The 56,494-nt window shown below is 64.3% G+C and carries 59 protein-coding genes (2 of these 59 cut by a window edge); 32 read left to right on the top strand and 27 right to left on the bottom strand.

Features of this window, described 5'->3' with window-relative positions; genetic code table 11:
* From CP557_RS13240 to CP557_RS13230, 3 genes are all read right to left on the bottom strand, one after another.
* Positions 1-501 carry the 5' portion of a lycopene cyclase domain-containing protein gene (locus tag CP557_RS13240; protein WP_097380339.1) on the bottom strand. It extends 282 nt beyond the left edge of the window, so 501 of the gene's 783 nt are visible here — the first part of the coding sequence; the start codon lies at positions 499-501; its stop codon lies beyond the left edge, outside the window.
* Between the two features lie 216 nt (positions 502-717).
* Positions 718-1,593, bottom strand: a complete 876-nt coding sequence (locus CP557_RS13235; protein WP_097380338.1) for a bacteriorhodopsin — start codon at positions 1,591-1,593, stop codon at positions 718-720.
* Between the two features lie 219 nt (positions 1,594-1,812).
* The gene (locus CP557_RS13230) at positions 1,813-2,538 is read right to left on the bottom strand and encodes a bacteriorhodopsin (RefSeq protein WP_097380337.1); all 726 of its coding nucleotides are present in this window, start codon (positions 2,536-2,538) and stop codon (positions 1,813-1,815) included.
* Between the two features lie 166 nt (positions 2,539-2,704).
* Between CP557_RS13230 and CP557_RS13225 the strand changes: the two genes are divergently transcribed.
* A complete protein-coding gene (locus CP557_RS13225; RefSeq protein WP_097380336.1) occupies positions 2,705-3,307 on the top strand; it encodes a hypothetical protein in 603 nt (200 codons plus the stop codon).
* Positions 3,308-3,580: 273 nt separating this feature from the next.
* Positions 3,581-4,456, top strand: a complete 876-nt coding sequence (locus tag CP557_RS13220) for an NAD+ synthase (RefSeq protein WP_097380335.1) — start codon at positions 3,581-3,583, stop codon at positions 4,454-4,456.
* 20 nt (positions 4,457-4,476) lie between these two features.
* On the opposite strand, the gene CP557_RS13215 is transcribed toward CP557_RS13220, so the two are convergent.
* The 7 genes from CP557_RS13215 to CP557_RS13185 all read right to left on the bottom strand — a co-directional run bounded on the left by CP557_RS13215 (position 4,477) and on the right by CP557_RS13185 (position 11,743).
* Positions 4,477-4,890: a hypothetical protein gene (locus tag CP557_RS13215; protein ID WP_097380334.1), complete on the bottom strand. Its 414-nt coding sequence runs from the start codon at positions 4,888-4,890 to the stop codon at positions 4,477-4,479.
* A 45-nt stretch (positions 4,891-4,935) separates the two neighbouring features.
* A complete protein-coding gene (locus CP557_RS13210) occupies positions 4,936-5,232 on the bottom strand; it encodes a winged helix-turn-helix transcriptional regulator (protein ID WP_097380333.1) in 297 nt (98 codons plus the stop codon).
* A 242-nt stretch (positions 5,233-5,474) separates the two neighbouring features.
* A complete protein-coding gene (locus CP557_RS13205) occupies positions 5,475-7,085 on the bottom strand; it encodes a long-chain-fatty-acid--CoA ligase (RefSeq protein WP_097380332.1) in 1,611 nt (536 codons plus the stop codon).
* 151 nt (positions 7,086-7,236) lie between these two features.
* Positions 7,237-8,421, bottom strand: a complete 1,185-nt coding sequence (locus CP557_RS13200; RefSeq protein ID WP_097380331.1) for a DUF5305 domain-containing protein — start codon at positions 8,419-8,421, stop codon at positions 7,237-7,239.
* Between the two features lie 142 nt (positions 8,422-8,563).
* Positions 8,564-9,742 carry a signal peptidase I gene (locus tag CP557_RS13195; protein WP_097380330.1) on the bottom strand — a complete coding sequence of 393 codons (1,179 nt, stop codon included), beginning with the start codon at positions 9,740-9,742 and terminating at the stop codon, positions 8,564-8,566.
* A 150-nt stretch (positions 9,743-9,892) separates the two neighbouring features.
* A complete protein-coding gene (locus CP557_RS13190) occupies positions 9,893-11,050 on the bottom strand; it encodes a CARDB domain-containing protein (protein ID WP_097380329.1) in 1,158 nt (385 codons plus the stop codon).
* 51 nt (positions 11,051-11,101) lie between these two features.
* Complete coding sequence (locus tag CP557_RS13185) at positions 11,102-11,743, bottom strand: hypothetical protein (protein ID WP_245853012.1); 642 nt, start codon at positions 11,741-11,743, stop codon at positions 11,102-11,104.
* Positions 11,744-12,220: 477 nt separating this feature from the next.
* Between CP557_RS13185 and CP557_RS13180 the strand changes: the two genes are divergently transcribed.
* The 7 genes from CP557_RS13180 (at position 12,221) to CP557_RS13150 (ending at position 21,013) form a co-directional block, all read left to right on the top strand.
* Entirely contained in the window at positions 12,221-15,283 is a 3,063-nt protein-coding gene (locus CP557_RS13180) for a DUF7289 family protein (RefSeq protein ID WP_245853010.1), read from the top strand.
* A 156-nt stretch (positions 15,284-15,439) separates the two neighbouring features.
* Positions 15,440-15,967, top strand: a complete 528-nt coding sequence (locus CP557_RS13175) for a hypothetical protein (protein ID WP_097380327.1) — start codon at positions 15,440-15,442, stop codon at positions 15,965-15,967.
* 174 nt (positions 15,968-16,141) lie between these two features.
* Positions 16,142-16,714 (top strand): DUF7344 domain-containing protein, encoded by a 573-nt coding sequence (locus CP557_RS13170; protein ID WP_097380326.1) that lies wholly within the window; start codon positions 16,142-16,144, stop codon positions 16,712-16,714.
* A 1-nt stretch (position 16,715) separates the two neighbouring features.
* Positions 16,716-18,014 (top strand): hypothetical protein, encoded by a 1,299-nt coding sequence (locus CP557_RS13165; RefSeq protein ID WP_097380325.1) that lies wholly within the window; start codon positions 16,716-16,718, stop codon positions 18,012-18,014.
* 94 nt (positions 18,015-18,108) lie between these two features.
* Complete coding sequence (locus tag CP557_RS13160; RefSeq protein WP_097380324.1) at positions 18,109-18,426, top strand: EMC6-like membrane protein; 318 nt, start codon at positions 18,109-18,111, stop codon at positions 18,424-18,426.
* Position 18,427: 1 nt separating this feature from the next.
* The gene (locus CP557_RS13155) at positions 18,428-20,242 is read left to right on the top strand and encodes a ribosome biogenesis/translation initiation ATPase RLI (protein WP_097380323.1); all 1,815 of its coding nucleotides are present in this window, start codon (positions 18,428-18,430) and stop codon (positions 20,240-20,242) included.
* Positions 20,243-20,494: 252 nt separating this feature from the next.
* Positions 20,495-21,013: a DUF3592 domain-containing protein gene (locus CP557_RS13150; protein ID WP_097380322.1), complete on the top strand. Its 519-nt coding sequence runs from the start codon at positions 20,495-20,497 to the stop codon at positions 21,011-21,013.
* Positions 21,014-21,064: 51 nt separating this feature from the next.
* On the opposite strand, the gene CP557_RS13145 is transcribed toward CP557_RS13150, so the two are convergent.
* Positions 21,065-21,586 carry an archaemetzincin family Zn-dependent metalloprotease gene (locus tag CP557_RS13145; protein WP_097380321.1) on the bottom strand — a complete coding sequence of 174 codons (522 nt, stop codon included), beginning with the start codon at positions 21,584-21,586 and terminating at the stop codon, positions 21,065-21,067.
* A gap of 39 nt (positions 21,587-21,625) precedes the next feature.
* On the opposite strand from CP557_RS13145, the gene CP557_RS13140 reads away from it, so the two are divergent.
* The 11 genes from CP557_RS13140 to CP557_RS13090 all read left to right on the top strand — a co-directional run bounded on the left by CP557_RS13140 (position 21,626) and on the right by CP557_RS13090 (position 26,708).
* Entirely contained in the window at positions 21,626-22,054 is a 429-nt protein-coding gene (locus tag CP557_RS13140) for a UPF0146 family protein (RefSeq protein WP_211290207.1), read from the top strand.
* A 60-nt stretch (positions 22,055-22,114) separates the two neighbouring features.
* Complete coding sequence (locus CP557_RS13135) at positions 22,115-22,501, top strand: hypothetical protein (protein WP_097380320.1); 387 nt, start codon at positions 22,115-22,117, stop codon at positions 22,499-22,501.
* Between the two features lie 164 nt (positions 22,502-22,665).
* Positions 22,666-23,151, top strand: coding sequence for a hypothetical protein (locus CP557_RS13130; RefSeq protein WP_097380319.1), 486 nt, complete (start codon positions 22,666-22,668; stop codon positions 23,149-23,151).
* 90 nt (positions 23,152-23,241) lie between these two features.
* On the top strand, positions 23,242-23,592 hold the full coding sequence (locus tag CP557_RS13125; protein WP_097380318.1) for a hypothetical protein: 351 nt from the start codon (positions 23,242-23,244) through the stop codon (positions 23,590-23,592).
* A gap of 87 nt (positions 23,593-23,679) precedes the next feature.
* Complete coding sequence (locus CP557_RS13120) at positions 23,680-23,958, top strand: ubiquitin-like small modifier protein 1 (protein ID WP_097380317.1); 279 nt, start codon at positions 23,680-23,682, stop codon at positions 23,956-23,958.
* Positions 23,959-24,031: 73 nt separating this feature from the next.
* Entirely contained in the window at positions 24,032-24,241 is a 210-nt protein-coding gene (locus CP557_RS13115) for a hypothetical protein (RefSeq protein ID WP_097380316.1), read from the top strand.
* Between the two features lie 86 nt (positions 24,242-24,327).
* On the top strand, positions 24,328-25,125 hold the full coding sequence (locus tag CP557_RS13110) for an AzlC family ABC transporter permease (protein ID WP_211290206.1): 798 nt from the start codon (positions 24,328-24,330) through the stop codon (positions 25,123-25,125).
* Positions 25,115-25,435: an AzlD family protein gene (locus CP557_RS13105; RefSeq protein ID WP_097380314.1), complete on the top strand. Its 321-nt coding sequence runs from the start codon at positions 25,115-25,117 to the stop codon at positions 25,433-25,435. The genes CP557_RS13110 and CP557_RS13105 overlap by 11 nt, the downstream gene beginning before the upstream one ends.
* A 56-nt stretch (positions 25,436-25,491) precedes the next feature.
* Positions 25,492-25,752, top strand: coding sequence for a hypothetical protein (locus tag CP557_RS13100; RefSeq protein WP_097381641.1), 261 nt, complete (start codon positions 25,492-25,494; stop codon positions 25,750-25,752).
* Positions 25,753-26,154: a hypothetical protein gene (locus tag CP557_RS13095; protein WP_097380313.1), complete on the top strand. Its 402-nt coding sequence runs from the start codon at positions 25,753-25,755 to the stop codon at positions 26,152-26,154.
* 101 nt (positions 26,155-26,255) lie between these two features.
* Positions 26,256-26,708: a pyridoxamine 5'-phosphate oxidase family protein gene (locus CP557_RS13090; protein WP_097381640.1), complete on the top strand. Its 453-nt coding sequence runs from the start codon at positions 26,256-26,258 to the stop codon at positions 26,706-26,708.
* A gap of 39 nt (positions 26,709-26,747) precedes the next feature.
* Here CP557_RS13090 and CP557_RS13085 read toward each other — a convergent pair whose 3' ends face one another.
* Both CP557_RS13085 and CP557_RS13080 read right to left on the bottom strand, forming a co-directional pair.
* A complete protein-coding gene (locus CP557_RS13085) occupies positions 26,748-26,897 on the bottom strand; it encodes a DUF7560 family zinc ribbon protein (protein WP_097380312.1) in 150 nt (49 codons plus the stop codon).
* A gap of 178 nt (positions 26,898-27,075) precedes the next feature.
* Positions 27,076-27,735, bottom strand: a complete 660-nt coding sequence (locus tag CP557_RS13080; protein ID WP_097380311.1) for a helix-turn-helix domain-containing protein — start codon at positions 27,733-27,735, stop codon at positions 27,076-27,078.
* Positions 27,736-27,983: 248 nt separating this feature from the next.
* Between CP557_RS13080 and CP557_RS13075 the strand changes: the two genes are divergently transcribed.
* Positions 27,984-28,382 (top strand): winged helix-turn-helix domain-containing protein, encoded by a 399-nt coding sequence (locus CP557_RS13075; RefSeq protein ID WP_097380310.1) that lies wholly within the window; start codon positions 27,984-27,986, stop codon positions 28,380-28,382.
* A 196-nt stretch (positions 28,383-28,578) separates the two neighbouring features.
* On the opposite strand, the gene CP557_RS13070 is transcribed toward CP557_RS13075, so the two are convergent.
* Positions 28,579-29,157, bottom strand: coding sequence for a YIP1 family protein (locus CP557_RS13070; RefSeq protein WP_097380309.1), 579 nt, complete (start codon positions 29,155-29,157; stop codon positions 28,579-28,581).
* A gap of 348 nt (positions 29,158-29,505) precedes the next feature.
* Here CP557_RS13070 and CP557_RS13065 point away from each other — a divergent pair, with 348 nt between their 5' ends.
* Positions 29,506-30,027 (top strand): winged helix-turn-helix transcriptional regulator, encoded by a 522-nt coding sequence (locus tag CP557_RS13065; RefSeq protein ID WP_097380308.1) that lies wholly within the window; start codon positions 29,506-29,508, stop codon positions 30,025-30,027.
* Positions 30,028-30,085: 58 nt separating this feature from the next.
* On the opposite strand, the gene CP557_RS13060 is transcribed toward CP557_RS13065, so the two are convergent.
* Entirely contained in the window at positions 30,086-31,105 is a 1,020-nt protein-coding gene (locus CP557_RS13060) for an AI-2E family transporter (RefSeq protein ID WP_394340600.1), read from the bottom strand.
* Positions 31,106-31,222: 117 nt separating this feature from the next.
* On the opposite strand from CP557_RS13060, the gene CP557_RS13055 reads away from it, so the two are divergent.
* A complete protein-coding gene (locus CP557_RS13055) occupies positions 31,223-31,975 on the top strand; it encodes a DUF547 domain-containing protein (protein ID WP_097380306.1) in 753 nt (250 codons plus the stop codon).
* 99 nt (positions 31,976-32,074) lie between these two features.
* Here CP557_RS13055 and CP557_RS13050 read toward each other — a convergent pair whose 3' ends face one another.
* The 6 genes from CP557_RS13050 to CP557_RS13025 all read right to left on the bottom strand — a co-directional run bounded on the left by CP557_RS13050 (position 32,075) and on the right by CP557_RS13025 (position 38,877).
* Complete coding sequence (locus CP557_RS13050; RefSeq protein ID WP_097380305.1) at positions 32,075-32,713, bottom strand: 30S ribosomal protein S3ae; 639 nt, start codon at positions 32,711-32,713, stop codon at positions 32,075-32,077.
* Complete coding sequence (locus CP557_RS13045; protein WP_097380304.1) at positions 32,706-33,014, bottom strand: KEOPS complex subunit Pcc1; 309 nt, start codon at positions 33,012-33,014, stop codon at positions 32,706-32,708. Before CP557_RS13045 ends, CP557_RS13050 begins: the two co-directional genes overlap by 8 nt.
* Positions 33,011-34,282, bottom strand: coding sequence for an exonuclease (locus tag CP557_RS13040; protein ID WP_097380303.1), 1,272 nt, complete (start codon positions 34,280-34,282; stop codon positions 33,011-33,013). The genes CP557_RS13045 and CP557_RS13040 overlap by 4 nt, the downstream gene beginning before the upstream one ends.
* A 6-nt stretch (positions 34,283-34,288) precedes the next feature.
* Positions 34,289-34,762 carry a 30S ribosomal protein S15 gene (locus CP557_RS13035; protein ID WP_097380302.1) on the bottom strand — a complete coding sequence of 158 codons (474 nt, stop codon included), beginning with the start codon at positions 34,760-34,762 and terminating at the stop codon, positions 34,289-34,291.
* A gap of 207 nt (positions 34,763-34,969) precedes the next feature.
* A complete protein-coding gene (locus CP557_RS13030) occupies positions 34,970-37,048 on the bottom strand; it encodes a type II secretion system F family protein (RefSeq protein WP_097380301.1) in 2,079 nt (692 codons plus the stop codon).
* Complete coding sequence (locus CP557_RS13025) at positions 37,048-38,877, bottom strand: type II/IV secretion system ATPase subunit (protein WP_097380300.1); 1,830 nt, start codon at positions 38,875-38,877, stop codon at positions 37,048-37,050. The genes CP557_RS13030 and CP557_RS13025 overlap by 1 nt, the downstream gene beginning before the upstream one ends.
* Before the next feature lie 189 nt (positions 38,878-39,066).
* Here CP557_RS13025 and CP557_RS13020 point away from each other — a divergent pair, with 189 nt between their 5' ends.
* The 5 genes from CP557_RS13020 to CP557_RS13000 all read left to right on the top strand — a co-directional run bounded on the left by CP557_RS13020 (position 39,067) and on the right by CP557_RS13000 (position 44,731).
* Complete coding sequence (locus CP557_RS13020) at positions 39,067-39,534, top strand: DUF5793 family protein (protein WP_097380299.1); 468 nt, start codon at positions 39,067-39,069, stop codon at positions 39,532-39,534.
* Positions 39,535-39,642: 108 nt separating this feature from the next.
* Complete coding sequence (locus tag CP557_RS13015; protein ID WP_097380298.1) at positions 39,643-40,815, top strand: ABC transporter ATP-binding protein; 1,173 nt, start codon at positions 39,643-39,645, stop codon at positions 40,813-40,815.
* Between the two features lie 118 nt (positions 40,816-40,933).
* Entirely contained in the window at positions 40,934-41,578 is a 645-nt protein-coding gene (locus tag CP557_RS13010) for a DUF998 domain-containing protein (protein WP_097380297.1), read from the top strand.
* 69 nt (positions 41,579-41,647) lie between these two features.
* Complete coding sequence (locus CP557_RS13005) at positions 41,648-41,926, top strand: UPF0058 family protein (RefSeq protein ID WP_006186471.1); 279 nt, start codon at positions 41,648-41,650, stop codon at positions 41,924-41,926.
* Positions 41,927-41,974: 48 nt separating this feature from the next.
* Positions 41,975-44,731, top strand: coding sequence for a DUF7527 domain-containing protein (locus CP557_RS13000; RefSeq protein ID WP_097380296.1), 2,757 nt, complete (start codon positions 41,975-41,977; stop codon positions 44,729-44,731).
* 273 nt (positions 44,732-45,004) lie between these two features.
* Here CP557_RS13000 and CP557_RS12995 read toward each other — a convergent pair whose 3' ends face one another.
* A complete protein-coding gene (locus tag CP557_RS12995) occupies positions 45,005-45,310 on the bottom strand; it encodes a hypothetical protein (RefSeq protein WP_097380295.1) in 306 nt (101 codons plus the stop codon).
* 484 nt (positions 45,311-45,794) lie between these two features.
* On the opposite strand from CP557_RS12995, the gene CP557_RS12990 reads away from it, so the two are divergent.
* From CP557_RS12990 to CP557_RS12980, 3 genes are all read left to right on the top strand, one after another.
* Positions 45,795-47,159: an adenylosuccinate synthase gene (locus CP557_RS12990; protein WP_097380294.1), complete on the top strand. Its 1,365-nt coding sequence runs from the start codon at positions 45,795-45,797 to the stop codon at positions 47,157-47,159.
* A gap of 327 nt (positions 47,160-47,486) precedes the next feature.
* Positions 47,487-47,837: a winged helix-turn-helix transcriptional regulator gene (locus tag CP557_RS12985; protein ID WP_097380293.1), complete on the top strand. Its 351-nt coding sequence runs from the start codon at positions 47,487-47,489 to the stop codon at positions 47,835-47,837.
* 179 nt (positions 47,838-48,016) lie between these two features.
* The gene (locus tag CP557_RS12980) at positions 48,017-48,943 is read left to right on the top strand and encodes a DMT family transporter (RefSeq protein WP_097380292.1); all 927 of its coding nucleotides are present in this window, start codon (positions 48,017-48,019) and stop codon (positions 48,941-48,943) included.
* Between the two features lie 95 nt (positions 48,944-49,038).
* Here CP557_RS12980 and CP557_RS12975 read toward each other — a convergent pair whose 3' ends face one another.
* Both CP557_RS12975 and CP557_RS12970 read right to left on the bottom strand, forming a co-directional pair.
* Positions 49,039-49,314, bottom strand: a complete 276-nt coding sequence (locus CP557_RS12975; RefSeq protein WP_097381639.1) for a hypothetical protein — start codon at positions 49,312-49,314, stop codon at positions 49,039-49,041.
* Between the two features lie 273 nt (positions 49,315-49,587).
* On the bottom strand, positions 49,588-50,262 hold the full coding sequence (locus tag CP557_RS12970) for a protein sorting system archaetidylserine decarboxylase (RefSeq protein ID WP_097380291.1): 675 nt from the start codon (positions 50,260-50,262) through the stop codon (positions 49,588-49,590).
* 460 nt (positions 50,263-50,722) lie between these two features.
* Between CP557_RS12970 and CP557_RS12965 the strand changes: the two genes are divergently transcribed.
* On the top strand, positions 50,723-51,931 hold the full coding sequence (locus CP557_RS12965) for a polysaccharide deacetylase family protein (RefSeq protein ID WP_097380290.1): 1,209 nt from the start codon (positions 50,723-50,725) through the stop codon (positions 51,929-51,931).
* A gap of 147 nt (positions 51,932-52,078) precedes the next feature.
* Here the strand turns inward: CP557_RS12965 and CP557_RS12960 are convergent, their stop codons facing one another.
* The 3 genes from CP557_RS12960 to CP557_RS12950 form a co-directional block, all read right to left on the bottom strand.
* On the bottom strand, positions 52,079-54,919 hold the full coding sequence (locus CP557_RS12960; RefSeq protein ID WP_097380289.1) for a DEAD/DEAH box helicase: 2,841 nt from the start codon (positions 54,917-54,919) through the stop codon (positions 52,079-52,081).
* 99 nt (positions 54,920-55,018) lie between these two features.
* A complete protein-coding gene (locus CP557_RS12955) occupies positions 55,019-55,642 on the bottom strand; it encodes a hypothetical protein (protein ID WP_097380288.1) in 624 nt (207 codons plus the stop codon).
* Positions 55,643-55,728: 86 nt separating this feature from the next.
* On the bottom strand, positions 55,729-56,494 hold the 3' portion of the coding sequence (locus CP557_RS12950; protein WP_097380287.1) for an ABC transporter permease. The gene runs 461 nt beyond the window's last position; the window shows 766 of its 1,227 coding nt (coding positions 462-1,227); its start codon lies beyond the right edge, outside the window; its stop codon occupies positions 55,729-55,731.

Here is a 56,494-nt window from a genome sequence, read left to right as displayed (position 1 = left end):
GTCCCACAGGTACGTCGACCCGACCCCCCACTGGAGAGCGAGGACCGGCCCGGCCCAGAGGAGCAGCCAGCCCAGATAGTACGTCGCGGTGTCGCCGAGGAGCACCCAGCCGACGGCGGCGATCGCCAGCCCGCCGGCGACGCCGAGCAGTCGGTGTGTGCGAGGAATCGCCAGCGACCGCTCGGCGATCGGTCTCACCTGAAACAGCCAGAGCGCGGTCAGTATCGGTTGGAGGACGAAGAAGAGGTACTCCTCGATCGGCGTGTGCCAGACGGTCGCGAGGACGGTACCCTCCCCGTACCACCAGACGCCGACGGGGATGAGATGGTTCGTAAACGGCGTCGTGTAGACGATGGCGAGGACGATCATGACGCCGAGTCCCGAGAGGGGGCGAACCCCCCACCAGGCACGGTCGCGCCGAATCGCGAGCCACCCCAGAATCAGGATTGGCGGCAGCAGGAATGCGAGGTGGATTCCGAAGTACGTGAGTTGGACGGTCATGAGCTGGTCGACGTTCGCCGTCGGTGTGCGGGCGGAAACCGGACCCGCCGTGACTGGCGGTACGAACGGGAGCCCAATAGCGCCGTGTCCATACTGGTTAGGGACGATCGGGACGCTCGATCTCGATCGGCCGAGGACGGCCGCAAAAACGTGAGCCGGACGGGAGCGCCCCCGTCGGTCGCGGATCGACCACGGCTCGAGCGGGGATCGGTTCGATCAGTCGTCGCCCGGGACGAGTTCGGGCATGCTGGTGCCGTAGTCCGCCCCGCCGGTGATCACGTCGGGTTCGTCGACGATGTAGAGCATGGCGACGAAGGTCACGATGTACTTCGTGATTACGTCGAGGATGCTGTACCCCCAGGAGGTGACGGTGACGTCCAGCATGGCGAAGCCTTCGACGCCGAGCGCCCAGAGGATCGGGTAGCCGAACCAGCCGACGACGGTGAGGAGTTTCAGCGTCCGGAACAGACCGGCCGTTCCCGTCGCCGACGCTTCGGAAGTCCAGTCGACGAGGATGATGTAGACGATCACGAGGAAGAAGATCGTTCCCAGGACGAACCACCACCACCGCAGCACCAGCGAGGACGTGGTCAGCGCGGCGGCCAGGCCGGTGACGCACATCGCGATCGTGAACGCACAGGCCGTGAGGATCTTCGTCCAGTTCGACCCGGCGATCATCCCGAGCGCGATCAGGATGAACGGGGTCGAGAACGTCCACGTGAGGTATCGGCCCCACATCGTCAGGACGCCGTCCTGGCCGGCCGTCGTCGCACCCGCGGCCGGGTGGCCCGGCGGCATCTCGACGATCCCCAGGGTCAGCCCCGACGTGAGCCCGCTGTAACTCGAGATCGAAACGACCGAGATCAGCATCAGCGCCATCGCGATCGCCTTCGACCGGGGATCCGTCAGGTTCCGCCCGAGGTAGGCGATTCCGAGGATGGTGATCCCCGCGAGGGCGATGTTGACGACGAACGACAGCGCGAGCAGGGTGTTGTCACCGCCGAAGACGTACTCGAATAGTTCCCGGTCCGTCGCGCCGTTCTGCAGGACGGCGTTCTGGGCGCGGAAACCGAGGTCGTGGACTGACTGCATGAACGGGGATCGCTTCACGAGCGCGACACATAAACGAGTGCCCGTCCCGATCCAGAGACTCACGAGCAGTGACCGGAATAGCGTCCGGGGCTGCGTTATTGCGTCGATCGCGGACGCCGTCCGTCGGGTACTCGCTTCGATCCGGCGAACGAAATCGATCGCGGGTCGGCTGCGAGACGAGCGCCGCGAAGCCGACCGTCGGGAGTCGACGCTGCGTCCTCAGGCCGGTACGGCCGTCGGCGTCGTGACCCGCTCCAGGACGGAACGACTCTGGAGCAGGACCACTCCGAATCCGATCTTCGCCGAGAGATCGAGCGCCATGAACGCGGCGGTTTCCCAGTACAGCGGGAGGATGCCGAACGTCCCCTCTGTACCGAGGATCCAGACCACCGGGTAGAGGAACCACAGCACGATGACCAGGTTGCGGAGTCGCCCGAACAGCGACGCGACTTCAGGGGATTGACTGCGCGCGTTCTCGGAGAGCGTCCCGACGAGGACGTACAGCAGGGTGAGCAGAGCGCCGGTGCTGATCGCCCACCAGGCGATCCGGGTGCCCGGGGAGGACGCAAACGCCGCGATCGCGCCGGTCCCGATCATGAAGATGTCGAGTCCGATCAGCGTCGCGATCGTGTTTCGGTTCGCTCCGGCTAGCAGCGAGAGGTCGAGCAGCAGCAGCGGCGTCGTGAACAGCCAGTCGGCGTAGCGCGCCCAGTAAATCGTGAGCGCCTCGTCGCCGACCATGACTTCGGTGATGCCGAAGCCGGTCGCCATCGCGAAGTACATCGCAGCGGCGATGGTCGTGATGAAGATCGTGATGATGTAGAACTCCTGCATCTTCTGGTCGCGAACGCCACGTCCGCGCCCGACGAAGTACAGGGTTCCGAGGGTCATGCCGATCGTGCCGATCCACAGCCATATGGATTCTGGGCCAACTGTTGCGGCCATGGTGGTTGCTAGGGTGGGGCAATACATACTGCTTGAGCCTAACGGAAATAACCTCTATCATTTCGTGTACGTCCAGTAATTTGACGTGGAGAGTGAAACCACAGCGTATTTTGCGACGTTCTGTGTCCGGTCGGATATCCCGATCGCAAAGCGCCTACCACAACCGATGACTTCGACTGATCCGAACGATCCGATCGCGGACGCACTCCTCGGCGAATCGACGTACGAACGACTCAGAGTAGAGCGATACGCGCTGATCAAGCGCCGAATTCCGCAAAAGCTCGTCTACCAGAGCGGCCTGCTGTTCGCGCTCGCGCTCGTCGCTCCGATCGTCGCCACCTATCCATCGTCGGTGCAAGCGGCGTTCCCGGGCGGCGATCCGCTGTGGTCGTCGCCGCTGGTCCTCTGGGTCGGGGTCTACGCCGGCAGCATTGAACTGGGGACTGCAACCTGTCTCGTCGCGGTAGCGATCGCACGTCGGCGGTACGAACCCTCCCTCTCGGAGTCGCAGGTACACGCGTTACTGAACGTCGAGGACGTCGCGTCGATGTTCGGACTGGCGACCGGCGGCTTCGCGATCCTGATCACGGTCGGGTTCTTCCTGCTCGGCCACGCCGGCGTCGAGACCGTCACCGCCGTCGTCGAATCCGCGCCGCGAAATCCCTACGGACAGACCGGCGTCTCGGTACCCGTGATCGCCGTCGGTGCCGCGGCGGCGATCAGTTCCTGCGTCGTCTACGCCGTCGGTCGATACCTCTCCTCGAGGTAAACGACGATCCGGGGACCCATCTCACGTATTCTCGCAGCGGGACTCGAGCGAGCGGAAGGCCCCGGTGACGATCGATCCGGCCGACGGGAAGACTGCAAACGTACGGCAGGGAAGTTTTTGTGGCGTGAAAGTGGGCACATGATCAGCAAACTCCGAAGATACTGGATCGTGTGTGCCCTCGACACGGTGGTGAACAATTAGGTGTTTAAGGATTAGCTTCATATACAAAACGAGCGTTCAGATATTGTGTGGTCAACAGAGTGATTCCAACGCATGAGCGTAGATAGCACGACATTCGTCTTCTCGGATGTGGAGCGTACGAACGGGGCGTTCGTCACGGATCGCCGCTCGCTCGAGGTCGTCCGCGAGCGGATCGTGGACGCGATCCGGACCAGCGTCGCCGACGCCGGCGCGGACGGCGTCGTCGTGGCGATGAGCGGCGGACTCGACTCGACGCTGACGGCGGCGCTCGCCGTCGAAGCCGTGGGCAACGAGAACGTGCTCGGACTGGGGCTGCCCTGTCACAAAACGGACGGGGCCCACGTCAGTGACGCCCGGACGCTCGCCGAGGGACTGGGGATCGATTACGAAGCGATTCAGCTGCGGCCGCTCCTCGAGGCCTTCGAGGGAACGGTCGCGGACGAACTCGACCCGGAATCGGACGAGCGCGAGCGGCCCGACGAACGCACCCACGAGGTCGGCAACGCCGTCGCGCGGCTGCGGATGGTTACCGCCTACTACGCGGCGAACAGCCAGTCACGGCTCGTCCTCGGCACTGCGAACCGTTCCGAGCGGTTGCTGGGCTACTTCACGAAGTATGGAGACGGCGGGGCCGACGCCTATCCGATCGGCGACTGCTACAAGACGGAGGTCCGCGCACTCGCGAAACACGTCGGGCTCCCGCGGCGGATCATCTCCAAGGAGCCGACGGCTGGGTTCTGGGCCACGCAGACCGACGCCGGCGAACTCGGCGCGCGCTACGAGGTCATCGATCCGCTACTGTACCGGCTCGTCGACGCGGAGTACTCCCTCGAGGAGGCGATCGCGGACCTGCGGATCGACCGCGAGACGGCTCGCGAGATCGCGTCGTTGCACGCCGACAGCGAACACAAACGGACCACGCCGCCGACGCCGGGGATCGATCGCTAACGGGCGGGACACGTAGCGGTTCACCGCGCGGATTCGTCGGCGTAGACGTCGGGGTTGCGCCACCAGAACAGCCCCCACGACATGAGGAACCCGGCACCCATCGCGAGGACTTCACGGAGGAAGGCGGGGATCCCGAAATCGACGATCGCCACGAGCACGATCGCCGATCCCAGGGCAGCCCCCGTCACGACGAACAGGACGTCGCCGGCGATATGCGCCCCCGACTGCTCCCAGTAGTGTTGTCGGTGCTCGTCGTACCAGACGCCGACGTAGATCAACACCGGCGACATCGTCGTGATGACCGTGACCGCCCGGTATTCCTCGGGGAACACCGTCGGCACGAGCACGAATAGGTTGAGCAGATTTGCGACCAGTGCCGCGACGAACAGGCCGGCCAGCAGCCATCCCCATCGCGGTAACCGCTCTTTGTCCATATCGAGGACGGTCACCGCTGGAAAATAATACTGCCGCTTGCCCCGTTATTCCGCGCAGCAGGCGTCCTTTTTCGGGGACTCGTCGACGCCGCCGTTCCCGTCGGCTGCGACCGGGTCCTCGAGCCGGTAGAGGCTCTGTCGAGCGTCCGCAAAGTAGATGTCCTCGTCGACGATCCCGATCTCTTCGAGGCGCTCGAGCGCGTATCGTACCGTCCGGGCCGAGAGCATCGATTCCTCGACGATCTGTTTTTGCGTCAGCGGCCCGTCGTACTCGAGGACCTTGAAGACGAGTTTCGCACTCGGTGGCAAGTCTTCGATTTCCTCCCCGTCGGTCTCTGCCATATTACGATTCGAAACGCCCCAGAAGTATAAAAGTTGAGCCTTACCGGGATCGTGAGTGTGGTAGATTACGACACTGTTACTCTGGTAAAGTGTCCGTTGGGCCGTCGAACGACCGAGTCTGAGTGCCGTGGTCGATCCGGAGCAACCGGTCGAACGTACCGGGAGTCGGTCGGACGTGTATATTCGTCTCCGTGAGTTCGATCCGTGGCTGAAAAACCGGCTCCCGTACGGTTCGGCAGGAACTATCCCTCGCCGATCATCCGGTCTTCGTCGGCCCACTCCTCCTGGCGGAGTTCGTACTTCTGGGTCTTCCCGGTCGCGGTCTTGGGGAGCTCTGCGACGTATTCGATCCGGCGAACGACCTTGTAACTCGCCAGCTGTTCGCGAGTGAACTCGGTCAGTTCGTCGGCCGACACCGGCGGATCGGTCGGATCGCCGTTCGACGGCACGACGAAGGCCTTCGGCGTCTCGCCCCACTGCTCGCTCGGGGCCGGAATCACTGCCGCATCCGCCACCGCTTCGTGGTCGAATAAGGTGTCCTCGAGTTCGATGCTCGAGATGTTCTCCCCGCCCGAAATGATGATGTCTTTCTTGCGGTCCCGGATCGCGATCATGCCGTTCTCGTCGACGGTCGCGAGATCGCCGGTGTGGTAATAGCCTTCGACGCGATCGTTGAACGCCTCTTCGGTCGCTTCGGGCTTGTTCCAGTAGCGATCCATGATCTGGTTGCCACGGACGACGACCTCGCCCAGCGTCGCATCGTCGCGCGGAACGTCCGCGCCGTCCTCGTCGACGACGCGGACGTCGGTGCCGAGGACGCCCATCCCCTGGCGCTTCTTGATCTCGAAGCGGTTGTCGTCGGTCATGAGCCGCTTCGCGTCGGAGATCGTGATCAGCGGGCCCGTTTCCGTCGCCCCGTAGAGGTGTTTCAGATACCAGCCGAACCGATCCTCGACGGCCCGAATGGTCGCCTCCGGCGGCGCGCTGCCGGCGGTCGTCACGCGAACTTGCTTCTCGCCCATCATCGCGGGTTCGCCCTCGCTCTCGTAGTAGTCGATCAGTTGATTGAGCACTGCCGGTGCCGCACAGAGGAACGACACGTCCTCCTCGCGGATCGACGAGACGACCTCGTCGGCGTTGACCCCGCGCGTACAGACGTGGGTCGCACCCATCCCGGTCACCGCGTAGATGTGCCCCCAGCCGTTGACGTGGAACATCGGCAGCGTCCACAGGTAGGTGTCGTCGTCGGTGATCTCGTGGTAGATCGACATCAGGTACGCGTGGATCGTCTCGGACCGATGCGTGCGACAGACCCCTTTCGGATCGCCCGTCGTCCCCGAAGTGTAGTTGATCGTGATGATCTCGTCCTCGCTCATCTCGGGGCGGTCGAACTCGGTGTCGGCAGCCGAAACGAGTGCATCGAACTCCTCCCACTTGCCCTCGACAGCGTCGGCATCGTTCGTTACGAACGTCTCCGTCGGCACGTCGTCGCGGATCGCTTCGATCTTCGCTGCGTACTCGTAGTCGGCGAAAACCACGTCGACGCCCGCGTCCGACAGGATGTACTCGTAGTCGTCCGGCTCGAGTCGGTAGTTCAACGGCGTGTGGACCGCCCCGAGTTGCATCGCGCCAAACGCCGCTTCGAGGTGGTAGTGGGTGTTCGGATCGAGAACGGCGACGCGATCCCCTTTCTCGATTCCACGCTCCTGTAGCGCCGCTGCGAAGCGGTCGACCCGTTCGCCGAACTCCGCGTAGGTGAACCGATCGCCGTCGGCACCCACGATCGCTTCCTCGTCCCCGTAGTGGTCCCGTGCCTGCTCGAGGAAATCCGTGACAATGAGTGGCGTCTCCATACGCAGCAATTTTTGCAGATCGATCGTATAGGGATTTCGTTTATGATCAATCAGGCAAGACGCACGTTTGAAATATTATGAGTAATGCTGTCTGATTTCGCAGACACGTGAGCCGTCGGAAGCAGTGGCGACATCGTCGGGACCCCGTCCGCTACAGTTGTTCCCAGACTTCCTCGTCGTCTTCGAAGCCGTCGGGATCGTCGGCGTCCGCGAATTCGTCGATTCCGTCGAGTTCGGAGACATCACCGGTCGGGAGTTCTCCGTCGGCGTCGACGACGGCCGACTGGTCCTGGAGATCCATCTCCGGCCACGCGGTCTCCTCCCAGAGGCCGCGGTCGCTGTAGTAGTAGACGACCCCGTCGCTGACGACCGCGAACAGCCCCCGCTGGTGGTCGTGGACGACGCGCTCGTTGGTATCGATGGCGACGTCGACGACGTCCTCGAGCGTATCCAGCGAGACGTGATAGTCGCCGATCCACATCGGGATCGATCCCCGCGAGATCCACTCGGCGTAGCGCTGTTCGTGCACTGCACGTCGCGCGGCTTCGATATCGGTTGGCGACCGGCGAGCGACGACCGCCCCAGCGACCAACGAGAGCGTCCCGAGCACTGACAGCCCGCCGATCAGCGCCGGACTTCGGGACTCGGTCGTCCGAATCGTGCCGCTCCGATGGCTGTGGGACGCGGAGTCCGAGAGGGATTCTTCCAGCCAATAGGCGTCCTCGGTAATCGTTACCGGCGTCGTGGTCGTCAGCGTTCCCTGATGGCGGCCCGTGTCGTACTCGACACGGAGTTCCAACATCAGTTCGACCGTCCCGACGCCGCTGACCTCCCGCTCGAGTTGGCGCTGTCGCTGGCGGTAGGATTCGATATCGAGCGTCGTCTCCGACGTTGCGACCCCGGTTTCGACCGACGGCGACTCACGGAGCAGTTGGTGGCTCTCGTTCCAGAACGCCGCCCCATCACGAACCGCATCGAAACGCAGGGTGAGTTCGTGGGTGACGTTCGCATCCTCGATCGCGGCCCCATCGGTTTCGTTTCGCAGCGTCGTCTTGGGCTCGACGGTCAGTTCCGGCGTCGTGTTCAAGAAGTAGACCGAGCTATCGGTGAGTTCGTCACCGTCGGACCAGAGCGGTCCATCCTGGACGACGATCGCGCTGGTTTGCCCCTCGGTCGAGACGCGTTCCTCGTCGAACTGGGGAGTCGTCGTGGTTTCCGGGTTCGCGACGGCCCAACCGGTCGCTCCGATCGCCAGGACGCCGACGACGACCAACGCGATCGCGATCGCCCGTCCCTGTTTGGCGAGTAGCAACTCGAGGCGGGGGTTATCGATCATCCCTGTTCATCCCCCACGAGCAACCTCCCGACCGAACACGCTCGCTGGCCGACCAGTCCGCTTCCGAACTCGTCGGTTATTGGGACAGTCCATGTCTCAGTGAAAGAAATCGACCGTGATAAGGGTAGTGGCCCCAGGCCGGCTATTCCCGGTTTCGGAGCCACTTTCGAAGCTTCCGCTCGAGTCTGGTCGACAGCGGGACGTGATCGCCCGCGGACCGAAACCGAATGTCGCTGCTGCCAAACACCAGCAGGACGATCACGACCGAAACGGCGACGATAACGCCGTTTACCGCCGCAATGGCAGCAAGCGGGTGGACTCCGTGAAGCCAGATCAGGACGGCGGGTGGCAACACTGCCAGATAGCGGTACTCACCGAGGTGACGCGTGTACTGGCCGGTCCGGTCAGGGGCGGACAGCGACACCGTTGTTTCTCCACTCCCCCGAATACCGATCGTCTGGTGTGAGGGATCGGCGCTGATCCGACCGCTTTGGGGCTCGTGGACGACGACGACGGGAAGATAGCCGGCGTTGTCGACGGTACGGGTAAGCTCCGCGGTTTCGCCGGGTGCGACGATCTGTGGGTTCTCGTCGGGCGACTCGCTGCTCACGAGTTCGTACTCGGTCGTCCCCGACGGGACGACCATCGCTGCGGTTGCGAACGTGACGAACACGAGCAAGACGAGTCCCAGCGCGGTCCAGAACGCGATCACGTTCTCGCGCGAACGCGAGCGCCGCGTCTCGCGCCGGCCCGGGCCGAGCCGATCGAAGACGGTCCCAAAGCCGAGCAAGGCGACCCCGGCTGCGACCATGAGGGCACCAAGTCCGTTCGTCGACATCGTCGCCAGTCCGAACACCGACGCGACCGTGCCGGCGACCGATGCCGCGACTCCCCGGACACCCATGACGACGGTCCCCAGATACGGGATCGTTACCACGTCTCCGTTCACCTGCAAGACTTCGGCGACGATCTGGCCCTCGGTGACGTGGGGCTCGTCGCCGTCCTGATCGGTAAACGGGTTGGCGTCGCCTTTCGTCACGTACCCCTCATCGGTCTCGCCGACGACGCGGTGGGTCGTCAGCCCGCCGTCGTGAAGCTCTCGTGCCTGATAGACGACGACGTCTCCCTCCTGGACGTCGCCGGCAACGAGACTTGGAATCGCGACGAAACCGTCGCCGGCGTCCATCGTCGGCTCCATACTGCCGGTCGCGACGTACCCCAGCAGGATGGGCTGCCCGAGCAACTGACCGACCACTAACAGGAGGACGGCCAGGACGAGCACGAGTCCGAGGCCCCGCTGTACGAGCGTGCCGGCAGTCATCAGTCACTACCAGAGAGTGTCATGGTTCGGGAACGATTCGAGTAGGATACGTTATCAGTCCAGTAGTATAAATGTCGCGAGAGTCGGGAGTCGAGTGGTCTCATACGATGACGGTTTGATCGGGGCGCGGTGACACCATCGGGTCAACGACTACAGGAACGCCCACCGGCGGTTGGCGGCGATCGCCAGGAACAACAACCCTGCCGTCGCGGGGGGTGCAAGCGCCGCCGCGGTCTCCGGCGAGAGTTCGCGATCCCGAATCGAGAACGCAGCCCGTTCGACGGTTACCGGACCCGCGGTCTCGCCACTGACGGCAGTCTCGTACGTCCCAGATTCGTCGAACTGTCGCTCGAAGGACACGGTTCGGTCCTCGTTCGCCGGGACCGAAACGGCCCGGGTATCGACGACGATTCCGTCGATTGCCAACTCGAGCGTCCGCGTCACTCGCTCGTTCGTGGGATTTCTGACAGTCGCCTCGATCGTCGTCGATTCCCCGACCGTAATGGTGGGGTCGACGACGGTCGCGTTGACGACCTCGACCGGCGGCCCCTCGACAGTTACCGACGCGCTTCCAGCACCCTGGATGCCGACATCGTACGCCCCGGTCCACTCCATCGTTCGCTCGAACGAGACGGTTCTGGACTCGCCGGGCGCGAGCGTGATCGTCCGCTGGTCGACGACCGTCCCGTCAACGGTCAGACTCGTCGTCATCGATTCGGCGGCGTCGCCGACGTTCCAATACGTCGCCGTCGCGGTTACGGTCTCTCCGGCCGAAACTGTCGTCGGTGAGACGTCGAAACTCGAGGGTTCGATGGACGCTGCTGTCGAGGAACCCGATCCGCCTGAGCCACCTGCGGACTGCCCCGACTCAGTTTCGTTGTCCGCGTACTCCACCGTGACTGTGAACGTCTCGGTCCCCGGTTGTGCGACGTGGGTATCGACCGCGACACCGATACTCGCGGTGTCACCGGCCGCGGGCTCGAGGGGACTCGATTCGCTGACCGTTGCCGTCGGCTGGTCGCTCCGGTAGAATGTGAGCCCGGGCACGTCGTGGTCGATCCAGATCCGCTCGACATCGTCGTCGGTGATCGTGATCGTGAATACGTCGTCCGCGCGGGTGACCGCGCGGTCGTTGAGGGCCTCGAAGTCAAGGCGGATTTCGCCGTCGGTTACCGCCACATACGCCTCGGACTTGGCCTCGAGAGCGACGCTATCGGCGGCTCGGTCCGTACCTATCGTCATGGCAGCCGTCGGTACTACGAGCGTGACCAACAACACGGATGCCGCCACATAATGGTACGGTTTCATATGACGAAACAGACGATGCAAGTAATGATCAGTGGTGTGGGGCCCGTCGGATTATGCGGAGGCCAGAATGGTCACGTTAGAGAGATATCCTGTGATCGTAGTAGAGGGGTCAAAGCTGGCGGAATCGCCGATACCGATGACCAACGACACCTCTTCGATGGGATTCGATCCGGACGTGGCGTCGAGAGAAACGGATGCCCCGCTCGATTCGTTCCCGACGATCGAACTACCGCTTTCGTCGAGGAACGCATACTCGACCGTGACCTGATTGGAGTTCCCGTCGGAGATAGTATTCTGGATGACGTGATTGTAGTCAGTGAGGATTGACGGTGAGGACGAAATCGTCGCGTCGCTCGAATAGATACTGAGACTGACGCTGTTGGAACCGTTGTTTATCGCTCGGAAGAGCGGGCTAAATTCCGTCGTAGCATTGAGATTCAGCCCCGAACTGTCACCCAGGCTATCAAACGTCAGCTCGAGTGTCCCACTCGTGATCGATGAAGCGTCGGTGTATGCGTTGCCGTCTACGTCTTCGTCGTCGAGTCCGAGTGCACCCGAGCGGTCGCCAGCGACGGCCACCGAGACAGTCCGGTCGGCTTCTACGCTACTAAATGCACCCGTTCCGAGTGCAGCTCCGCCACTTGCGACAATCGCTCCCAGTCCAACTAACACGTTGCGTCGATTCATTCTCATGGTTATAGTCTCCGTACCGCGCCCAGCACCACCGTGGGTGCCAGAACGCAGTTCCTACTCACACCCACAAACGCCACCCCCTTTGTATTGAGTGACCAGAACGGGCGAAAGACCGGCCATACGATCGTTCAAGGCCGTCCTGAACGCGGCTACCTGCCCCTCGAGGGTCGCAAGTGCCGCCTGAAACAGCACAATCAGTCCCGAATGTGGCGTGGCTAGTCATCGATCTCGAGGCCCCACGCTCACACTCGGAAGCGTTCGCTTCGCTCGAATCTACCGGGAACACGACCCAGAACCGTTCACTTCGGACGTTCGACGCCTGATTGATACCGTACGATATCGATCAGGAAGTACTTGTAACTCCCTCTCCGGCTTACGATATGCCAACGACGATGCGTATTTTTATAGTAGAAGGCCCGTAACTGGGTAAGAGACTCAAAAATGGTGGGAGAAAGAAACCGGGATGGTTCCCAGCGGGTGGGCTCAGGGAACCGTGGCTCGAGTCCGCTCATCGGAATCGTACTGCTGTTTGCGCTCGTGATTATGGGTGCGATGCTCGTCTTCGTCGCCGGTTCGGCGATGTTCGATGCGATCCAATCGGAAGCCAACAGTGAGCAGACTCAGCAGTTCGTCAGGGAGACCGATCACAGAATAACGACCGTCGCAACGACGGGAACGGATCAGCCGCTGCCGATCGACGAGATGCGAGGGAACGAACCGACGATTACGGACGACGGGAATATTACTGTCACGTGGTATAATGCCTCGAGCGGGAGTCGTACTTGTGCCCCCGTCGAGGGCGAACTCCGCGCACTCGAGTTCGAACTCGACGACCGGACGATCGCCCATCAGGGTGGTGGCATCTGGGAGAAAACCGATCGTGGTGTCAGTACCGTCTCGGAGCCCGAAATCAGCTACGACGGCGATTCGTTACAGCTCCAGATCATGGAACTCGAGGAGGGCGATTTCGGAGCGAGCGACACGGTCGCGAAAGCGAACTACAGCCGGTCGACGGAGCTAACCGAGACGATCGACACTCGTGCCAGAGCCTGCAGCGACGCTACCTCGATCGAGTTCAGCATCGAAAACAGTACGTACCACGAGGGATGGGCGGCGTATCTCGAGGACGCAGTCGGTGAGGACGAGTACAGCGAGGTGTCCGTAACCCACAAGCCAGCCACCGAAGACGTCGTCGTCCAAATCGAGAACGTCAGGACGCCGGTCGACAGCGCATCGCTGCTGGTCGAGTCCGACAACGGGCTCAAACACACGAGCGGAAACACTCAACCGGTCGAATTCGGGGACGATCTCCAGTTCCAGGCGACGCTGAACAACACCGGAAGCGAAACCGTCTCCGCACCGACGATGCGCGTCGCGGTGGATGGTGGGACGGTCGTCTCGGACAACAGTGCCAGTGGCGGCAGTGGGGCTGTTCCCGGCAACAAAGAGAAAGATCGGTCGGTCAAAATCGATTCGACCGACTACGAGGATCACCTCTCGCCCGGCGAGACGTACCACTACACGATCCAAACGCTCGATGAGTCCGGTAATATCGACGACACGCTCGATGATCCCGGGGAGTTCTACCTCGGAGAATCGGGGTCGAACTTCACTGTCGACGCCATCGAAACCACGTCGGCCGATGGCGACAACGCGACTATCAGCGCCGAGATCACGAACGTCGGCGTCGACGAAGGCGACCGGACCGTAACCATCGACTTCGATGAATACGATGTCTCTGCTAGCGAGGAGTTGACCCTCGACTACGGGGCGACCGGGACGGTCAACTGGACGGTCAACAAAACTGCACTTCCCTACGAGCCAAACGAGTTCGAAGTCGGGACCGGTGACGACACTGCAACCGGGACTATCGTCGGCGAGGCAACCGGGGACGAAGAGGCCGCGTTCACGGTCGTCGAGGACAACGGTGTCGGGGACGATCAGATCGTCACCGACGAGGAGCCGTTCACCGTCGAAGCCGTCGTCAAGAACACGTACGCCGACGAGCAGTCACGAGACGTCGCGTTGACGATTCCGGACGCCGACATCACCATGTCCGAGCCGACGACGGTCGAGAGCGGCGGGAGAAAGACGGTCTCGTTTACAGTCGATCCCACCGAGTACGATCTCGAGGCCGGAACGGTCTACGAGTACGACGTCACGGCCGGCGAGGAAGGCTTGAGCGAACCCGGATCGTTCTACGTCGGCAAGCCGGGAACGAACTTCGAGCTATCGAACGAGACCGTCACGGTCGAGGAGAACGTCACCGTCACGGCCGATCTGGAAAACACCGGCGTCGAGTCCGGCTCACAGACCGTAACGCTCGATCTCGAGTATCTCGACGAGATGCCGGCCGAACTCGAGGACGATAGTCCGTACGGACGGATCTTCGAAGGAGAAGTCAGCCGGTCGTTCGGCGAGTCGGACACCATCGAAATGGGATTCAACGGGACCAAACTGCTCGATGGAGAGTACAAGGCAACGATTCAAACTGAGGACGGAGTTAAAACGACGAACTTCACCGTTGATGCTGGGATCGATCCCGGTCGGGTCGGTCTGGGTGAGGTCGAGGACGCGAACGTGACCGTCGATGTCGTGGGGTCACAGGTCTCTGGTAACACCAGACGTGGAAACCCCTGGTTCGGTTACGAGTACGTTCATATACTCTCACCGATGACCCTCGACGTGGTCGCGAACGGCGGGACGGAACACTCATTCGAAAACCCCAGCGGCGGCGATAACATCAATACTGGGCCGACGTGGCAGGACAAGACTGGTGACAGTTACACGTACAACTTCACGGTCGAAAGCGAGACGGAACTCACCCTCCGAAATACCAGATACAGGTCGTGCGCCGACCGAAGCACGGATCCCGACGAGTTACCACACTACTCGGATCCCGAGGACCGAGCGCTCGAATGGTGTAACAACGTCCCGACGACCTCCGTATTCGGCCCGATCGACGCATCACAGGGCCAGAACCTGCAGAACGTCCGCGTTCGAAGCGCGGAGAACAATACGATTCCGGCGCTTCCTGCGGGCGCGGACCAACAGATCAGTGCCACCGAGGTCCTCGATGAGCGAGGCCTGGTGAAAAACGAGGACGAACTCGACCTCGGACCTGGCGAGTTCGTGTTCCTCTTCGAAAACACGGCCGACTGTGGGCGAGGATGTGACAACGATGACATCGACGCGCTCTGGGACGACGCAGTCGAAGCCTACGAACGAAACCCCGATGCAACCAACGACCCGGACTTCAACGATCTGATCGTGTACGTTCAGGTCGAACGTGCGGGTGTCGATCCCGGAACGCCCAGTATTACGATCATGCCCGGCGGCGGCGACTCGACCGATGTCGATACCGGTGACGGGCAGACGGCGGGCGACGCTCCCGAGGAAGTCGATCCGAGCCTCGAGGGAGACACTGACGAAGGGGCAGGTCCCGACGTCGGAACCGGGACGTCCAACGACGACGTGACGGGCGGTATGACGGGTGAAACCGGTGTCGATGTCGACGCTGATCACATCGTGATCGGCTGACGGCAGCGTTGTGACCACCCCTCCGTCTTCGACTGAGACGGGGCCTACCGCTGTGGCTCTGTAGCGACGGGGCTCGATGTATCTAGGGCCACCGTCAACGAAACCGAACAGAACCCACCGAAACGGAATCCAAACGACTCCAGACCACGATACGTTATGCGATCGCTCACAACTCTCAGCTTCGGACTGATTATCATCGGCGGGCTCGTGCTCGCCGCACCGAGCGGCGCATTCGACATGACGAGTGCCGACCGCGGGGCCAGCATCGAGACCGCACCTGACGAACATGCACTCGTCGGAATCGAAAACGAACCGATCAGTCTGGTCAAAGAAGACGGGAGTCTGGTAGCCGACTGTCTGTTCTGCAATTACGAGTATGAGTATACCGACGTCGAACTCGTCACGATTACCGATCACACACCGTCGTCCGGCCTCGAGGTGACGGATGCAGGACTCGAGATGTCGGCGGGGGCGACCGACTATCCGTCCCTCGAAGCGTACGATATTCGGACGAGCAACGACGAATACGTCGTCGAAGGGACGCTTCGGTGTGACGCAACGCCGGTCGGCTTCTTCCGATTCGATCAGCGAAGCAGCAGTACGGATCTCACGATGGATCTCGAGACCAGCGATGGATCGATTACCGTCGAACTCCAGCGGGAGATTCCCGTCCAATGTGAGTGACCGTCTCGTCGGGTACCCGATTCTCGCTTCGAAAAACGAGAGTGAGCGGTCCGGAGCCGAATCGGCCTGTCTCCAGAATCGGACGCTGATGGTTGTGAACGGTGTCCAAATGGGGCCCTGGTCGGCAACAAGTGTTATGTATCAACGACACCGATATTCGTACTGAACAGGGGGATGGCGACAACCAGCGAGAGCAAACCGGCTACAGCGGGGGCGACAGGTCAGGACGATCAGTCGCGTGAAGGCGAAATCTTCGACCTGCTGAGCAACCAGCGTCGCCGGTACGCTATCCACTACTGCAAGCGCGAGGGCGAACCGGTTCCGCTCGGCGATCTCGCCGAACACGTCGCTGCCTGGGAACTCGAGAAGGAGGTCGCGGAGATTACGTCCGCCGAGCGAAAGCGCGTCTATACGTCCCTCCAGCAGACGCACCTGCCGACGCTCGAGCGAGCCGACGTGATCGAGTTCGACGACCGGACGATCGAACTCACCGATGAGGCGGCAGAGCTGGACGTCTACCTCGACATCGTGCCCGGTGACTCGGTCCCGTGGGGCGTTTATTATCTGGGACTTGCCGCAGTCGGCTCGGTCGTGATGGCGGGGCTGTGGCTCGAGATAATCCCGACCGAGACGGTCCCGGAACTCGGGTGGGCGACAGCGGTGTTTGGCTTGTTCGCCGTCTCCGCGGTCGTTCACGTGGTACAGAATCGGCGGATGCGACTCGGGAAGATGGAGCGGCCACCGTAACATGACTCGAATTTGGACGATCGTCGCGGTCGGTTTGATCACCGTGGGAGTGATCACGATGGCCGGTCCGACGTTCGGATTCTCGTCACTCGCAGCCGATCGCGGAGTCCAGGTGACCGCTGTGGACGATCCGAACGCGTTTCTGGGTGTCGTCGACAACTCGGGATCGACAGATGCAGATATCGGCAACAGCAACGACGAGAGTTCGCTGTACTACCTCAACGACAATGCGGGTGAGTTCTCGAGTGCCAGTGCGATCAGCGCCGACGTGACCGGGTTCAACGGCGAGGCAACGAGCCTCAACGCGCGCGTTGAGGCCGATAGCGGGACGGACGACTACGTCGTCACCGTCGACTGTGGGAGTTCGAATCGGAAAGGAGACGGAACCGTCACCGTCGATATCGTCGCAGCGGACGGCATCCGGGTAGAAATGGAGCGGACGACCGCAGAGACGATCAGCGTGAACTGTCGCGGTGGCGGCAACGGCAAGACTGGCGACGGATTCGACAACCTTCGGGTTGGCGACGTGGACGCGTACACCTCACCCGGAGACGACCGACAGGAGTTCGCGTTCACTCCCTCGAGCAAACTCAACTCCGGAAACGGTGAAGTCAGAATCGACCTGAACGATGCGCACCCGGACGCGGTCGACTACGAAGCGCCACCGACGTACTATCCCGACGTGACGCTCACCCAGGGCAGCGGATGGGTGGAGTACGACGATACCACCCACGAGATCGTCTATCACGCGGGGTCACAGGATAAAGCCGGAAACGAGATTCGGATCTCGGTCGGCGATTACGCAGCCTACGAGCCAAGCGGTCCACACGAAGTCACGTTCACTCGGACGAAATCGGGGGCGCAGGGGAATACGTTCTTCAGCGTCGTCGACACGGGTAACACACCGCTCGAGAACGTCGACGTGAGCGACGTCCCGCGGGACTCACAGTACGACGACGGCGAGTCTCAGACGTTCGCGTTTACGTTCGGACTCGAGCCGAGCGGCAGTGATCAGCTCGCTATCGATCTCACGGAACCGCAAAACGGCGGCGTCGACTATTCGCAGATCGACTGGGGCGGAAACGCTCGTGGAATTACCGTCGTGAACGGAGGGGGCAGCGCGTGGTACGATTCGGATACCAACGAAATTCGGTACCAAGCCAACGGGGATTCGAAGGGAGACCGGGTCGAAATCCGGGTTAGGGGATACGCCACCGATAGCAGCGGTGGTCCGTACGAGGTTCCCGTCCGCTGGGAGCGGACGGGTGCCCACGAGAGCGATTCGTTCGTGATCGAGTAAGAGACAGCGTTAGTCAACGCGGTAATACTGATCCGAACCCCGTTTCGCCACCGAACCCGAACGCCTTTTTAGCGCCCGCCCCGCAGTTGCTCTCATGTCGACCGAATCGATCAGCGACCGACGTGAGCACATTCGCTCGGTCAGCGTGACGGCGTTGTCCGCGTTGTTGGGCGTCGGCGCGGCGCTGGCTTCCGCGACTTGGGTTGGCGTCTCCGAGGCGGCGGCCCAGGACACGCAGGCGCTCGCGTTCGTCTTCGGGGCGATCGTCGTCCAGTACATCCTCATCAACGCTTCGGGGATTTACGGCGAGGACGAGTTTGGGACGAAACACTATCTGTTCGTCGCGTTCATGACCTTCGCACTGTGGTTCGTGACCTGGGGGATTCTCCTCACCTCGGAGGTCTCGGGCTAACATGGCCGACGATAGCATCGCCGTCGTAGACTTAGACCGGTGTCAGCCCGACCGGTGTAGCTACGAGTGCAAGAACTACTGTCCGCCGAATCGAACGGGGAAGGAGTGTATCACGCTTCGCGGCGAGGAGGCCGCGGAAGGCCAACCCGAGCAGATCCACATCTCCGAGGAGATCTGTCTGGGCGAAACCTGTGGCATCTGCGTCGAGAAATGCCCGTTCGACGCCATCGAGATCATCAACCTCCCACAGGAACTGCAAGACGAGCCGGTCCACCGCTACGGCGAGAACGCCTTCTCGCTGTACGGCCTTCCCGCGCCACAGGAGGGGCAAGTCACCGGTATTCTCGGCCCCAACGGGATCGGGAAGACGACGGCCGTCCGGATCCTCGCCGGCGAACTCGAGCCCAACCTCGGCCGTCACGAAGCGGAGCCGGGATGGGACGAGGTACTCGAGGCCTATCGCGGGACCGAGCTACAGGACTACATCGCCGACGTGCGCGACGGTGACATCACGATCGCACGCAAGCCCCAGTACGTCGATCAGATCCCGAACAGTTTCGACGGCAACACCCGCCAGCTGCTCGAGCGGACCGACGAGCGGGGTGCCCTCGACGAACTGGTCGACCGGCTCTCGATCGGACCCGTCATGGAGCAGTCGATCGACGACCTCTCTGGTGGCGAACTCCAGCGGGTCGCCATCGCGGCGACGCTGGCCCGGGATACGGACTTCTACTTCCTCGACGAGGTGACGCCGTATCTGGACATCGGCCAGCGCGTGACCGCAGCGCGGCTGATCCGCGAACTCGCCGAGGAGGAGGACAAGTCGGTGCTCGTCGTCGAACACGACCTCGCGATTCTGGACCTGCTCGCGGACACGCTCCACGTCGCCTACGGTGAGCCGGGTGCCTACGGTGTGATCACCTCACCCAAGTCCGTCCGCAACGGGATCAACGAGTACCTCTCGGGCTATCTCGACAACGAGAACATGCGGATCCGGCCGAACCCCATCGAGTTCGAGGAGCACGCGCCCCGAAGCGTGACCCGCGCCGACACGCTCGTCGAGTACCCAGATCTCACGAAGAGCTACGGCGACGGCGAGTTCAGCCTCGAGGTCGAGGGCGGCACGATCCGGGAGAACGAAGTCCTGGGCGTCGTCGGCCCCAACGGGATCGGGAAGTCGACCTTCGCCAAGTTGCTGACCGGGAACCTCGGGCCGGACGAGGGCGACGCCGATCTCGATCAGAACATCTCGTACAAACCCCAGTACGTCACCATCGACCAGCACATGCGGGTCGACGCCTTCCTCTCCTCGATCACCGACCAGTTCGGGTCGTCCTACTGGAACACCGAGATCGCCCAGCCCCTCCAGTTGGAACGGATCATGGAACAGAACCTCTCCGATCTCTCCGGCGGTGAACGCCAGCGGGTCGCGATTGCGGCCTGCCTCTCCGATTCGGCGGATCTCTACCTGCTCGACGAGCCCTCCGCCCACCTCGACGTCGAACAGCGGGTCCAGGCCGCGAAGGCCATCCGGCGCTTCGCCGAACAGCAGGATGCCACCGTGATGGTCATCGACCACGACATCTACATGATGGACCTGCTCGCCGACCGGCTGATGGTCTTCGACGGCGAACCCGCCGTCCACGGCCGTGCCGGCCAGCCACAACAGATGCGCGACGGCATGAACGAGTTCCTCGCGAACCTCGAGGTCACGTTCCGCCGGGACGAGCGCACGTCTCGGCCGCGGATCAACAAGCCCGAATCGCAGCTGGATCGCCAGCAGAAAAGCGAGGGCGAGTACTACTACGCGCCCTGAAACGGTGACAGCGGTCGATAGCGGCTAGCGTCGTCGGGCAGGTCTCGTTTTCGCACCCACCACGTCTCGCGGTCACTCGTCGGACCGTCGCGCGGAGCCATCGATTCTGGAGGGGACCAGCTACCGGTAGTGGGAGCCCGTGCGATCCGCCGACCGGGCTTGATTGCCGATAGAGTGGGACCCGGGACTACATGGATTCGAATTTGCGCGTCAATCGAATCGTTCAATAGGCAAACCTCTTTCGAGGAACGTATGGCTAAACAACAGGTACTTGGTGTCGCACTGATCCTGGTCGCGGTCGGCCTCATCGGTGGCGCAGTGGTGGGCCCGATCTCGACGTATCAAGAGGTCCAGAGTCACGAAACGACGCAAGCGGAGATCGTGCAGTCGCAGATGGAGTCGGCCACCGAGGAGGAGGAGGGGGAAACCGAGGTCGAATACTACCCACGTATCGAGTACGAGTACGCCGTTGATGGAACGAGTTACACCGACAATCGCGTCTTTCATCCGACGCAGGTAGAGAACGAGGAGGGTGAACTTCGCGGGAAGGAGTTCGACGATATGAAAGATGCAGAGGAAGTCGTCTACAGGTATCAGCCCGAGACGACCGCGACCGTCTACTACGACCCCGACGATCCGGCCGTCTCCTATCTGGAGGATCCGTCACGTAGCCTGCTGGGTGCCGCGGGAATGCTGGCGCTGTTCGGTCTCTTTGCCGGTGGAGGTGGCGTCGGTGGACTGCTCGGAATCGTCTCGTTGGACGAAGAATGAGTGGACTCGCAGACGTCGCCGGGGTGGCGATGCGCGAACGAATACCGACAGTCAGCTAATCAGCCGCTGACAGCTTCCACAGAGGTTCTCCTCTTTGATGTCGACCTCGCGGACCGTCGGCGAGAAGTTCATCACACAGCGGTTGTTGTCGCAGTGCTCGAGGCCGTAGGTGTGGCCGATCTCGTGGACGATCTCCTTGCGGACGCGATCCTGAAAGATGTCGGCGGCGCTTTGATTCGAGAAGCCGCCGTCGCTGGAGGTCTGGAGCCGGTAGGTGGAGACGACGCTGCCGCTGCCGTCGAGGTAAGCGAGCCCGAAGACGTAGTTGCGTCGGCGATAGAAGAGGTCCTGTGGTGTGATCGCGATGTTTTTTTCGCCACGGCCGACCCGTTCGGCCAGTTGAATGAACGTTTCGGCGGAGTACTGGTTCCGGTCGGAGTCGTAGGCTCCGTTAGGGACCGACTGCGAGTCATTGACCGACACGTCGCAGTCGTAGACCGATCGCAACGCAGCGGAGGCCGCTCGCTTGACCTCGGCGGGCACGTTGCCGACCGGCACGATATCGACGAGCATGGCAAAGGCTATGGCCGCGGGTGGCATAAACGTCCCGCCATGGCCCACTCTCGCCGGAATCCGGATGCAATACTTGCGCATCTCACCGCCTACGAGCGAGCCGTCGAGATCGGGATCGGCCGTCGAACCGAACTGGCCCGAGCGCTGGCCGCCAGGGGCGTCTCGGTGACTGCGACGGACGTTCACGATCGAGCGGTGCCGGAGGGGGTGACGTTCGTCCGTGACGATATCGTCGACCCCGACCCGTCGGTCTACGCGGATGCAGACGTCGTCTACGCACGGAATCTCCCGCCGGAACTCCATCGACCGGCGCTCGAGGCGGCGCGCGATGCCGACGCCGATTTCCTGTTTACGACGCTCGGTGGCGACAGCCCGGCAGTCCCCGTCGAGCGAGTGACAGTCGACGAAGGGACGCTGTACGTCGCTCGAGCGCCCTCGGACGACCGCGGCCCGAGTCGCGTCTCGTAGCGAACGGGATCTCGATCGATCGGGGCCATCTTCTTGCCGGTCCAATTCGTATCGGGTCGTATGGAGGAACTTTCCCTCGGCGTTCCCGAACCGATTCTCGATCGACTACCGGCCGACGACGAGAGCGCGGCCGCCGACATGCAGAAAGCGGTCGCGGGCTGGGAAGACCAGCTCAATCGACTCCTCGAGGCGGCCGACGACGAGCGCGAGGCAGCCGGGCAGGTGCTCGAGGTGATCGAACGGTTCGAGGAACGCTACGAGACGTACGACGCGTTCGTCCCCGAGTTGCGGGCGTGGGGACAGTCCCCGATCTACGCGATCGCGTGGCGAACGCTGTACGCCGACGTGATCGCCCAGATTCACGAACACGACGAACTCGGCGAGCACCTCGATCGGGAGCGAAACGCACGAATCGTCGAGGACGGGATCCGATTGCAGGATCGGTAGCGGCTCCCGATCGACAGCTGTGTTTTCATAAGCAATCTATACGGTCCGACATAGCCATAATAGCGTCAGGTAGCCGTTAACAGCTCGGATAAATAGCTGAATTATTGACTGGCGACATGTGTTGGTGGACAACATTTTTGTAGTCGCACTCGAGAGATCCGTTCGTGGCAACGACGACCGACGGGTCTCCGACGACCGAGGCCAGCACGCTCGATCTGACGACGCGCGTGCGTCGTCGCGTCCTGCCGGCGCTCCACCGGATCAAGGAGCCCCTCGGCGGGTACGCGATCTGTCGACAACACCCAAACGAGTACGTCGGCACCCTCAAGCGCGGGCTGGACGCTGTCAGGTCGACCCTCGAGTCGATGGCGTTCGAGAGGGAACCGATCGCCGCCCTGAAAGTTCACGACGACGGGCGGCTCTCGGCGGGCAGTTGGGTTCGACGCGAGTCGTCGCTGGCGACGTGGCAACTACACGTCACCCTGTTTCGGACCGACAGCGGGGCTGTCGAGGTGTTTGCCCACCGTGAGTACTCGTGGCTCCGCCACCCCTACAAACACTATACGCAGGACGGATGGGACATCCACGGCGGCGTCGAGCGGATGCGGTCGCTGCTGTCGGACCGCGGGGTTTCGTTCTGGATCGAGTGAGCCAGCGGGGACGTTCCGGACTCGGATCGATCCTACCAGCCGGTGGTCGCCCTCCCAAGCGTTCAACTGCCGTGGCTGAGTACGGGGTGTATGGAGTTTACTGTCTCCCGTGCGGGGACGACACTCGTTACGCTTCACGGTGGATCCGACACGACAGCCTGTGACGAGGCGACGACGTCGCTCGCGGACGCCCTCGAGTCACTCGCTGTCGACGGGACGATCACTGACTGGGAAATCACGGACGCGGAGGTGTACGAACACCCGACCGCGCCGTTTGACCCGTACACGATCACGCTCGAGTTTACCGTGACGGTCACCGTCGTGGCCGACGACGCCGACGAGGCGACCGAGATCGGGGCGACGGCGATCGACGACGCGCTGGGCGCGGCCGGCGTCGAGTCGGTCTCGTATACGTCGTCGCCGGCGGCATCGACGGCGTGAGTACGGTGCCAGTGTGTGGTCTCGCCTGATAGGACGGATCGACCCGTTATCGCTTGGACTTATGCCGTCCGGACACGATTGTGACGTATGGAAATCGATCTCCGGTTTTTCGCGACCTTCCGTGAGGCCGTCGGGGAGAAAGAGCGAACGCGAACGGTCGACGACGACGCTACCGTCGGCGACGTGCTCACTGCGCTCGAGTCCGAATACGATGGGCTCGAGGGGCGATTGCTCGCGGACGGGACGATCCGACCACAGCTGAGCGTACTGAAAAACGGCCGAAACGTGGTGCACATGGCGGGTGCCGAGACGCGACTGAACGCCGGCGACGTCGTGTCGGTGTTTCCGCCGGTCGCGGGCGGATAACGCGGCCGAATCAGCACGACGACGAACGCCCGCTTCCCCCAGTATTTTCAACGTTCCGGAAAGAATCGCGACTATGCTCGATACAGTCGTCGAGTTCGTCCTCGAGGTGGGGGTCGATCTGCTCATCGACCGCAACGACGATCGGACGCTGGGCCAGCAGCTCTGTCTCTTCCTCGGCATCGTGATCGCCGTGCTCGCGATCGCCCTCGCGGTCGTCAGCGGTCCGCTGTACGGTCTCGGCGCGGGGGTCATCGCGCTGGCACTGCTCGTTTGCGGTGCGTGACCTGCCCGTCGGCTCGCGGTCGCGTCGTCCGTGGCAGCCGCGCCGATTTCGAGAGCGCTTTAGGCCTCGTTCGACTCGAGACGAACGTGACGGAAACCGACGGCAGCGACGGCGATCGCGGCCACGGCGGCCGCGCCGGGAAACCGGCGGACGAGCAGGCTCGCGAGCGTCCGGCAACGGCGGGTGCCGCCGGCCGCGAGGCGGTAACCTTCGAGTGGGACGGGATCCGTGCCGGATTCCTCACCTGTCTCCCGATCGCGCTCGGCGTCGGCGGGTACGGCGTCGCCTTCGGGGTGCTCGCTCGCAGGGCCGGGCTGAGCGTTGCGGAGGCGACGCTGATGAGCGCGACCGTTTTGGCCGGTGCCGCCCAGATCGTCGCCGTCGAGCTCTGGGCGGACCCGCTCCCCGTCGCGACGATCGTCCTCGCGACGCTCGCGATCAACCTGCGGTACTCCCTGATGGGTGCGGCGCTGGGTCCGTGGCTCGACGAACTCTCTTCGCTCCGGAGCTACGGGAGCCTCCTGTTGATGGCCGACGAGAACTGGGCGCTGACGATGCGCGAGCTCACGTCCGGCAGCGGGCGCGGCGGGTTCCTCTTCGGGACCGGTATCGCGATCTGGGTGTTCTGGGTCGCGTCGACGATCGTCGGAGCGACTGCCGGCGGTGCGATCGGCGATCCGGCTCGATACGGCATCGACTTCGTCCTCGCGGCGGTCTTCGTCGCGCTCGCGGCCGAACTCTGGGAGGGGCGTTCGACGCTCGTCCCGTGGCTCGTCGCGCTTGCGACCGCCATCGTCGCGGCGGCGGTCGTCCCGGGCCAGTGGTACATCCTGCTTGGCGGCTTCGCGGCCGCCGCCGTCGAGGTGATCCGCTATGATCAGTGAGGGGGCTCTCGCGCTCGACCCTCTGATCGTCGGTGCGATCCTCGCGATGGCACTCGTGACGGCAGCGACGAAAGTCGGCGGCTTCTGGTTCCTCCGCCGGATCGAGGTGAGCGAGCGACTCGAGGCGGGGCTGTCGGTCCTGCCGGGAGCGATCGTGATCGCGATCCTCGGACCGGAACTGGCCGCCGGCGGCCCGGCGGAATGGGGTGGGGCCGGCGTCGTCTTGCTCGTCATGTGGCGAACGGAGAACATCCTGCTGTCGCTGTGTGGCGGCGTCGGGGCCGTGGTCCTGTTTCGGACGCTGCTATGAGGCCGACCGATTACCGACGAACGCGAATTTATCCGTCCGGCGATCGAATCGCCGGTATGGCAACCCGTATCAGTCGGTCTTTTCGGGGCATCTCCGAACGGCTCGTGATCCGTTATTTGACGAATCTGGGCGGGGAACAGGTCGCCGAGGACACCGTCGAAGGCGACGACTGGACGGCGACGTTCTCCTCGGCGACAGTCGATATCGGTCCGTCGTTGCAACTGACCGAGGTGACGATCGTCTTCGAGGGGGAAGAGGAGACGCTCGACCCGCTCGTCGAGCGGTTCGCACAGAAGGCGATGCGTGCAGGTGGGTAGATGGCGGGCGAGCCGATCGAGGGGCAAGTGCTCGTGCTTACCGCCGCCAAGGCGAGCGTGGCACCGACCAAGCTGCCCGACCTGATCGAGCGCGCACAGGTCGCGTTGGAGTCGGCGATAGAGCGGTATCGCCGGGAGTACGAGCGGCTCTACGCGGACGACGAGGTCGAGGTCTTCCTCGTCGACTGGGGCCACTGGGACGAGATCGGCGACGGGATCGACGTCACTGACCGGGAACTGTCGGCCATCCGGCGCGCACACGAGGAGCAGCTGAAACGGATCGGTCGGCGAACGGACCGCGAAGCCGAGTTCGAAAGCGCACTCGAGATCCGAGAGCCCGTAATAATCGGGACGAACGGCGACGACCCCGCCGGTGGCGGTACGGAGAGCGGACTCGAGTAACTCGACGGGCGGGCCGGAGCGTCCAACTCACCGTCCCGCGCTTCTCGCGGTCGATGGCAACTATAAAGATCATGATTCTCCTTTGGCAAACCACCCAGACGATGGCTATCGACCAGGAAACCGAGATGACGGATGCGGAGATCGACGACTTCCTCAGTCGTCACGAGACTGGGGTGTTGTCGCTCGCGCGGACGGACGACCCCTATGCGATTCCGATCTCGTACGGCTACGACGACGACGACCGAGTGTTTTACATGCGGATGGTGTCGACGCCCGACAGCGAGAAGCGCCAGTTCCTCGAGTCCACGCCACAGGCGCGGCTCGTCGTTTACGACGATGCCGGCTCGACGTACCGGAGCGTCATCGCCACGGGCTCACTCGAGAGCATCGAGCCGTCGGAGCTGACGGCGGGCCAGATCGCCCAGTATGGGGATACGAAACGGCCGCTGTTCGAGATCTGGGCCGAGGGAAAAGAGGCACTGAACATCGAACTGTACCGACTCACACCGGCATCACTCAACGGGCGGCGAACCGAAATCGATCGCGAGGAGTGAGACGGGACGGTCGGACGCGGAGACTCGATGGCGAGGGAGTCACTTCGTTTGTTGTTCGGTGGCGAACGCCGAGGACGTAACCGACGAGCCACAGACCGGACAGCCATGCGCCAGCGTGGCCTCGCGCATCGATTCGTTGACTTCGATCTCCTGCCCGCATTCCGGGCACGTAAACTCGTATCTACTCATGTCAGGGGATGAGCCGTGTCAACCGTCGGTTGTCTACCGTATAGCTGCACGTCCAGTATATATAGGGTTGCGGTTCAGTACCGCCGTCCTGTAGGTTCCGATACGTTCATACGGCTCGAGTCAGCGCTCCTTCCACAGCCCGGTCACCCCCTGTCCTCGAGCCCGCAGGTCGGCTCGACTATTCGTGATCGAGGATGGCGTCGAGAAGCTTCGTCTGGGCCGCAGCGAGGTGCTCGGTGAACGTCGTGCCGGTAATATCGAGTTCGTCGGCGACCTCGCCGGCGTTGGCGCGCTTGGGGTGCTCGAAGTAGCCCATCCGGTGGGCCGTCTCCAGGACTTCGGTCTGGCGGTCCGTCAGCATGCTTCGGTCGACGAAGACGAGGTTTCGTTCGTCGTGGTCCTGTTGGGACTGGAGCAGCCGCTGGACGTCGAGGTTCGCGTAGCGATCCCGCAACTCGCCGATGATCGCCTGGAGGCCGTGCATATCCGGCGCGTGGAAGGTCAGGTAGAGCGCCGCCCCCTGCGTGCGGACGTCGACGACCGGACAATCGTGTTCCTCGATACACTCGCAGGGACAACCGCGGCCGAGTTCGCGCTCGAACCGGTAGACCGTGCTCGAGCCGTAGGAAAAGATCGCCGAGAGCTCCACATCGACGTCGAACTCGTCGGGATAGGTCTCGGCCTCGAGCAGGAACTCCTCGGTAACGCGCTCGGGCGTGGATGGACTGGTACTCCTCGAAACCGAGTGGACCCGTCCGTTCGTCTCGGCGGAGGCCTGTCCGACGACGCAGTCGGGCGGGTCGTCGATTTTCACCTCCGCACGAATCCCCGAAACCATACGCTACCGTTGTGAGGGCCGGACCCTAAACCCTGTGTCTACGGGGAGCCACCCCCTCACATGCTGACTGTGGCCTCGAATCGCATCAGGGGATCGATCCGCCCCTGCAACGGAAGCGTCGCCTCCCGTCTGCCCGGGTCGATTCCCCGCTGGACGGTACCGGGCCGGTATACGCACCCCCATATAATGGACCCTGTATTTATTGGGCGTTATTTGGAGGGGGCAGGGTCGGTAGTAGGGAATACAAGATGCCCACGACGAACCCTGACGTGAGCGACGGTCGGACGCGAGGCTGGCAGACCGACGACCCCATCGACCCGCAGGCCGTTCTCGCCGCGCTGGACGACGACGCCTGTCGCGCCATCCTCGAGGCGACGTCCGGAGAGTCGCTGACCGCGACGGAACTCTCCGAGCAGTGTGAGATCCCGATGTCGACGGCATACCGGAAAGTCGAGAAGCTGACGGAGGCCGACCTGGTCGAAGAGAAGGTTCGGATCAACACCTCCGGCAAGCACGCGACCGAGTACCGCAAGAACTTCGACGACGTGCTCGTCTCCATCGCCGATGGGGGCGGGATCGAGATCGAGATGACGAGCCCGGAGCCCGACACCGAATCGGCGTCGACCGCCCCAATCGCCGGTGACTGATCGAGGCTGCGTTCGCAGCCGAACGTTGCTCGCCGATCCGCTCAGGTGATTCCGTTTCCGGTCTCGGAGCCGACGAGACCTCCGATTGCCGCTGATTCGTTTTCCGCTCGATTCGAGTCCGACGCCGGACTCGAGACGCGATAGGGACGTTGTGCCGCTTGATTCGGATTTCCCGCTGGGTACTCGGAGACCGACCTCAAACGCCCGCACCCGCGCCCACGCCTGTACTGCTACCGAGTTCGAAGACGAACGTGGCGATGACTGCGGCGACGACGATGAGTGCGGGGACGTACAGCAGGGCTCCGATCACCGCAGCCACGAGGGCCTTACCGGTCGAGAGGTCGTGGAACGCCGCAAGCGCTTTGATCTGCAGATACCAGCCGTACAGCCCGAGCGCGAGGTTGACGATCGGAATCCACCACAGTCCGTGGCGGACGATCGCTGGGAAGGCGTAGGCCTCGAGGGTCGTCGCGACGTCACGCTTGCCAAACGCCATCGCCACGAGATGGACGAGCAACGCCTCGATAACGGCTCCAAGCCACGTCACGAGACCCAGGCCGAGGATGATCAGCGCGCCGAGCGCTGCAGTAGCCGGCGACGAGAGGTTGAGCAGTATGGACAACAGTGCGGGGATGAGCATACTCACCAGGGATGTAACGAGCAGGAACTGCAGCGGGTACCCGACCCCGTGTTTTTCATTGTATTGACTGAAAAACGTCCCGGGGTCGTTGATCATGTAACTACTGACACCTTTCCACTGTTGTAAGAGATTCATACGCCAGGATAACAATAAGACATTAAAAATATACTGGATTCCTGTAACGTTTGCAAGAACTATTCATTATGATTACAAATGGGCTATCGGAACGCCGACTGACGTGACGATCGGAGCCGAAACTGACAAACCGTCTACTATTTTTGTCCGACGCTCGAGGCGACGACCGCGAGTCGCTGACCGCGACGGAGCTCCAACGGTCTCCGTCTCTGACGGTACGTGAAAGCTACGAGCCGCTGACCCGGGTCACGCCGTCGGTTCTCGGGGGTTGGGAACCTGGGGGACCCGTTATATGTCCGCCAGCGATAGGTCCCAATACGTCCGCCTCTCCGAGGTTACGAACTATCGATGAGCGATACCCGACAGCAAATTCAGGCCCGCATCGGCGCGAACGCCGGCGTCCATTTCAACGAACTCGTCAGGGAATCCGACTTCGCGCCGGGACAGGTCCAGTACCACGTCCGTCGACTGCTCGATGACGACCGGCTCGTACGCGAGGAGTTCTACGGCCGGACTCACTACTACCCGCCCGAGTACGACGAGTGGGAGCGAGCAGCACTCGCGTTGTTCCGTCGGGAAACGGCCCGCGAGATCGTCGTCTACCTGATCGAGCACGAGCCGGCCGCACCCGGTGATATCGCCGCCGCCCTCGATATCGCCCGGAGCACGCTCGAGTACCACCTCGATCGACTGGTCGATCACGACCTCGTGGAGAAACGCTACGACGAGCGAAACCGCGTGACCCTCGAACTCGCGGCACCCGAAGCGACGGGTCGGCTGCTGGCGACGGTGACGCCGACGGTTCCCGATCGACTCGTCGATCGGTTTACGCGGCTCGTCGACGAGTTGCTCGCGGGAACCGCCGAGTAACGCGGCACCGTCCGCGACTTCTTCCACGCCGAACGGCGTGGGCTTGCGCCGGAACCTGTCACTGCGTTCTCGGATCGTTCCCGAGTCGGTCGTAGTGGTTGTTCACGACGTCGAGCGTCGCCATCAACGCGCCGAGGACCACGGGCCCGTAGAACAGACCCATGACGCCGAAGGCGTACACGCCGCCGAGAACGCCGAGGATGATGACGGCAGGATTGAGTTCTGCGTACCGATCGACGACGAGGGGCCGGAGGTAATCGTCGGAGAGTCCGACGACGATCACGCTGTACACGAACAGCGCCCCCGCAAGTAGCAGTTCACCGGTCAGGAACAGAAAGATCACCGCCGGTCCCCAGATCAGGAACGACCCCACGAGGGGGATCAACGAGAGGACGATCATGATGACAGTCCAGAACGCGGCGTTGGGGATCCCGGTCGCGAGGAGTCCGAGCCCGGCGATGCTCCCCTGTATGATCGCGATCAGGACGTGACCCGCGAGGACGGCCCACATGACCTCGTCGAGGCGCTGGTAAAAATCGTCCTGGACGTCGTCCGGAAGCGGCGTCAGCTCCCGCACCCAGGCCAGCAGATCGCTGCCGTCTTTGAGCAGGTAGTAGAGCAGAAAGACCGCGAGGCCGACCCCGATCAACACGTGTGTCACCGTGCTGAACCACTCGGTCGATCGCTCGAGGGCTACCGTGCCGACGTTCTGTGCGGCGTCGACGAGCGCCGAGGGGAGATCGACGCGTTGGCCGGTCTGTTCTTCGATCGTACGCTCGAGTTCGCTCAGCTCCAGCGAGTCGGTGTTGATGGTCTCGAGGAGCCGCCGAGCGTCGCTGGCAACCGCGATAACGACGACGATCAGCGGGACGACGAAGCCGGCGACCGCGAGGGCAACGAGCCCGATCGCGGCGATCGACGGTGGGACTCGCCGTTCGAGGCGTTGCTGAACCGGATAGAGAACGTACGCGATGAGGATCGCCCCGAGAACGTACTGGGCGAACGGCACCACGAGCAACAGCGAGAGGTACGCGAAGAGGGCCACGAGGACGAGGAGAAACCCCTTGCTGAGATTCACGACCATTATTTTTGTGTTGGATCGCATAAAACCACGGCTTGAACCTGTCCCCAGTCCGGACTGTCGTGTGTACCCGTCACACGGCTTCAAGGGCTTGGTTCGTGAACTACTATCCGAATGTCGACTCAGCTCGATCCCCTCTCGCTGTCGGCCGATCTCTTATATACGGTCAAGACCGAGGGCGATGCCGATCCGTTGCGAGAGCACCTGGCGGCACTCGAGCGGTCACAGCTAGAGCGGGCGCTCGTCGATCGCGAGCGGAAGCTCGCGTTCTGGCTCAACTGCTACAACGCGTACGCACAACTCCTGTTGGAGGAAGAGGAGCCGGAACTGTTCGACGGCGGACTCCTCGATCAGTGGAAGTTCTTCGCCCGCGATCAGATTCCGGTGAGTGGCGTCTGGCTGAGTCTCAACGATATCGAGCACGGGCTGCTCCGCAGCTCGAAACAGCCGTGGGGGTTTGGCTATCTCCCCCGGCTGTTCCCCTCGTCGTTCGAGCGACAGTTCCGCCTCGCGGAGTGTGATCCCCGGATTCACTTCGCGCTGGGTCACGGGGCCGAACACTGCCCACCGATCGCGGTCTACTCGCCACGTGACGTCGACGAAGAACTCGATATCGCGATCGAGTGGTTCCTGGAGGAGAACGTTACCTACGATCCCGAGGCCGATACCGCGACGGTCCCGCGGCTGTTCCGACAGTATCGCGGTGATTTCGGCGGGACGCGGGGCATCGTTAGCTTTCTCCAGGAGTACAATGCCGTGCCGGCCGAGACGAGGCCGTCGCTCGAGTACGAACGGGTCGACAACTCTGCGGAACTCGACGTCGATCTGGAGGGCGACGACATTCGAGCCGACTTCTCACACGACTAATACCGTCGCGTGCCGTCGTTCGACGAGACGGCGCTCTCACCGGACGAAACGTCGGCAAAACAGCGTCGCCAGCGAAATTCCGTCCGCTCGCCGTCGCGATCAGTCCGCGGAGACGTCTTCTTCGTCGACGTCGACCGCGGTCGCTTCCTCTTCGGCGACTTCCTCGGGGTGGGCCTCGAGGGTGGCCTTCTGGATCTCGACGCGGCGCAGCGGGTAGATCGTCTTGGCCTCGCCGTAGATGCCAGAGGAGAGCCGACCTTCGACGACGCTATCGATGAGTTCCTCGAAGGACCGCTCCTCGGCAGCCTCTTCGATCATCTGGACCATCCGTTCGCGGATGGCCTTCTCCTGGCTCGCGTCGGCCTTCTTGGTCGTGAAGGCGACGGGCTGGATCTGGACGCGGTAGTCGTCCGTCGTGAGGACGGTGACGTAGGCCTCGATCTTGGAGGCACCGCGGCGGACCAGCGAGCGCAGGTAGTCACGGGTCAGGGAGTGTTCCACGAACTCCGTGTAGGCGCTGTCGCTGCCGACGTCGTTGATCTTGAAGGTCAGCTTGGTGTTGTTCTCGCTTGCGTTGTTGTTGAGTTCGCCGAGCGTCGTTTCGAGCGTTCGGCCGTAGACTTTCTCCGGTTCGTCAGCGGGGGTTTCGCCGAGTTCCTGGCGGTCGAACTGCTCGGGTGCCAGGACGGTGTACCACCGCTTTTCCTGTTTCGCACGTGAAACTGATCGTTCACTCATTGTGTGTTGTGTCTGAGTCGGTATCGTGATCGGACACAGGTCCCGTGTCCGTCGGTTGGTCGCCCTGTACGGCTCGTGCCTGCGACGCGATGTCGATCGCGACTTCGAGGTTGACGACGTAGTCGTCGACCGTCGACTGGAGACCGCTCGTCGTCTCGCGGTCGATTCGCGTGACGAGCCGACCTTCGGCGTCGTCCCGCTCGACGGTCGTCGTCATCTCGTCGGTGTTGTCCGGGCTGATCGCCCGCGCGAGGAGTGTCGCGTCGTCGTGTGCCGTCCGAATCGTCGCTCGCCGGCTCATAGTCGCTCCCTCACTGTCGCGATGATCGTCGATTCGTCCACGTCGGAGTCGTATCGAAGGTAGCCACGTCGGTGGCCGACGTCGTATTCGACGCCAGCGGCGGCCTCGAGATCGTCGTCTCCGTCCGTCGTCGACTCCGTCCCCGCGAGTTCGCGGGCGACGCCCTCGAGGGTTGCGCCGAGGGGAGTCGCCTCGCGCGTCGCGATCGCCGCCTCGCCGCGGCCGCCATCGGACCCCGTCCGATCGCCCGAGGGACCGTCTCCCTCGCTGACCACGAGGACGGTCGGTTCCGGCGACCGGGAGGCCGCCACAACCCGCGCGATCGCTTCGACGGGGCCGTCGTCGATGCCGACGACGAACAGCCCGTCGTAGCGGCCGGTCGATGCGTCCGCGAGCGCGTCGTGAGCGCGGCGTCCGTACTCGCGCCAGACCTCGAGGGCGGGCTCGTGGACGTCGTGTCCCATCGCGAGGGCCGTTCCGGTGCCGGGTTGGGTCCGTGCCAGCGCCTCGAGTACGTCGGCGAAGCCGCCGACGGTCGCGAAGGCGTGTTCGGGCGTCGCGTACGGCCGTAGCGCCCGCCCGATCGTCTCCGCGGCGGCGTCGGTCGCCTCGCCGGCACCGACGGCGTCGAGGGCGACCAGCGAGCCGATCGCGCGATGATCGTCCGCGTCGAGCGCGTCCGGCTCGCCGTCGACGGCGTCCGAAAGCGCCTCGCGCGTCGCGTCGAGGTCGCCCGACCACGGCGCGCACAGACGCGTCGAGTGGGCGACGCCGTCGACCGGATCGGCGGTCGGTACCGCGACGCCCGGTCGTCGCTCGAGGAGTCCACGCTCGCGGGCGGTCTCGAGGAGCCACTCGCTCTCGCCCGCCCCGGGTTCGCTCCCGCCGGCGACGACGCCGGCGAGCGCGAGTACCGGATCCGGGGTCGAACCGAGTTCGCGGACGAGGTCGACGGCCTCGAGGGTCGCGGGGCGGTCGGTCGCCGCGAGCTGGAGTCGGTCGTCCTCGGCGGTGGTCGCGTCGGCGGTCCCGACGACGACCGTCACCTCGTCCTGACTAGTCGGTTCGCGAACGCGTTCGGTGCGCTCCGCGACCGTCCGACCGACCGTCACCTGGAACGGCGTCTCGCCGGCCTCGAGGGCGCTCGCGAGGAGCCCGCTCGCTGCGAGCCCGTCCCCGTCCGCGCGGGCGACCACGCGGACGAAGCCGGCGCTCTCGAGTGCGCCCGTGGCGGATGCCGGCTCGACGACTCGACCCTCGGTGGACATACGACGTTATTCGGCGTCTTCGACGAGTTCTTTCGCGAGCTCGGGGGTGTAGGTAAAGTCCGGCTCGATCTCGTCGCCGCGGTAGTACTTGACCAGACGGCGGACCTTCGCTTCGGTGTTTTGCAGGGCGCGTTTGTTCTGGTGGTCCTGCTGGTTCTGCTGAACGTGCTCGCGCAGGCGCACGGCACGCTCCATCAGGTTCCAGAGATCTTCGGGGATGTCGGCTCGCGCGTCGTTTTCCTCGAGGATCTCGGTGATCTTCTTGCCGGTCGCCAGCTTGACGTCGGGAACGGGCGTGCCGGTGACGCCTTCGTCACGCAGCTTCATCCCGATCTGGCTGGGATCGTGGCCCTGTTCGGCTAGTTCGACGACCCGGTTTTCGATGTCTTCGGGGTCGACGTCGCTCCACTCCGGTGGTTCGTCTGCCGACGGCTTGTCCGAACCGGACGAGCCGCGACGGCGGGTGTGCATTCGTGCCATTGTTGAGGATAGGAATCGCACTGACCGCGCGTGGACACACTGTCGAACGACAGTATTCGGCTCTCGCCGTGCACTTCCGCAATCCCAAGCCATCCGAAACGCGGATGACACAGTCGGATTTGCGGCCGTGCGCTTCCCACTCTCGCTTCCGCCGTCGAGGACTAAAGCGTTTCTACATCGGGACCCCTCTCGGCCCGAGAGGCCGTCTCACACGAGGATCGCGAAGAGAATTACGGAGAGGGCGATCATGGCGGCGGCGTGTTTCGCTCCGGCTCTGATATCGCCGGTACTCAACTGGCCGGCGATCAATCCCGAGAGCGTCCCCTGAACGAGCGTCGCGTGATAGAACAACGTGGCGTAGGCGTCGGCATCGGCGTCGGAGAACCCGCCCAGCCCGTCGATACTCGAGCCGGCTCCGACGTCGACTGTTTCCGTCGGGAGGTTCGGGAGGAGATAGCCGGCCAGCACTGCGATGATAAAGAGGAAGACCAGAAACGAGACGTAGACGACGACCATGTATTCGAGCATCGCTTGCCTGCGTTCGCGCTTGAGCCGGCGATCCGCCGCCGCCCCGCGTGCGGCGATCCGAAGCGTCGTCGCGAGGTTCCCGCTGGCGTTCATCGACTCGGTCAACAGCGTGACGACGCGGGCGATCGATCGCGTTCCCACGCGGGCCTCGAACCTATGAAGCGCCGTCTGGAGGTCTGCACCCCACTCGACGTCGTTCCAGACGCGGTCGAGTTCTGCGCTGAGCGGTCCCAGGTCGGAGTCACGGACCCGATCGATCGCCGAGACGATCGATAGGCCGGCCTCGTTGACGCTGGCGAGGCGATCGAGCAGGTCCGGGACCGCAGCCTCGATTCGCTCGAGCCGGCGGCGGTGGAGTTCGTACGCGATCGCAAAGACCGTCACGACCCCGAACGTCCCGACGGCGATGGTATCGTCGACTGCCGCCGCGTCGAACCCGTCCTCGAGCGCCGCGGAGAGTCGGCTGAATACGACTGCGAGTGCGATCGGGACGGTAATCGCGAGGGTGAGCGACGGCTGCTGGATAAGTGTCCGGATCGGGTGGCCGAACCGCTCGCGAACGCCCTGTAATCGGCGGTAGTATCGAACCCGTTCGACGTTGGGGTGGGGGCGCGGGCCCGGCCCCGTTCCGCTCCCACCGCCCCCCGTCGATCGAACCCCGTCGATCGACGATGGGTCGATACCGTCGGGGTCCTCGTCGACCCCGCTGCTGGGATCGAGTTTGTCGGTGACCATGCTCAGATAGACGATAAAGCCGAGATTGGCGAGCGGCAAGAGGACGTAGACGACGAGCCGTAACTGTCCGATCGTGTCGCTACCGGCGATGCCGATGACGACGAGGACGGTGATCAGGAAGAGCGGTCCCGCGACCAGCACCGTGACGTAGGCTTCCGCAAGCGTCGCGAGCAACTCGAGGATCCCTTCCTGCTGCGATTCGGCCTCCTCGCGGTAGTCCAGGTACTGGCGCTCGAGGAAGCCGCCGAGCCCCTGGCCGCTCTGTAAGACGCTGACGAGGTTCTCGGTGAACTCGCTGAACTGCGGGCTCGGCGAGCGCCGGCCCATCGTCTGGAGGGCGGTGATGACGTCGGTTCCGAAGGTGTCCATGCTCCGGAGGGCGACCGAAAACTCCGTGGCGGCCTCACCGTAGGTGTCCTCCTGTGTGGCGATGATTCGGATGATCTCCGGGAACGCCATGCCGCTTTTCGAGAGCGCGTACATGAACGCGACCGTCGCGGGCAATCCCGCCTCGATCCGGCGAGCGCGGGCGTCGGCGACGTAGCCCGGATACCACCACCGGAACCAGTAGGTCCCACCGCCGGCGATCGCACCGAGTGTCAGCGAGGACCCGAACAACAGGACGGCCAGTTCGGCCGGCGGCAGCGTCGGCACGCCCCCGAGCGTCGCCAGGAACTCGAGGGGAGTCGGCAGCGCCGTCCGCAAGGTTTCGGGGTCGATCGAGAGCAGTTCGAGGAGGCCCCAGATGGCGTAGAGCCCGACGATCGAGCCGACGATCACGGCGATCGTGGCGTTCAAAAGCGTCGTCGCCCCGTATCGGCGAACGGTCGTCGGGGCGTGTGTGGCTCGTAACGCAGCCCGTCTGCCCGAGCGATTGCCAACCACGACGTCGACGTAATCGCCGAAGAGTCGGATCCCGATCCGACACAGGAGTCGGTCGACGCGATCGGAGTACCTGGCGACGGCGAGGGGAACACACAGCAGTGCAGCGACTATCAGCGGGGCAACGGTCACGGGGCGCATTAGTCTCGAGGTGCGGTCTCGTCCGTTCGGGAATCGGTCGTGGCTCCGAACTCGGTCTCGCTGGTCGCTCCCGTCCGGGCGTCGAGCGCCTCGTCGGTACGAGTGGCGTCCGCATCGGCGTCGTCGATGGTCTCGAGGACGCGATCCGGATCGCTGTAGTACTCGTTGACCAGAGTGGTAAAGCGCTGGTAGTCGGAGATGCCGTTTGCCTGGAGGTACTCGAGGAACCGTTCGCGGTTCCCGAGTTCGGTCAGCAGTTCCTTCTGGCTCCAGCCTCGTTCGTCGCGGATCTCCGAGAGGACGGTACTGCCGGTACTTCGGAAGGTGTCGGTGTCGCTCTCCCAGGTGAATGCCGTCGAGTAGTCGAGTTCGCCGGTTCGCTGGTCGATCCCCTCGATTTCCGCGAGGACCTTGTTCCGGCGGACGCGCTGGTCGCCCGAGCGGGTCAGCGTCTGGACCGAGAGGATATCGAGGCTCCGGACCATCGATCGGGGGACGTTGATCGGCTCGTTCTCCAGGCGATTGATGGCCGTCTGCACCGAATCGGCGTGCATCGTCGAGTAGGTGGTGTGGCCGGTGTTCATCGCCTGGAAGAGCGTCATCGCTTCCTCGCCGCGGACCTCGCCGACTACGATGTACTCGGGACGGTGGCGCAAGGCCGAGCGCAACAGGTCGTACATCGTCACGTCCGTGCCCTCGTGGCGGCGCTCGCGCGTAAGCGAGGAGAGCCAGTTGTCGTGGGAAAGCTGGAGTTCGCGGGTGTCCTCGATGGTCACCACCTTCGACCGCGGCGGGATGAACATCGAGACGGCGTTCATGCTCGTCGTCTTCCCCGACGCGGTCCCGCCCGCGAAGATCAGGCTCTTGTTGTGTTCGATCGCGAGCCAGAGGTAGGCCAGTTGCTCGACGTCGAACGTACCGTACTCGAGGAGGTCGATCGGCGTGAACGGGTCGTCGGCGTACTTCCGGATCGTGAACGCGGAGCCACGTGGCGTCACCTCCTCGCCGAGAGCCAGTTCGGCCCGCGAGCCGTCGGGGAGGGTCGTCTCGACCATCGGGTCGCCGATCGAGATGTGCCGACCCGAGTGTTGGGCGAGCCGGACGACGAACCGGTCGAGGTCCGCTTTTTCGAAGGAGACCGTCGTCTCGATGTCGGTATACTCGTCGTGATAGACGAACAGCGGCAGGTCGTAGCCGTCACAGGAGACGTCTTCGACGTGTGGATCGTGCATGATCGGACCGAGCGGTCCGTATCCCCGGAAATCCCGGTAGATGTAGTAAAACAGTCGGTAGAACGTCGCCGTCTCGACCTCGGCACCGTAGCGCTCGAGGGAGTCACGGATCGTCTCCTGCAACAGCCCTTCGATGTCGTCGCCGTCCTGTTCGCGGTACAACAGGGGATCGCGGATGTCGTCGAACAACGTCTCGAGCAGGACCGCTTCCTCCTCCCGGAGCGTGGGCTCGACGGCACGATACCGGTGTTCGTTCGCCTCGTGATCGTAGCCGATCGAGACGTACGCAAACGGCGCGTCGACCCAGTAGCGGTCGACCTCCTCGAGGCCGTCCGAATCGTCGACCGTGACCAGCGGTCCGTGGGCGTTCGGATCGTAGTCGGGGACATCGAGACTCGATCCACGGAGGGTTTCGACGAGACGGCGGATCGTCCGACGGGCGCTGCCGAGCGTCGACGGTCCCTCGCCGTCCCCGGCGGCTGGCTCCGGCTCGCCAGCAGCCGCCGATGCCCCCTCGTCCCGAGGTCGAGTGGCCGCCTCGCTCTCAGCGGGCGACGTATCGTTTCCGACCGAGTCGGTGTGTGCTGGTTGGTCCATTGACGCGGAGTTTCCTGACACGTCGGGACGCAACCGACATAAATGAGATGGCTACGTACCCGTTCGATCGGCACCCGGATCGTGCGTCTCTCCGGCGGGTCGTTCTCGGGCTCTCCGATGGAGCGTCCGCGTCGCGTCCGTTTCGTGCGTTACGTTCATACCGCCGGAGTCCGAAGGAACAGGTAGGGAATGAGGCGCGAGCACTTCACGTTAGACGTTACCAATATCGACTGGGTCGAAACCGGCGGCGAACCGGAAAAGCCCGCGGTATCGATCGATTTTACCGGCCCGGCGACACTGCTCCGCGAGCGCCTTACTGGTCCCGACGGAACCGTTCTCGAGGCGAGCGAAACGGACACGGCCCTTCGCCTGCAGGGACCGCTCGGGGACGACTCCACGGGGGTAGTGAGCGTCACCAACCGCGTCACCGGCGAGTTCATCCTCGAACTCAACGAGGACGCCGCCGACGTCCTCCAGTTCATTCGTGCGGCACGGGGGTACGGCGAGGATGCCGCCGACGAGGGTCGCTACGAGGTCGAGATCACGCTCGATGGCGACCCGTTCGTTAGCTACGACAAACGAACGTTTCTCGTCTACGACGAAGAGGGCAGTTTGCTCCGCCAGCACAGCCTGATTCCAAGCGGCGTCGAACTGTAGCGGCCCCCGAACTCCGTTTGGGTCCCACTCGCCGGGACTGGACCGGCAATTATAAGTGTTTTAGGCTCGCCTAAATGGATACGCGCCGGCAGACGGCGGAGTCGATCTATGGCGAACGGACAACTGCTCACAACGGCGGCCGAGGATGGAGATCGGGACCTGACGAGCGAGGAGACGGTTCTCGAACTCGACGGCATCGCGAAACGTTTCGGTAGCGAGGACGTCATCGGAAACCTCTCACTGTCCGTCCGGGACGGCGAAATCCTGACGCTGCTTGGCCCATCCGGCTGTGGCAAGACCACGACGCTCCGACTGATCGCCGGCCTCGAGAAACCCAACGCCGGACAGGTCCGGCTCCAGAACGAACCCGTCGCGGGCGACGGTCGCTTCGTCCCGCCGGAGGAACGCGGCGTCGGCGTCGTCTTCCAGGACTTCGCGCTCTTCCCGCACCTGACCGCCCGCGAGAACGTCGCGTTCGGCCTCCAGGACTGGGCGGACGCCGATCGCGAGTCCCGCGTCGACGACCTCCTCGAGCTCGTCGGGCTCGCAGACCACGGCGAAGACTATCCGGACGAGCTGTCCGGCGGCCAACAACAGCGGATCGCGCTCGCGCGATCGCTGGCACCCGAACCCGAGATGCTGTTGCTCGACGAGCCGTTCTCGAATCTGGACGTGGATCTGCGGGTCGAGATGCGCGAGGAGGTCCGCCGGATCATCAAGGAGACCGGCGTCACCGCCGTCTCGGTCACGCACGATCAGGAGGAGGCCCTCTCGATCTCCGATCGAGTGGCCGTGATGAACGACGGCGACATCGAACAGATCGATACCCCACAGCAGGTCTTCCAGCAGCCCGAATCGAGGTTCGTCGCCGGCTTCCTCGGCCACGCGAGTTTCCTCTCGGGTGACGTCCACGGCGACCACGTCGACACCGCGCTCGGCCGCGTCCTCCGTGACGACGTCAACGGACTTGCACACCACTACGACGGCACCGCCGTCGACCTGCTCGTGCGCCCCGACGACGTGACGGCCTCCCCCGCAGCGGGATCGGAGGCCGACGGTCGCGTCGTCTACCGGCGTTATCTCGGTCCGACCGTCCTCTATCGCGTCGAACTCGACGGCGGGGAAACCATCGAGTGCATGCACAACCACTCCGATCGGATCGACCTGGACGAACGCGTCGACGTTCGCGTCACCGCAGACCACGAACTCGCCTGGTTCCCCGCCGACCACCGCGAGGAACGCGATGCGGACGCTGACGCGGCTTCCGCCGGCGCTGACTGAGTCCGTTCCGAGACCGCTCATCGTTTCCTCCCCCGTTGCTTCCCGTGAGACACGATCATCGATCGAGACGGGATACCGAACAGTCACGTTGATACGCGAGCACGTGCGATCCAGTACTATGGCTGACAGGAAACGCGTCGCGACGTACTGTGGCATCGCGGGAGCGATCCTCTCGCTGGGGGCGATCACCCTCGGCACGGTCATCGCCCCGCCCGAGACGTTCACCTGGCAGGGTCGGGCACTCTCGGATATGGGTCGGTACGGCGCGCCGACGTTTCCGCTCTTCAACGGCGGGCTGATCCTGGGTGGGCTGGTCGGACTCCCCTTCGCCTGGCGGCTGTGGATCACGTGTCGGAACTCCATCGAGCGCCTCGGGGTCGTTCTCCTCTCGATCGCGGTCGTGGGGATGATCGGCGTGGGAGTCTTCTTCCTCGAGCATACGGCGCTCTACCTCGAGACGAGCCTGCACGGGGTCGCCGCGCTTTCGGTCTTCGGCGTCGCGCCGTTTGCGAGCTGGGTCTACGGGTCGGGCGCGGCGCTGGCAGGCGACGGCCGGCTCGCGGTCGCGTCGGTCTGGTTCGGAAACGTGCACCCGCTCGCCTGGCTGGGCTGGCTGCTCTCGCTCGGTGGCGAAGCCGATACCAGCACGTGGTTCGCCGTGCCCGAATTCGTCGCTGCCGTCGCCTTCGGCGGCTGGATCGTCGTGCTCGCGGTCACCCTGCGCCGTCGGAACGACAGTGAACCGGACGTACCGAACCGTTGAGCGCTCACGACCGCTTTTGCGACGCCCGGCCACACAACGCTTAAATCGAAACCGTTCCTACACGTGAGCATGCATAAAGACGAACTCCTCGAGCTCCACGAAGAACTCGTCGTCATCATGGAGTACTTCTCGGACCGCGAGGAGGTCGACGAAACGCTGTTCGACCCCTACCGCCAGCTCGACGTCGATCCGTCGCACGTCCACAAGTCCAAGAGCGAGCACAAACACGCCGTTTTCGTCCTCGGGAACGCGCTGGCGAGCGCGATGAGCGAAGACGAGTTCTCGAGCGCCGGTCGAATTGGCAAGCGGATGAAAGAACTCGCCGAGGACGCGGAATCGAAAATATAGGCGATTTCTAGGCGAAACGTATTTGGTGTGGTTCCCGCTTGTTGACGTATGGACCCGCGCACCCAACAGCGCGTCGAGGAGTGGGATTCCCGCCCGTTCGGCGGCGGTTTCGATGGCCTCTCCGATCTCGCTGCCACTGATTTCTCGGGTGCCGTCTCCGCGGCCGGCACGTGGCTCTTTATGCTCAACGGCCGCATTATCGGCATCGTCGACGGCGATATCGAGGAGTTCGAAACCGCCTCGGGCACGAAGTACGAGGCCCCCGATCCGTCGCTACCCTTGCTCTGTACGATGGAGGAACGCGGCGGCGAAACACGGGCGCAATATTACACCAACGAAACGCCGCTCAGGGAGGTCGACGAGACCCTCCAGAGTGGCTCGTTTACCGGCTACATCGAACTGAGCGAGAACGTGCTCAGCGGCGACTACTACGTCGTCTACTACGGCGGGCGACGCATGGCCGCCGCCTACATCGGGAACGCCGAGCGGCTGCTTACCGGCGAGGAAGCTTTCGACCGGGCGGCCGACGAGGTCGGCATCTACGAGGTGACCGACGTCGAGATCGAAGTGACCGACGTTCCGGGAGCCGACCCAGCGTCCCCGTCGGGGGACGATTCGGGCGACGAACCCGACGCGAGTTCGATCTCGGAGTCGGCCGGGACCGGGACGGTCGGATCGGCGACCGACGACAGTGTCTCGGACCGGGACGACTCGAGCGGCGATTCGACGGGGTCGGGGATCGAGCCGATCGACGTTTCGAGCACCGATCCGGTCGGCACGGACGACGTGACCGACGACGACTCTCCCCAGGGCATCACCGCCGACGACTCGTCGCCGCTAATGGGCGATCTCGATCTCACGGACGATCCGACGGGGATCACGACGACGGACGAGACGAAGTCGACCGAATCCGGGCTCACCGAGCCGTCCGTCGACCCGACTCCCGATTCCAGTCCCGATTCGGCCGAAGCCGAAGCCGAGGCCGAGGACGGTGGGCAAACCGGAGCCCAGGACGTCGCCGGACGGAGCGGACGGGACGGTCGAACGACCCCGCGCGCGGTCGAGGAACCGACGTCCGAGCCGCTGACGGACGAACCGGCCGACGCCGATCGAACGACGGACGAATCGGCCGACTCCACTGGATCGGCGGACGAATCGATTGGAACGGCCCAACCGACGGACGAACCAGCCGTGACCGAGCCGTCGTCAGTGACCGACGACGGCGGACGGCAGACGCCGTCTTCGGCCGAAGGAGAGACGCTCGAGGCGGAGGCCGACGTAGCGACCCCCGCGGAAACGGGCGGCGACGACACCGCGACCGACGCGGCGACGAGCCCCGATCTGGCGGAGGTCGAGGCGGCGGCCGAAGAACTCGATCGAAACGACATCTCGTGGGTCGACGACGGGACCGCGGGCAAACCGGGCGGTGACGAATCCGCCACCGAGACCCAATCCGGGGAGTCGACCCCGGCGGAAGAGGAGGACGGGTATCTCGAGGAGCAACTCGAGCGCGAGGAAGCGTGGCGGGAGACGCGGCGCATTCCGTCGATCGATCCGGACAACGAGGCACCGACGGCGGACGCCTCGGGTGGGAGCAATCGCAGCCGGCGAGCGAGCCGATCCTCGGCCGCGAGCGGTGCGGGGACCGGCTCTCGCCCGACCTCGTCGACCGGGACACGAACTGATACGACCTCATCGGAGCGAGGGGCGGAGCCGTCGTCATCGACCGCGGCTTCGTCGGAAACTCGCGGGACGCGATCACAGGAACAATCGGCTCGAGAGGAATCGGGCCAGTCTCGGTCCACGGAATCGGCCGACGAACGGGCCGAGAAACGGGACCGAAAGCGGGTCGCGGCACTCACCGAGAAAGTCGAGACTCTCCAGGAACAACGCGACGCCCTCGTGACGAAAGCCGAGGAACTCGAGACCGAACGCGACCGGCTCCGATCGGAGAACGACGAACTGTCCGCGACCGTCGAACGGCTCCGGTCCCGAATCGAGGACCTCGAGACGGAACTGGAGCGAGAGCGGGCGCGCACGGCCGATGCGGACGGGTCGGGTGCCGACGCGACCGCGGGGCCCCAGCTCTCGCCCCAGCAAGCGCTCTCGGGGACGAACCTCTTCGTCCGGTACTCCTCGAAGAGTCAACCGACCCTCGAGACGGCCCACGACGGCGATGCCGACCGCAGCGAGGTCGCCTCGAACCTGCGGCTCGAACACCACACGCAGTTCGAGTCGGCCGACGCGACGGTCGACGGGGAGCCCTACGACGAGTTCCTCGCGTCGTCGATGGAGCATCGGTTCGTCGACTGGCTCACCGAGATGCTCCTCTACGAGATCCGCGACACCGGCAACGCGAACGGGCTGGTCGACCTCTACGACGCCATTCCCCGCATCGATCGGGCCGAACTCGACGCGACAATCTCGCTTGCGGACGACGACACCGACGACGTTCCCGACGAGGTGACGTTCGACATCGTCGTGTACGACAAGATGGGGAACCCGTTAGTCCTCGTTACCCTCAACGACTCGCGGGAGCCCGCGGCCAAGGGCATGCTCGAGGGGTTGGAGGAAGCCGCCTCCGCGGTGAAGGCGAACTATCCGGATCTCGCGGCGGCGATCGCGGTTACATCGAGTTACTTCGAACCCGGCGCGCTCGAGGTGGCCGAGCAGGCGACCAGCGGCGGCTTCCTCAGCCGTGGCTCGAAGCTGAGTTACGTCAACCTCTCGCGGAAGGACGGCTACCACCTCTGTCTGGTCGAATCGAGATCGGAAGGGTTCCACATGAACGTCCCCGAACTGTAGCCCCTCGAAGGGGTATCCGATTCGGTACGCGACACGAGCGCCCCGCGGGTGGGTACCGACGGGAACCGCGTCCCGCCAGAAACTGCGCCTCGATGGCGTGTGGGGCCGCCGTGAACTCGCGGCCGACCGCTTTCCACGTCCGGATCGAGGCATGAGAGGACGGAGACGCGACGCTCGAGCGACTGAAAACGCCGATAAAACGCTCAACGGAGACGACGGGATACCGGCTGTCGGTCGTGGAGACGGACGACAGTGTCCGAAACGGACCAGAGACTATCCTTCGATCTCGGCGACGTCTTCGATCTTCATCCCGTCGAGTTTGTCGACGATGTCGTCGATCTTTCCGTCGAGTTCGTCGACGAACTCGGTCGTGCGTTCGGTCTGGATCGCACCCTGGCTGGAGGGCTCGATCAGGTTCTCTTCCTCGAGGACCCGAAGCGAGTACCGAACCTTGTGGTGGGGGTATCCGGTTTCGTTGGACATCTTGACGATCCCGATCGGTTCGTTCTCGATGACCATCTTCAGGACCTGGAGATGACGTTCTAGCATATCGACTTCCTTCTCAAGTCTATCTATCATGGCATTTGTTAACTTGTCGTTGGGCCCTTTAAAAGTTACTCTCGTGGACTGAAACGACCACTCTCAACTCGATGGTTGTTCCTGTCAGTAGTTAACGCTTCCGATCCCAGCGGTCGATGGGGGGCGCGTCGGGCGGTTCGGATCTCTACGGCCTCGAGCCACGAATCACACCCCGGTTTGGGCTGTCTCGACGCCGAACGGTCGAGAGAGCGACCGTCCCTGCTCCAGTTCCGCGGGCAGGGATGGACGCCGTCGTAACTCCTCAGCCGGTCTTTGATCTGCTCGCATATATATTGGTAGCTACGCGCGCGGCCGTGTGCCGGTGATCCGGTTCGACTACTCGCGTACACGGCGATCGACAATCAGGCAGCGCCGCCACTCGTTCCGAGTCTGATTCGGCCGTCGTCCGTCGACCCGTTCGGCGGTTGACAGCCACCCGTATACCGAAATCTGTTTACCGACCCGGCATGAATCCGCCGCTGTTATGACCGTCACTATCGTCGGGTCGCAACTCGGCGACGAAGGCAAGGGTGGGGTCGTCGATCTCTATGGCGACGCCGCCGACGTCGTCGCCCGGTATCAGGGCGGCGACAACGCTGGACATACCGTCGTTCACGACGGTACGAAGTACAAACTGTCGCTCGTGCCGTCAGGGGCCGTCCGCGGCAAGGTCGGCGTCCTCGGCAACGGCTGTGTCGTCAACCCCGAAACGCTGTTCGACGAGATCGATACCCTCCGCGACCGCGGCCTCGAGCCGGACGTTCGCGTCGCCGAGCGCGCCCACGTCATTCTCCCCTATCACCGCGCGCTCGACGGCATCGAGGAGGACGAAAAGGAGGATCTGGCCGCCGGGACGACCAAGCGCGGTATCGGCCCGACCTACGAGGACAAGGCCGGCCGCCGCGGCGTCCGTATCGGCGACTTGCTCGATCCCGACGTGCTCCGCGAGCGCCTCGAATACGTCGTTCCCCAGAAGAAGGCCCTCGCCGAGGAGGTCTTCGACAAGGAGACCGGCGAGGAGTTCGACATCGAGCACCTCTATGAAACCTACCGCGAATACGGCGAGCGTCTCGCCGCGGAGGACATGACCGTCGATTGCGGGACGTTCCTCCAGGAACGGATCGACGCCGGCGACGAGGTCATGCTCGAGGGCGCACAGGGAACCTCTCTCGACATCGACCACGGGGTCTACCCCTACGTCACGTCCTCGAACCCGACCGCGGGCGGCGCGACCGTCGGTACCGGGCTCGGCCCGACCGTCATCGGCGACGGCGAGGTCATCGGCATCGTCAAGGCCTACCTGTCCCGGGTCGGGACGGGCCCGCTCCCGACCGAACTCGGCGGTGTCGAGGGACAGACCCCCGATTACGACGCCGAGGCGGGAGCCGCCGGAGACGAGGAGGAACTCGCGACCTACATCCGCGACGAAGGCGGAGAGTACGGCACCGTCACCGGCCGCCCGCGGCGGGTCGGGTGGCTCGACATGCCGATGCTCCGCCACGCGGCCCGCGCGAACGGCTTTACGGGCCTCGCGGTCAACCACATCGACGTGCTGGCTGGTCTCGACACGGTCTCGGTCGGCCACAGCTACGAGTTCGATGGTGAGGAAATCTTCACGATGCCGCCGACGACCGAACAGTGGGGGCGCTGTGAGGCCACGTTCAAATCGTTCGACGGCTGGCCCGAGGTCGACTGGGGCGCGGTCGCCGACGAGGGGCACGAGGCGATCCCCGAGAACGCCTGGACCTACCTCAAGTACATCAGCGACGAACTCGACGCCCCGATCTACGCCGTCGGCGTCGGCCCCGGCCGCGAAGAAACGGTCGTCGTCGAGAATCCATACGAATAGTCACGCCCCTCGAGGGCGTTGCCCCGTCCGGAACCGGCTGTAGAACGCATCAGTATCGCTACTGCACCGAGACGCATCGCCAGTCTGGTCTGTCCTGTCGCGTTCGTTCACGCTGTTCCCGAGTCAGAGAGGTATCACTGAACCGATTGACCATCGCAACGCTGTCGTGCGATCAGGTGTGCAATGACTGTCAGTGGCTCCTATCGGTTCGCTGCCGGCCGTCTCTGTCCATCCCGCCGCTCCGGTATCGGGTCGCAAGCTACTAACGATATGTTAGGTGGTTCGAATCCGAACCTCTAAATCAGTTCGCACCGTACGGCGTGGTAGATGTCATCCCCGCAGACGAGACCCCGCGAGCAACACGACACGGCCTGTCCCGTCATCGCCTCCCTCGAGCAGATCGGCTCCCAGTGGCGGCTGGCGGTCCTCCACGAGTTACTCGACGGCGAACAGCGCTTCAACGAACTCAAGCGATCGACGGGCGCGAACGCTCGAACCCTCTCGCGGGTCCTCGACGACCTCGGCGAGATGGGGTTCGTCGACCGTCGTATCGAGGAAGACGCTCCCGTCGCCACCTACTATAGTCTCACCGACAAGGGCGAATCGCTGGATCGGGTCTTCGACGAAATCGAGTGCTGGGCGGGCTCCTGGCTCGAGGACGGCGCGCTCGAGGACTGATCGAGTCTCGGCACGGGATCGTCCGCTGATCGACCGGTCGACCGGGTGGTGCGTCTCGGACACCGAATACGACCGGGCAGAACGATCGATTGCATTCTCTCCGGTCGGCTGACCGATTGCCGGATCGTCCCGCCGTTTCGGATCGAAACGCATAGGATCTCGTCGCCGAGAAATCGATCGTGAATCGGCATCGAAACCTCGTCCTGTTCCTGACGCTCGCAACGCTGTGGGGGTCGGCGTTCGTCGCGATCAGTGCGGGGCTCTCGTATATCCCGCCGGTCCTGTTCGCGGCGCTGCGCTACGATATCGCCGGACTCCTGATGCTCGGCTACGCGGTCGGTACCGTCGACGACTGGCGGCCCCGCGGCCGGACCGAGTGGACGCAGGCCCTCGTCGGCGCGGTCCTCTTAATCGCGGCCTACCACGCGTTCCTGTTCGTCGGACAACAGCACACGACGGCGGCCGCAGCCGCGATTCTGGTGAGCCTTTCGCCGGTCTTGAGCACCGGGTTCGCCCGGCTGCTCGTTCCCTCCGATGCGCTCTCCCCGGTGGGCGTCGTCGGTGTCCTCGCCGGTCTCGTCGGCGTCGCCGTCATCGTCCAGCCCGATCCGTCGAACCTGTTGGCGACCGACGCCGTCGCGAAGGGGCTCGTCTTCTGTGCGGCGGCCGCGTTCGCGCTCGGCAGCGTTCTCACGCGCCGGATCGACGCCTCGCTCCCGATCGAGACGATGGAGGCGTGGTCGATGCTCGGGGGCGCGCTCCTGTTGCACCTCGTGAGTATCGCGATCGGGGAACCCGTCGCACCGACGACGTGGACCCACCCCGTGGCGATCGGTGCGCTCGCCTACCTGTCGATCGGAGCGAGCGCGATCGCCTTTCTCATCTACTTCGACCTGCTCGAGCGATTGGGTGCCGTCGAAATCAACATGGTCTCGTACGTCGCCCCGATCGTCACCGCGGTGGTCGGTTGGCTCTACCTCGAGGAGGTCGTCGACACCGCGACGCTGGCCGGGTTCGTGCTCATCACGGCCGGCTTTCTCCTCGTCAAGCGGCGTGCGATCCGTCAGGAGTTCGGGACGATTCGGTCGCGTCACTCGAGCGAGTGAGACGGTTTGCTGTCCCGATTTCCCGGTGGGACCGCAGGGTGGTCGCGGTCCCACCGGCACTGACGGACAGGAGACCGTCTGACCCACGGTCGCCACTACCGGTGATAGGCGTGCCCGACGTATAGCGCGAGGAGGTTTCCCGCGAGCAAGGCGAGGAAGACACCTCCCTCGAGGGACGACGACAGTCCCGTCGCGAGCAAGGGGAGATACAGGATCGGCATGGCGATCGCCGTCCAGAATCCGGCCGCACGGATCGACGCCGCGAACCGTGGTGTTGCACGCTCGAGCACGCCGTGCTCGTCGTCCCGGCGATCGCTGGACGGTGTCGAATCGCCGGACCCCTGGTCGGAAACGGAGGGAGGACTCGCCATCGCCGACAGTGCGTCTCGAGGACGCAAATACCGCTCCGACCGTTTCGATCGGTTACAGCGGAATTCAACCGAATCGGTCGGAGTGAACGACCGATTGACTGCTGGAAAAGAGTTGTTGGCTCGCGCTCCGCGACAGTAGTCGACCACCACACCGACGAAGCGGGTCTCCAGCGTCGAATGGACGCGAGCTCCCACGACGAAACCGGCCGCGGACACGGTAGCCGTCGGTCGAATAGCGGGGCGGCGCTGCCCGATGTCGGTTCGGAGCCCGACTCAGTTTCGAAGCTCGAACTCGCCGGCCAGCCCATCGGCTGCGGACTCGAGGACCACTGTTTCGCCGGCGGTCATCGAGTCGCCGGTATCGACGGCGACGTCCTCGATGTCGACGGCCGGCGGAAAGAGCAGGTCGACGCGGCTGCCGAAGGCGATGTGGCCGATCCGGTCGCCACGCTCGAGGTCGTCGTCGCGGTCGACGTAGGGACGAATGCGGCGAGCGAACGCGCCGGCGATCAGCGTTACCTCGGCGGTCGTCGCTGCCGCGTCGTCCCCGTCCGACGGCAGGTTCGGGGACTCGGTCTCGAGGCGGACGTGGACGCGTTCGTTGCGGTCGGATTCCTTCGAGAAGGCGGGTCGGTTCGCGCCGGAAACGTGTTCGACGTCGGTAACGCGGCCCGCGACGGGGGCGCGGACGACGTGGACGTGCCAGACGTTCATGAAGATACCCAGTCGAACCCGGTCGCCCTCCTCGCGAAGCACCGAGACGTTCCCGTCCGCCGGCGAGACGACGCCGGTCGGCGGCGGGGTACGGTCGGGGTCACGAAAGAACGCGAGGGTGCCGGCGCCGACCGCGAGCGCGACGAGGCTCGCCGTAACGCTGATAAAAAGTGCAAACGGGGCGGCGAGCAGGGGAACGATGGCGTACTTCCAGGCCCCCGGCGCGACGTTCATAGGGGAGGTGACGGGGCCGGATCGTATGGCCGTTACGGATCGGTCGAGCGACGACGGTGCAGCGAGACCTGCCTCCCGATTCCGTACGGTGACGATACCGACCGTGTGCGTGCGCGTTCGAAACCGATTACGGCGAACCGAACGCGGAAGCCGACGGCAGTTGAGAATTCGAACGACAGGTGGGTCCCGGCGTCTCTCGATACGGACTCCCTTCGGGTGGCGGCGGGCACCTCCAGAATCGGCTGGCGACGAGAACGTCGAGGGCGACGAATACGAGGCGCGTATTCGCACGCTATCTCGACCGAGACCGGGTCTCGTCCCGATGGAGCGATCTCTCTCTCTCTCTCTGTCGTGCCGAAGCCACCGTATTGGGTCGGCTTTCGGTTGCTATCGCTCGCAAAACGACCGCGGTGATCGCGGATAACAATATGTGGAGTCGTGGCCCAACGGTTCGCCAGCAATGAAACGCAGAACGTATCTCAGTGGTGCCCTGGCGGTCGCGCTCGCCGGGTGTTCCAGCACCGACGAATCGGACGAGACGGGAAACGGAGGGACCGACGGCGACTCGGGCGACGAAAGCGAAGTCGAGTCGTTCGACGACTTCGAAACCCTGGACGCGTGGGAGGCAGTGCTCGGGTCGCTCTCCGCGGACGAAGACCGGGCCGCCACCGGATCGCAATCCGCGAGGCTCGAGTCGGGCGACGACGATCAGAGCAGAATCGTCCGGGAGCTATCCGAGCCACGGGACCTCTCGGGCACGCGACCGGCGTTGGCGATGGCGACCGAGACGGCTGCCGATTTCGTGATCCAGCTGCTTGACGAGGACGGCGACCGCATCGAGTTCCGACAGCGAATTCTTGGCGGGACGCCGCTCGTCCACTGTAACTTCGGTATCGCTGCCGTCGACGGCGACCCCGATCTCAGTGCCGTCACCGAAGTACAGCTGCTCCGCTGGACCGGCGAGGACGACAAAGGTGCGGTGTGGGTCGACGACCTCCGATTCGTCTCCGCGCCGGACACCGGGACGGTCGTGCTGCAGTTCGATGGCGGCTACGAAACGGACTACACGCGCGCACTGCCGGTCCTCGAGGAGTACGACTATCCCGCCGTCTCGTTCGTCACGACGGGTCGGATCCGCGAGAACGACGGCGACGAGGGCGATCATCTCGTCCGCGAGCAGGTGTCGGAACTGTCCGACGCCGGGTGGACGATCGCGAGCCACTCGGCACACGGCACCGACCTGGCCGACCCGCCGGACGGTCGCGACCCAGAAGCGGAGATCCGCGACGCCATCGCGTGGCTCGAGGACAACGGGTTCGAGGAGGGTGCGCGATACTTCTCCTATCCGCTGGGCCGGTACGACGGGGAGACCCTCGACCTCGTCGCCGAGCACCACGACCTCGCGTTCGCCGGTCGCTACCCCTCGCAGGGAGTCGCGACGAATCCACACCTCTGCTCGCGGGTCACCGATCCCGACCTCGAGCGCGCGCGTTCGGTCCTCGAGCTGACCGCCGAGTGGGGTGGGATCACGTCGCTGGCGTTTGGCGAACTCGACGCGGATTCCCAGTCGACGCTCGAGGCGACGGTCGAGCACCTCAACGAGCTCGAATCCGCCGGAGACCTCGAGGTCGTCCTCCCGGCGGATCTCGACGTGTCCTCCGGTCGCTGACTGCGTCCACTCCGTCCCGTTCCTTCGGCACTAACGCACACCTTCGTGGGCTCGTCGCCGCTGTCCGCGATCGCGTTCGAGGGCAGCTTTGTAATCCAGCCGCGACCCGCCTGGGGGTGTGTCGGGACCCAGTGACAACAGACCGTCTCAGTCCCAGAACGCCTGCGTCCGGGCGTACTCTCGCTCTTTCGCGAGGATGTCGCGATAGAATTCGGCGTCGTCCTCGCGGAGTTTGTTGATGATCTGTGCGGCGTTGTGTGGTCCCACGCCGCGGGCGGCCATCGCGATGACGGCCCGCTTGCCGTGGCTCTGGACGAGGCTCGCCGCTCGAAACGCCCGTTCGGTCATCTGCTGTTGATCGTCGTCTTTCGCCTGCGAGCGGACCGCCTGCACGACCTCGTCGGCCCACGGGTTCAGCGACGCGATCCTGGTCGAGCCACACTCGGGACACTCGGGCTGATCGGCCACGCGCTTGACTTTCGTCGTCACCTTCCACTCCGTACAGTGGGTACAGAGCAGAATGACCCGGTCGTCACGGATCCGCTCCCGGACCGTCTCGATGACGCTCGCGTCGGCGTTTTCGGGCGCGAGCAGTTCCTTGCCGCCCGAGGACCGACCGCCCTGTCCGACCGGCGTCCGCCCGCGATGGGTCACCAACTCGAGCGCACCCGACTGGATTCCCTCGAGCACCGCGCTCGCGCGCTCGACGTCGAGATCCTCGTGGAACACCTCCCGGATCGCCTCCTCGTACATCGGCGTGTCCTCGAGTGCCGACAGCAACCGATCGTTCGAGAGCCGGCCCGAGCCCCGGTTTTGCCAGCGTTTGAGCGCGCCGAACTTCGCCGAGACCTGCGCGAGCCGGAAGGCGAGCGCGTCCGAGCGCTTGAGTCCGAGTTCGACGATCGCCTCGACGTGATCGGGATCGGTCTCCTCGAGCACCGCGACCACGTCGCTGGTCGCGATCGAGTTCGGCACCTCGAGTTCGATACGGTAGGGGTCGGTCTCGAGGCCGACCGAGGAGCCCGCCTGCTGGCCCAGCAGTGCCGAGAGGACCCGACCGAGCGTCTCGTTGGCCGTATGGCCGAAGGGCGCGTTGAGCACGAGCGTCCGCCCCTGTCGCTCGAGCACCAGTCGATCCGCCGTCGGCATCGGCGACTCGCTCTCGACTTGAGCCTCGAGTTGCTCGCAGGCCTCGGCCAGCGTGTACTCGTCGGCCGGATAGCGGCCTGCGAGTTCGTGACCGACCGCAGCGGCGTCGGCCCCGGCTCCGAGTTGCGGTTCCGCGACGGCCCGGATCTCGCCGACCTCGCCCGCGACCGCGGCGGGGACGGGGATCTCCTGGCCGATCCAGGAGGGCACCTCGCCGGCGGGGTCCTCGATCGGGCTGACCTTGACCCGCGCCTCTTCGTCGTCGATTTCCGCGATCCGCCACATCTCGCCCCGCTGGATGAACACTTCGCCGGGCTGGGCGAAGTTGACGACGAAGCGCTCGTCCAGGGTCCCGATCTGGCCTCCCGAGGCGATGTCGTGGACCTCGTAGGTCTCCTCGTCGGGGATCATCGAGAGATTCGCGTAGACGTACTGCCACGTGCCGCCGGTGGTCTCGATGCGGTCTTCCCCCTCGTCGAACCAGAGGACCCGGTTCCGGTCGAGTTCCGAGATGATCTCGCGGACGGTGGCTTCGGGGACGTTCCGGAACGGATACGACCGCGTGACGGTTTCGACGGCCTCGTCGACGTACGTGTCCCCGCGACTCTGGACGATCGCCGGCAACTGGTTGGCGACTACGTCCAGGCTCCCCTCGTGGATCGCCGCCGGCTCGACCTCGCCGTCGCGGGCCCGGCGCGCGATCGACAACGCCTCGAACGTATCGTCGGGCCGCGTCGTGACGATCGTGCCCCTCGAGACCTCGTCCTGGCGATGCCCCGCGCGGCCGATCCGCTGGAGGAGTCGGGTGACCTGCCGCGGGCTCTTGTACTGGATCACGTGATCGACCTGTCCGACGTCGATCCCGAGTTCCATCGAGGACGTACACAGCAACCCGTCGAGTTCCCCGGCCTTGAACCGGTCCTCGACGTCGATCCGGGCCTCCTTCGAGAGCGAGCCGTGGTGGACCCCGATCGGTAAGTCGAGCTCCTTGAATCGCGACCCCAGCGCCTCCGCCGTCTGGCGCGTATTCACGAAGATCAGCGTCGACTCGTGGTCCGCGACCAGGCCCCGAATCAGTCGGACGTGGCTGGCCGTGTCGGCTTCGGTCATGAGCTCGCCGGCCAATCGCTCGTCCGCCTCGGTGATCTCCGGTTCGCGGACCGTCACGTCGACGTTGCTCCCGACGTCGATCTCCCTGATCTCGCAGGGGCGACCGCCCGTGAGGAACTGCCCGACCTCTCCCGGATCGCCGACCGTCGCCGAGAGGCCGATCCGCTGAAACCGCCCGGCAAGGTCGTGGAGTCGTTCGAGACCGATGGCCAGTTGCGCACCCCGCTTGGACGCGGCGAGTTCGTGGACTTCGTCGATCACGACGTGGGAGACGTCCTGTAGCGCCTCGCGCAGCCGTTCGCCGGTGAGCATCGCCTGGACGGTCTCGGGCGTCGTGATCAGCACGTCCGGCGGGTCTTCGGCCTGTTTCCCGCGCTGGTACTGGGTCGTGTCGCCGTGGCGGACGTCGACCTCGAGATCCAGGTACTCGCCCCACCACTCGAGGCGCTCGCGCATGTCGCGGTTCAAGGCCCGCAGCGGGGTGACGTAGAGCGCGCCGAACCCCTCGGGCGGCCCCTCCTCGGCGACGAGGTGATCGAAGACGGGCAACATCGCCGTCTCGGTCTTGCCGCTCCCGGTGGGCGCGATCACGAGCGTGTTCTCGCCGGCCGACAGCGGCGGAATCGCCAGTCGCTGTGGAGCCGTCGGCTGCGAGAACCCGCGTTCGGAGAGCGCACCGCGAACCGTCGCTCCGAGATGCGTAAACGCCGCGACGTCCCCCTCAGTCATCGGAACGCGCTAGGGGCGACCGGCGGATAAGGCCCACGTTTCCGGTGGCGCGAGGCGGTCGCTCGAGCCAGCGTCACGCCGTCGCGGTCGGCGGCGGAGTCACTCCTCGGCGTCGGCGTCGTCCTCGCTTTCGGCATCGGCATCCGGTCCGGTGTCGAGGAGTTCGTCCGCGATGTCTTCCGCGACCGTCAGCTCGCCCGGCTCCGCCGGGTCCGCCTGCACGTTCGACGCCGCTCGCTCGGCGATCTCCTCGTCGGCTCGTTCGCCGGCGGTATACTCGGCGCTGGTCGCCGCCTCGCCGAGTGCGTCACCACCGCCCTCGCTCTCGTTTGCGTCGGGAGCCGACGCCACGTCCGGGTCGGTCTCGGACGCATCGCTTCCGGGACCGTCGATGGCGATCTCCGTGATCTCGTCGGGGACGGACGACCCCACCCGATTCCGAATCGTGTCGATCGAACTCGACCGATCGTCCGGGGCGTCGTCGGCCAGACGCTGGAGTTCCTCGGGGACGACGTCGTCCATCTCGGCCCGTACTTCGTCGACGGACTGGACGGGCACGTCGTCTCGGGGCCCCAGTACTCGCAAGACGGCGTAGGTGAACGCGACCAGCCCGACCGCGGTGAGGAGATGGCCGCCGAGATGCCGCCAGCGCGAGCGGGCAGCCGTCGATTCCGACCCGGACGCGGCGGTCGACCGTTCACCGATGGATGTTCGAAGTCCCATTGCGACCGCTACGGCTCCAGCCGGCAAGTGGGTTCGGGGTGCGAAAGCCGGCACCGGTCGTCGACCCGGAACCGACGCACTCGCGGTCAGGCCTCGAGGTGTTCGATACGGGCGTATCGGCCGGCCCGCCACCCCGAAACGAGTGCGACGACCGTCCCGACGACGAGTGCGAGCGCGATGCCGCCGGCGTAGATCCCGCTCGTCGTCCGAAGGAGCCGCTCGAATCCCAGCACGGATGCCGAGAAACGGTTCAGGCCGGTCACGGCCAACGGCGTCGCCGCGAGGCCGACGAGGCCGCCGACGAGACCGATCAGGAGCCCCTGTGCACCGATCGTTCCGGCGAGCAGCCGCCGGGAGAGGCCGATCGCACGGAGCGCTGCGAGCTGTTGGCGCTGCTGGTGGGCCACGAGCGCGAACAGGTTCGCCGTCAGGACGACACCGCCGACGATGGCGAGACCGACCAGCGTCACACCGCTCGCGAGGACGATCGTGCGCTCCTCGATCATCGACTCGACCTGATCGTCACTGGTCCGAACGTCGTATCCGGGGTACTCCGCGCTCAAATCGTCCGCGACGGCGTTCCGGTCGGCACCGTCCGCCACGTTGGCGATGATAAACGTCGCTCGGTCGGTGCCCGATGTCCCCGCGACTGCCTGTAAGTCCCCGAGGGGAACCGTCACTGCCGGCGAGCCGAGATACTGCGAGTAGTAACCGGAGATACCGACGACGGTAAACTCGTTTGCCCGTGCGGTCTGCCTGCTCGTCCCGACGTAGAGCGTGTCGCCGACCGAGACGTTCAGATCGTCCGCGACTCGCGGGTCGATCACGATCTCCTCGACCGACGGCTCCGCT

The organism is Natrinema ejinorense (assembly GCF_002494345.1).
GTDB lineage: Archaea > Halobacteriota > Halobacteria > Halobacteriales > Natrialbaceae > Natrinema > Natrinema longum.
The sequence above is the reverse complement of the archived record's forward strand: the minus strand, read 5'-3'. Positions and strand labels throughout refer to the sequence as shown.

Coding starts and splice junctions, on each gene's coding strand:
- CP557_RS13005 (WP_006186471.1), top strand. CDS start 41,648: ATGCATAAAGACGAACTCCTCGAGCTCCACGAAGAACTCGTCGTCATC.
- CP557_RS13160 (WP_097380324.1), top strand. CDS start 18,109: ATGTCGACCGAATCGATCAGCGACCGACGTGAGCACATTCGCTCGGTC.
- CP557_RS12955 (WP_097380288.1), bottom strand. CDS start 55,642: ATGGGACTTCGAACATCCATCGGTGAACGGTCGACCGCCGCGTCCGGG.
- CP557_RS13050 (WP_097380305.1), bottom strand. CDS start 32,713: ATGAGTGAACGATCAGTTTCACGTGCGAAACAGGAAAAGCGGTGGTAC.
- CP557_RS13025 (WP_097380300.1), bottom strand. CDS start 38,877: ATGGACCAACCAGCACACACCGACTCGGTCGGAAACGATACGTCGCCC.
- CP557_RS12990 (WP_097380294.1), top strand. CDS start 45,795: ATGACCGTCACTATCGTCGGGTCGCAACTCGGCGACGAAGGCAAGGGT.
- CP557_RS13190 (WP_097380329.1), bottom strand. CDS start 11,050: ATGAAACCGTACCATTATGTGGCGGCATCCGTGTTGTTGGTCACGCTC.
- CP557_RS13030 (WP_097380301.1), bottom strand. CDS start 37,048: ATGCGCCCCGTGACCGTTGCCCCGCTGATAGTCGCTGCACTGCTGTGT.
- CP557_RS13210 (WP_097380333.1), bottom strand. CDS start 5,232: ATGGCAGAGACCGACGGGGAGGAAATCGAAGACTTGCCACCGAGTGCG.
- CP557_RS13185 (WP_245853012.1), bottom strand. CDS start 11,743: ATGAGAATGAATCGACGCAACGTGTTAGTTGGACTGGGAGCGATTGTC.
- CP557_RS13080 (WP_097380311.1), bottom strand. CDS start 27,735: ATGGTTTCGGGGATTCGTGCGGAGGTGAAAATCGACGACCCGCCCGAC.
- CP557_RS13230 (WP_097380337.1), bottom strand. CDS start 2,538: ATGGCCGCAACAGTTGGCCCAGAATCCATATGGCTGTGGATCGGCACG.
- CP557_RS13020 (WP_097380299.1), top strand. CDS start 39,067: ATGAGGCGCGAGCACTTCACGTTAGACGTTACCAATATCGACTGGGTC.
- CP557_RS13075 (WP_097380310.1), top strand. CDS start 27,984: ATGCCCACGACGAACCCTGACGTGAGCGACGGTCGGACGCGAGGCTGG.
- CP557_RS13165 (WP_097380325.1), top strand. CDS start 16,716: ATGACTCGAATTTGGACGATCGTCGCGGTCGGTTTGATCACCGTGGGA.
- CP557_RS13095 (WP_097380313.1), top strand. CDS start 25,753: ATGGCGGGCGAGCCGATCGAGGGGCAAGTGCTCGTGCTTACCGCCGCC.
- CP557_RS13145 (WP_097380321.1), bottom strand. CDS start 21,586: ATGCTCGTCGATATCGTGCCGGTCGGCAACGTGCCCGCCGAGGTCAAG.
- CP557_RS13150 (WP_097380322.1), top strand. CDS start 20,495: ATGGCTAAACAACAGGTACTTGGTGTCGCACTGATCCTGGTCGCGGTC.
- CP557_RS13100 (WP_097381641.1), top strand. CDS start 25,492: ATGGCAACCCGTATCAGTCGGTCTTTTCGGGGCATCTCCGAACGGCTC.
- CP557_RS13045 (WP_097380304.1), bottom strand. CDS start 33,014: ATGAGCCGGCGAGCGACGATTCGGACGGCACACGACGACGCGACACTC.
- CP557_RS13215 (WP_097380334.1), bottom strand. CDS start 4,890: ATGGACAAAGAGCGGTTACCGCGATGGGGATGGCTGCTGGCCGGCCTG.
- CP557_RS13235 (WP_097380338.1), bottom strand. CDS start 1,593: ATGCAGTCAGTCCACGACCTCGGTTTCCGCGCCCAGAACGCCGTCCTG.
- CP557_RS12975 (WP_097381639.1), bottom strand. CDS start 49,314: ATGGCGAGTCCTCCCTCCGTTTCCGACCAGGGGTCCGGCGATTCGACA.
- CP557_RS13115 (WP_097380316.1), top strand. CDS start 24,032: ATGCTCGATACAGTCGTCGAGTTCGTCCTCGAGGTGGGGGTCGATCTG.
- CP557_RS13010 (WP_097380297.1), top strand. CDS start 40,934: ATGGCTGACAGGAAACGCGTCGCGACGTACTGTGGCATCGCGGGAGCG.
- CP557_RS12960 (WP_097380289.1), bottom strand. CDS start 54,919: ATGACTGAGGGGGACGTCGCGGCGTTTACGCATCTCGGAGCGACGGTT.
- CP557_RS13070 (WP_097380309.1), bottom strand. CDS start 29,157: ATGAATCTCTTACAACAGTGGAAAGGTGTCAGTAGTTACATGATCAAC.
- CP557_RS12985 (WP_097380293.1), top strand. CDS start 47,487: ATGTCATCCCCGCAGACGAGACCCCGCGAGCAACACGACACGGCCTGT.
- CP557_RS13225 (WP_097380336.1), top strand. CDS start 2,705: ATGACTTCGACTGATCCGAACGATCCGATCGCGGACGCACTCCTCGGC.
- CP557_RS13040 (WP_097380303.1), bottom strand. CDS start 34,282: ATGTCCACCGAGGGTCGAGTCGTCGAGCCGGCATCCGCCACGGGCGCA.
- CP557_RS13065 (WP_097380308.1), top strand. CDS start 29,506: ATGAGCGATACCCGACAGCAAATTCAGGCCCGCATCGGCGCGAACGCC.
- CP557_RS13105 (WP_097380314.1), top strand. CDS start 25,115: ATGATCAGTGAGGGGGCTCTCGCGCTCGACCCTCTGATCGTCGGTGCG.
- CP557_RS12965 (WP_097380290.1), top strand. CDS start 50,723: ATGAAACGCAGAACGTATCTCAGTGGTGCCCTGGCGGTCGCGCTCGCC.
- CP557_RS13125 (WP_097380318.1), top strand. CDS start 23,242: ATGGAGTTTACTGTCTCCCGTGCGGGGACGACACTCGTTACGCTTCAC.
- CP557_RS13140 (WP_211290207.1), top strand. CDS start 21,626: ATGGCCCACTCTCGCCGGAATCCGGATGCAATACTTGCGCATCTCACC.
- CP557_RS13055 (WP_097380306.1), top strand. CDS start 31,223: ATGTCGACTCAGCTCGATCCCCTCTCGCTGTCGGCCGATCTCTTATAT.
- CP557_RS13195 (WP_097380330.1), bottom strand. CDS start 9,742: ATGACTGCCGGCACGCTCGTACAGCGGGGCCTCGGACTCGTGCTCGTC.
- CP557_RS13090 (WP_097381640.1), top strand. CDS start 26,256: ATGGCTATCGACCAGGAAACCGAGATGACGGATGCGGAGATCGACGAC.
- CP557_RS13135 (WP_097380320.1), top strand. CDS start 22,115: ATGGAGGAACTTTCCCTCGGCGTTCCCGAACCGATTCTCGATCGACTA.
- CP557_RS13120 (WP_097380317.1), top strand. CDS start 23,680: ATGGAAATCGATCTCCGGTTTTTCGCGACCTTCCGTGAGGCCGTCGGG.
- CP557_RS12970 (WP_097380291.1), bottom strand. CDS start 50,262: ATGAACGTCGCGCCGGGGGCCTGGAAGTACGCCATCGTTCCCCTGCTC.
- CP557_RS13205 (WP_097380332.1), bottom strand. CDS start 7,085: ATGGAGACGCCACTCATTGTCACGGATTTCCTCGAGCAGGCACGGGAC.
- CP557_RS13155 (WP_097380323.1), top strand. CDS start 18,428: ATGGCCGACGATAGCATCGCCGTCGTAGACTTAGACCGGTGTCAGCCC.
- CP557_RS13220 (WP_097380335.1), top strand. CDS start 3,581: ATGAGCGTAGATAGCACGACATTCGTCTTCTCGGATGTGGAGCGTACG.
- CP557_RS13015 (WP_097380298.1), top strand. CDS start 39,643: ATGGCGAACGGACAACTGCTCACAACGGCGGCCGAGGATGGAGATCGG.
- CP557_RS13170 (WP_097380326.1), top strand. CDS start 16,142: ATGGCGACAACCAGCGAGAGCAAACCGGCTACAGCGGGGGCGACAGGT.
- CP557_RS13200 (WP_097380331.1), bottom strand. CDS start 8,421: ATGATCGATAACCCCCGCCTCGAGTTGCTACTCGCCAAACAGGGACGG.
- CP557_RS12995 (WP_097380295.1), bottom strand. CDS start 45,310: ATGATAGATAGACTTGAGAAGGAAGTCGATATGCTAGAACGTCATCTC.
- CP557_RS13000 (WP_097380296.1), top strand. CDS start 41,975: ATGGACCCGCGCACCCAACAGCGCGTCGAGGAGTGGGATTCCCGCCCG.
- CP557_RS13085 (WP_097380312.1), bottom strand. CDS start 26,897: ATGAGTAGATACGAGTTTACGTGCCCGGAATGCGGGCAGGAGATCGAA.
- CP557_RS13175 (WP_097380327.1), top strand. CDS start 15,440: ATGCGATCGCTCACAACTCTCAGCTTCGGACTGATTATCATCGGCGGG.
- CP557_RS13035 (WP_097380302.1), bottom strand. CDS start 34,762: ATGGCACGAATGCACACCCGCCGTCGCGGCTCGTCCGGTTCGGACAAG.